At 71.5% G+C, this 56828-nt stretch carries 54 protein-coding genes (1 of these 54 only partly in view); 28 read left to right on the top strand and 26 right to left on the bottom strand.

Annotated features, from left to right (window positions below; genetic code table 11):
• The 5 genes from BMX74_RS13615 to BMX74_RS13595 form a co-directional block, all read right to left on the bottom strand.
• A protein-coding gene (locus BMX74_RS13615) for an NAD-dependent epimerase/dehydratase family protein (RefSeq protein ID WP_055504622.1) crosses the window boundary here: on the bottom strand, positions 1-789 show its 5' portion. It extends 207 nt beyond the left edge of the window; only the first 789 of its 996 coding nucleotides appear in the window; its start codon is at positions 787-789; its stop codon lies off the left edge, out of view.
• A 19-nt stretch (positions 790-808) separates the two neighbouring features.
• Positions 809-907, bottom strand: coding sequence for a 30S ribosomal protein bS22 (locus tag BMX74_RS13610; protein ID WP_018654693.1), 99 nt, complete (start codon positions 905-907; stop codon positions 809-811).
• A gap of 176 nt (positions 908-1083) precedes the next feature.
• Positions 1084-1287, bottom strand: coding sequence for a helix-turn-helix domain-containing protein (locus BMX74_RS13605; RefSeq protein WP_026214222.1), 204 nt, complete (start codon positions 1285-1287; stop codon positions 1084-1086).
• 311 nt (positions 1288-1598) lie between these two features.
• Positions 1599-2378 carry a phosphatase gene (locus BMX74_RS13600; RefSeq protein ID WP_055504621.1) on the bottom strand — a complete coding sequence of 260 codons (780 nt, stop codon included), beginning with the start codon at positions 2376-2378 and terminating at the stop codon, positions 1599-1601.
• A 12-nt stretch (positions 2379-2390) separates the two neighbouring features.
• On the bottom strand, positions 2391-3554 hold the full coding sequence (locus BMX74_RS13595; RefSeq protein ID WP_091100581.1) for an acetoin utilization protein AcuC: 1164 nt from the start codon (positions 3552-3554) through the stop codon (positions 2391-2393).
• 136 nt (positions 3555-3690) lie between these two features.
• Between BMX74_RS13595 and BMX74_RS13590 the strand changes: the two genes are divergently transcribed.
• From BMX74_RS13590 to BMX74_RS13575, 4 genes are all read left to right on the top strand, one after another.
• Positions 3691-4917: a sensor histidine kinase gene (locus BMX74_RS13590; RefSeq protein WP_143078651.1), complete on the top strand. Its 1227-nt coding sequence runs from the start codon at positions 3691-3693 to the stop codon at positions 4915-4917.
• Positions 4914-5651: a response regulator gene (locus BMX74_RS13585; protein ID WP_420538128.1), complete on the top strand. Its 738-nt coding sequence runs from the start codon at positions 4914-4916 to the stop codon at positions 5649-5651. Before BMX74_RS13590 ends, BMX74_RS13585 begins: the two co-directional genes overlap by 4 nt.
• A gap of 80 nt (positions 5652-5731) precedes the next feature.
• Complete coding sequence (locus BMX74_RS13580; RefSeq protein ID WP_091100577.1) at positions 5732-6622, top strand: ABC transporter ATP-binding protein; 891 nt, start codon at positions 5732-5734, stop codon at positions 6620-6622.
• Entirely contained in the window at positions 6619-7362 is a 744-nt protein-coding gene (locus BMX74_RS13575) for an ABC transporter permease (RefSeq protein ID WP_091100574.1), read from the top strand. The genes BMX74_RS13580 and BMX74_RS13575 overlap by 4 nt, the downstream gene beginning before the upstream one ends.
• Positions 7363-7425: 63 nt before the next feature.
• Here the strand turns inward: BMX74_RS13575 and proC are convergent, their stop codons facing one another.
• Complete coding sequence (gene proC, locus BMX74_RS13570) at positions 7426-8220, bottom strand: pyrroline-5-carboxylate reductase (RefSeq protein WP_091100573.1); 795 nt, start codon at positions 8218-8220, stop codon at positions 7426-7428.
• 62 nt (positions 8221-8282) lie between these two features.
• The gene (locus BMX74_RS13565; protein WP_091100570.1) at positions 8283-9197 is read right to left on the bottom strand and encodes a proline dehydrogenase family protein; all 915 of its coding nucleotides are present in this window, start codon (positions 9195-9197) and stop codon (positions 8283-8285) included.
• 204 nt (positions 9198-9401) lie between these two features.
• Between BMX74_RS13565 and BMX74_RS13555 the strand changes: the two genes are divergently transcribed.
• The 7 genes from BMX74_RS13555 to BMX74_RS13525 all read left to right on the top strand — a co-directional run bounded on the left by BMX74_RS13555 (position 9402) and on the right by BMX74_RS13525 (position 18191).
• Complete coding sequence (locus BMX74_RS13555) at positions 9402-9866, top strand: hypothetical protein (protein ID WP_152992475.1); 465 nt, start codon at positions 9402-9404, stop codon at positions 9864-9866.
• A gap of 622 nt (positions 9867-10488) precedes the next feature.
• A complete protein-coding gene (gene dnaK / locus BMX74_RS13550; RefSeq protein ID WP_091100569.1) occupies positions 10489-12348 on the top strand; it encodes a molecular chaperone DnaK in 1860 nt (619 codons plus the stop codon).
• Positions 12348-12971 carry a nucleotide exchange factor GrpE gene (gene grpE / locus BMX74_RS13545; protein ID WP_055504612.1) on the top strand — a complete coding sequence of 208 codons (624 nt, stop codon included), beginning with the start codon at positions 12348-12350 and terminating at the stop codon, positions 12969-12971. The genes dnaK and grpE overlap by 1 nt, the downstream gene beginning before the upstream one ends.
• Before the next feature lie 19 nt (positions 12972-12990).
• Positions 12991-14163: a molecular chaperone DnaJ gene (dnaJ, locus tag BMX74_RS13540; protein WP_055504611.1), complete on the top strand. Its 1173-nt coding sequence runs from the start codon at positions 12991-12993 to the stop codon at positions 14161-14163.
• 3 nt (positions 14164-14166) lie between these two features.
• Positions 14167-14517 carry a heat shock protein transcriptional repressor HspR gene (locus BMX74_RS13535; RefSeq protein ID WP_055504610.1) on the top strand — a complete coding sequence of 117 codons (351 nt, stop codon included), beginning with the start codon at positions 14167-14169 and terminating at the stop codon, positions 14515-14517.
• A gap of 3 nt (positions 14518-14520) precedes the next feature.
• Positions 14521-17091, top strand: a complete 2571-nt coding sequence (gene clpB, locus BMX74_RS13530; RefSeq protein ID WP_055504609.1) for an ATP-dependent chaperone ClpB — start codon at positions 14521-14523, stop codon at positions 17089-17091.
• Between the two features lie 212 nt (positions 17092-17303).
• Complete coding sequence (locus BMX74_RS13525; protein ID WP_143078650.1) at positions 17304-18191, top strand: hypothetical protein; 888 nt, start codon at positions 17304-17306, stop codon at positions 18189-18191.
• Between the two features lie 146 nt (positions 18192-18337).
• On the opposite strand, the gene BMX74_RS13520 is transcribed toward BMX74_RS13525, so the two are convergent.
• Positions 18338-18868, bottom strand: a complete 531-nt coding sequence (locus BMX74_RS13520; protein WP_063792152.1) for a tetratricopeptide repeat protein — start codon at positions 18866-18868, stop codon at positions 18338-18340.
• Between the two features lie 172 nt (positions 18869-19040).
• Here BMX74_RS13520 and BMX74_RS13515 point away from each other — a divergent pair, with 172 nt between their 5' ends.
• On the top strand, positions 19041-19364 hold the full coding sequence (locus BMX74_RS13515) for a hypothetical protein (RefSeq protein ID WP_143078649.1): 324 nt from the start codon (positions 19041-19043) through the stop codon (positions 19362-19364).
• A 298-nt stretch (positions 19365-19662) separates the two neighbouring features.
• Positions 19663-20124 carry a hypothetical protein gene (locus BMX74_RS13510; protein WP_091100564.1) on the top strand — a complete coding sequence of 154 codons (462 nt, stop codon included), beginning with the start codon at positions 19663-19665 and terminating at the stop codon, positions 20122-20124.
• Positions 20125-20227: 103 nt separating this feature from the next.
• On the opposite strand, the gene BMX74_RS13505 is transcribed toward BMX74_RS13510, so the two are convergent.
• The 4 genes from BMX74_RS13505 to BMX74_RS13490 form a co-directional block, all read right to left on the bottom strand.
• Positions 20228-20905: a TetR/AcrR family transcriptional regulator gene (locus BMX74_RS13505; protein WP_236714832.1), complete on the bottom strand. Its 678-nt coding sequence runs from the start codon at positions 20903-20905 to the stop codon at positions 20228-20230.
• A 4-nt stretch (positions 20906-20909) separates the two neighbouring features.
• The gene (locus BMX74_RS13500) at positions 20910-22688 is read right to left on the bottom strand and encodes an SDR family oxidoreductase (protein WP_091100793.1); all 1779 of its coding nucleotides are present in this window, start codon (positions 22686-22688) and stop codon (positions 20910-20912) included.
• Positions 22689-22748: 60 nt separating this feature from the next.
• Positions 22749-23834 carry a CapA family protein gene (locus tag BMX74_RS13495; RefSeq protein ID WP_091100562.1) on the bottom strand — a complete coding sequence of 362 codons (1086 nt, stop codon included), beginning with the start codon at positions 23832-23834 and terminating at the stop codon, positions 22749-22751.
• 68 nt (positions 23835-23902) lie between these two features.
• Positions 23903-24727 carry a helix-turn-helix transcriptional regulator gene (locus BMX74_RS13490; protein WP_256256938.1) on the bottom strand — a complete coding sequence of 275 codons (825 nt, stop codon included), beginning with the start codon at positions 24725-24727 and terminating at the stop codon, positions 23903-23905.
• Positions 24728-24829: 102 nt separating this feature from the next.
• Here BMX74_RS13490 and BMX74_RS13485 point away from each other — a divergent pair, with 102 nt between their 5' ends.
• A complete protein-coding gene (locus BMX74_RS13485) occupies positions 24830-26239 on the top strand; it encodes an MFS transporter (protein ID WP_091100560.1) in 1410 nt (469 codons plus the stop codon).
• A gap of 419 nt (positions 26240-26658) precedes the next feature.
• Here the strand turns inward: BMX74_RS13485 and BMX74_RS13480 are convergent, their stop codons facing one another.
• Both BMX74_RS13480 and BMX74_RS13475 read right to left on the bottom strand, forming a co-directional pair.
• Positions 26659-26883: a DUF397 domain-containing protein gene (locus BMX74_RS13480; RefSeq protein WP_055504601.1), complete on the bottom strand. Its 225-nt coding sequence runs from the start codon at positions 26881-26883 to the stop codon at positions 26659-26661.
• Between the two features lie 57 nt (positions 26884-26940).
• Positions 26941-27882 (bottom strand): helix-turn-helix domain-containing protein, encoded by a 942-nt coding sequence (locus BMX74_RS13475; RefSeq protein ID WP_236714830.1) that lies wholly within the window; start codon positions 27880-27882, stop codon positions 26941-26943.
• A 545-nt stretch (positions 27883-28427) separates the two neighbouring features.
• Here BMX74_RS13475 and BMX74_RS43000 point away from each other — a divergent pair.
• The 6 genes from BMX74_RS43000 to BMX74_RS13450 all read left to right on the top strand — a co-directional run bounded on the left by BMX74_RS43000 (position 28428) and on the right by BMX74_RS13450 (position 34103).
• A complete protein-coding gene (locus tag BMX74_RS43000) occupies positions 28428-28643 on the top strand; it encodes a hypothetical protein (protein WP_143078648.1) in 216 nt (71 codons plus the stop codon).
• A 1-nt stretch (position 28644) separates the two neighbouring features.
• Complete coding sequence (locus BMX74_RS13470) at positions 28645-29301, top strand: hypothetical protein (protein WP_091100558.1); 657 nt, start codon at positions 28645-28647, stop codon at positions 29299-29301.
• A gap of 161 nt (positions 29302-29462) precedes the next feature.
• Positions 29463-31646: a molybdopterin-dependent oxidoreductase gene (locus BMX74_RS13465; protein WP_055504598.1), complete on the top strand. Its 2184-nt coding sequence runs from the start codon at positions 29463-29465 to the stop codon at positions 31644-31646.
• Positions 31647-31661: 15 nt separating this feature from the next.
• Complete coding sequence (locus BMX74_RS13460) at positions 31662-32273, top strand: HD domain-containing protein (RefSeq protein WP_082535129.1); 612 nt, start codon at positions 31662-31664, stop codon at positions 32271-32273.
• A gap of 62 nt (positions 32274-32335) precedes the next feature.
• Positions 32336-33217, top strand: coding sequence for a Rieske (2Fe-2S) protein (locus BMX74_RS13455; RefSeq protein ID WP_091100555.1), 882 nt, complete (start codon positions 32336-32338; stop codon positions 33215-33217).
• A 28-nt stretch (positions 33218-33245) separates the two neighbouring features.
• Entirely contained in the window at positions 33246-34103 is an 858-nt protein-coding gene (locus BMX74_RS13450) for an SDR family oxidoreductase (protein WP_091100553.1), read from the top strand.
• Between the two features lie 6 nt (positions 34104-34109).
• Here the strand turns inward: BMX74_RS13450 and BMX74_RS13445 are convergent, their stop codons facing one another.
• Genes BMX74_RS13445 through BMX74_RS13435 form a run of 3 tightly spaced genes read right to left on the bottom strand, consistent with a single transcriptional unit; the run spans position 34110 to position 35929 of the window.
• Positions 34110-34355 carry a hypothetical protein gene (locus BMX74_RS13445; RefSeq protein WP_055505389.1) on the bottom strand — a complete coding sequence of 82 codons (246 nt, stop codon included), beginning with the start codon at positions 34353-34355 and terminating at the stop codon, positions 34110-34112.
• 24 nt (positions 34356-34379) lie between these two features.
• Positions 34380-35132: a sulfite exporter TauE/SafE family protein gene (locus tag BMX74_RS13440; RefSeq protein WP_091100551.1), complete on the bottom strand. Its 753-nt coding sequence runs from the start codon at positions 35130-35132 to the stop codon at positions 34380-34382.
• An 8-nt stretch (positions 35133-35140) separates the two neighbouring features.
• Positions 35141-35929 carry an ABC transporter ATP-binding protein gene (locus tag BMX74_RS13435; protein WP_091100549.1) on the bottom strand — a complete coding sequence of 263 codons (789 nt, stop codon included), beginning with the start codon at positions 35927-35929 and terminating at the stop codon, positions 35141-35143.
• A 68-nt stretch (positions 35930-35997) separates the two neighbouring features.
• Here BMX74_RS13435 and BMX74_RS13430 point away from each other — a divergent pair, with 68 nt between their 5' ends.
• Positions 35998-36717: a hypothetical protein gene (locus BMX74_RS13430; RefSeq protein ID WP_055504592.1), complete on the top strand. Its 720-nt coding sequence runs from the start codon at positions 35998-36000 to the stop codon at positions 36715-36717.
• A gap of 26 nt (positions 36718-36743) precedes the next feature.
• On the opposite strand, the gene BMX74_RS13425 is transcribed toward BMX74_RS13430, so the two are convergent.
• Positions 36744-39446 carry a serine/threonine-protein kinase gene (locus BMX74_RS13425; protein WP_091100546.1) on the bottom strand — a complete coding sequence of 901 codons (2703 nt, stop codon included), beginning with the start codon at positions 39444-39446 and terminating at the stop codon, positions 36744-36746.
• A 171-nt stretch (positions 39447-39617) separates the two neighbouring features.
• On the opposite strand from BMX74_RS13425, the gene BMX74_RS13420 reads away from it, so the two are divergent.
• Positions 39618-40277: a hypothetical protein gene (locus tag BMX74_RS13420; protein WP_091100544.1), complete on the top strand. Its 660-nt coding sequence runs from the start codon at positions 39618-39620 to the stop codon at positions 40275-40277.
• A gap of 4 nt (positions 40278-40281) precedes the next feature.
• Here BMX74_RS13420 and BMX74_RS13415 read toward each other — a convergent pair whose 3' ends face one another.
• Both BMX74_RS13415 and BMX74_RS13410 read right to left on the bottom strand, forming a co-directional pair.
• Positions 40282-40926, bottom strand: coding sequence for a response regulator (locus tag BMX74_RS13415; protein WP_055504589.1), 645 nt, complete (start codon positions 40924-40926; stop codon positions 40282-40284).
• 31 nt (positions 40927-40957) lie between these two features.
• Entirely contained in the window at positions 40958-42100 is a 1143-nt protein-coding gene (locus BMX74_RS13410) for a GAF domain-containing sensor histidine kinase (protein ID WP_055504588.1), read from the bottom strand.
• A 92-nt stretch (positions 42101-42192) separates the two neighbouring features.
• Between BMX74_RS13410 and BMX74_RS13405 the strand changes: the two genes are divergently transcribed.
• The 4 genes from BMX74_RS13405 to serB all read left to right on the top strand — a co-directional run bounded on the left by BMX74_RS13405 (position 42193) and on the right by serB (position 45789).
• On the top strand, positions 42193-42849 hold the full coding sequence (locus BMX74_RS13405) for an SDR family NAD(P)-dependent oxidoreductase (protein ID WP_091100542.1): 657 nt from the start codon (positions 42193-42195) through the stop codon (positions 42847-42849).
• Positions 42846-43853 carry an S-adenosylmethionine:tRNA ribosyltransferase-isomerase gene (locus BMX74_RS13400; protein ID WP_055504586.1) on the top strand — a complete coding sequence of 336 codons (1008 nt, stop codon included), beginning with the start codon at positions 42846-42848 and terminating at the stop codon, positions 43851-43853. Before BMX74_RS13405 ends, BMX74_RS13400 begins: the two co-directional genes overlap by 4 nt.
• A gap of 101 nt (positions 43854-43954) precedes the next feature.
• Positions 43955-44488: a DUF11 domain-containing protein gene (locus tag BMX74_RS13395; RefSeq protein ID WP_055504585.1), complete on the top strand. Its 534-nt coding sequence runs from the start codon at positions 43955-43957 to the stop codon at positions 44486-44488.
• 80 nt (positions 44489-44568) lie between these two features.
• The gene (gene serB, locus BMX74_RS13390; RefSeq protein ID WP_055504584.1) at positions 44569-45789 is read left to right on the top strand and encodes a phosphoserine phosphatase SerB; all 1221 of its coding nucleotides are present in this window, start codon (positions 44569-44571) and stop codon (positions 45787-45789) included.
• Here serB and BMX74_RS13385 read toward each other — a convergent pair.
• The 6 genes from BMX74_RS13385 to BMX74_RS13360 all read right to left on the bottom strand — a co-directional run bounded on the left by BMX74_RS13385 (position 45776) and on the right by BMX74_RS13360 (position 53639).
• Positions 45776-46303, bottom strand: coding sequence for a SixA phosphatase family protein (locus BMX74_RS13385; protein ID WP_420538127.1), 528 nt, complete (start codon positions 46301-46303; stop codon positions 45776-45778). The genes serB and BMX74_RS13385 overlap by 14 nt on opposite strands.
• A 305-nt stretch (positions 46304-46608) precedes the next feature.
• Positions 46609-48909 (bottom strand): sodium-translocating pyrophosphatase, encoded by a 2301-nt coding sequence (locus BMX74_RS13380; protein ID WP_091100787.1) that lies wholly within the window; start codon positions 48907-48909, stop codon positions 46609-46611.
• Between the two features lie 1006 nt (positions 48910-49915).
• Positions 49916-50644 carry an SDR family NAD(P)-dependent oxidoreductase gene (locus tag BMX74_RS13375; protein WP_055504582.1) on the bottom strand — a complete coding sequence of 243 codons (729 nt, stop codon included), beginning with the start codon at positions 50642-50644 and terminating at the stop codon, positions 49916-49918.
• A gap of 137 nt (positions 50645-50781) precedes the next feature.
• Positions 50782-52011 (bottom strand): cytochrome P450, encoded by a 1230-nt coding sequence (locus BMX74_RS13370; RefSeq protein ID WP_091100539.1) that lies wholly within the window; start codon positions 52009-52011, stop codon positions 50782-50784.
• A 182-nt stretch (positions 52012-52193) separates the two neighbouring features.
• Positions 52194-52406, bottom strand: coding sequence for a hypothetical protein (locus BMX74_RS44055; RefSeq protein WP_177227317.1), 213 nt, complete (start codon positions 52404-52406; stop codon positions 52194-52196).
• A gap of 291 nt (positions 52407-52697) precedes the next feature.
• Positions 52698-53639: an RNA polymerase sigma-70 factor gene (locus tag BMX74_RS13360; RefSeq protein ID WP_091100535.1), complete on the bottom strand. Its 942-nt coding sequence runs from the start codon at positions 53637-53639 to the stop codon at positions 52698-52700.
• Between the two features lie 258 nt (positions 53640-53897).
• Here BMX74_RS13360 and BMX74_RS13355 point away from each other — a divergent pair, with 258 nt between their 5' ends.
• Positions 53898-54749 carry an SDR family NAD(P)-dependent oxidoreductase gene (locus BMX74_RS13355; RefSeq protein ID WP_091100533.1) on the top strand — a complete coding sequence of 284 codons (852 nt, stop codon included), beginning with the start codon at positions 53898-53900 and terminating at the stop codon, positions 54747-54749.
• 51 nt (positions 54750-54800) lie between these two features.
• Positions 54801-55997: an NAD(P)/FAD-dependent oxidoreductase gene (locus BMX74_RS13350; RefSeq protein WP_091100531.1), complete on the top strand. Its 1197-nt coding sequence runs from the start codon at positions 54801-54803 to the stop codon at positions 55995-55997.
• The last annotated feature ends 831 nt before the right edge of the window (positions 55998-56828 follow it).

The raw sequence follows: 56828 nt of genomic DNA, 5'->3' as shown, positions 1-56828 counted from the left end.
GGCCGGCGAGACGAGGGGCATGGTGAGCCGCCCGGCCCGCCGCGCGCACTGCGACAGCAGCAGCACGCCTGCCCCGGCCACGTTGTACGTGCCGGGGTGGTCTTCTGTCGCCATCCGCCGCAGCACCTCGACCCCGTCGTCCTCGTGGACGAACTGCAGCCGCGGGTCGAAGCCGAACACGGTGGGCAGCACCGGTTGCGTGAAGTACCGCGTGAGCGGCGAGTCGACGCCCGGACCCATGAAGTTGGCGAAGCGCAGCAACGACACGGTGACGTCGGGACGCCGCCGCGCGAAGCCCCGCACGTAGCCCTCGACCTCGGCGGCGTCCTTGGCGTAGCCGTGGACGGGACCCTCGTGCGGCTCCAGGTCCTCGCTGAACACCGCGGGGTCGCGCGGCGACGAGCCGTAGACGGCGGTCGTGGAGCGCACGACCACGCGCCTGACGGTCGCCGACCGCTGGCAGGCGCCGAGCAGCTGCATGGTGCCGATCACGTTGTGCTCTTTCATCACGGCCCTGCCCCCGCTCCTCGACGGAGCGCTGACCAGGCTCATGTGCACGACGATGTCAATGTCAGCTGCGGCGATCACCTGCGCGATGTCAGGGCTGCGCAGATCGACCCGGACGAACTCGGTGCGGCCGAGGGAGATGCCGCCGTCTCGCGTGAGCGAGGGGGGCGGCACGGTGTCCACACCGATGACACGGCTGATGTCCGGGTCAGCGGCGAGAACACTCGCCACCCGGGCGCCGATGTGGCGCGAGACCCCGGTGACGAGCACGGTGTGGGTCATCAGCGCCTCGCAACGGTCGTTACTTCTTGTTGCGCCGCTGGATACGCGTCTTCTTCAGCAGCTTGCGGTGCTTCTTCTTGGCCATCCGCTTGCGGCGCTTCTTGATCACAGAGCCCACGGGACCCCCAGGTACTGATAGCAAGTCTGAAACGGCGTGCGAGCGCACGCCGGACCACAGACTACCGGCGATCCACGGTAGATCGCCCATTGGGGGGGTGAGACCCGGTCGTGCCTTGGGGTGACCGGGCCCCTCCCGCGTCCGCCATTCACGGCACGCGTGCGCGTGCCGCTACGTCAACCTGCCTCGATGTAGGCCTCCCGCAGATAGTCGTGCACCGCCTGCTCGGGCACCCTGAACGAGCGGCCGACACGGATGGCCGGCAGCTCGCCGGAATGGACGAGCCGGTACACCGTCATCTTGGACACCCTCATGACCGTCGCCACTTCAGCCACAGTCAGGAACTTCACCTCGCTGAGAGGTCTTTCGCCTGCACCCATCGGACGCCTCTTCCGCACGTGTTTCTGGGTTATCCCCACTGGTGCCATTGCTCACGCACGTGTACTGCCGTCAGCGTAAGTCGGGACTCCGAGTGCGCAAACCCCCTATTTTCTCAGCCTGCGGAGCCAGCTGTCAGAGGAACCAGTGAAGTCGCTGGCCAGCCCGGGAAACGAGCACCTCGCCGGTCGTTGGAACTGTCCAACCTGACACACATAAGAGTCGCCCAGGAGCCATCAAAAGTTGGCAAAGCGACGGCGTGGGCCATGGAATGCTGGCGCGAAAAGACGGTATCGGGAGGGCCGAATTCGACTCAAAGGGCTGCTGAGACGGATGTGACGAGATGGCGCGTCAGCGGAGCGTAATGGCGCGGGAACACGTTGTCGTCGAGCGGCACGACGACGTCGATCTTGCCCTCCGCCTGGCCCAGGAACAGCCCCGGGTCGTTGCTGTCGGCGAAGGCCACCGTCGGCACGCCCGCCTCGGCCGCCGCGCCCGCCCAGCCGTGGTCGGCCACGACCAGGTCGGGGTGCTCGTCGAGCTCCCGCAGCATGTGCCGCATCGGCTCGGCGTCGTGCGTGTGGACGAACGCGCCGCGGTCGTCCAGCATCGCGACGTCCTCCAGGTAGCGGATCCTGCGCGGCCGGCCGAAGCCCGACCCCGCGTACGTCCAGCCCTCGCCCGGCGTGAGCAGGGTGGCGCCGTGCTCGGCGGCGAGCCTGGCCAGCGCCAGGTGGACGGTGAGCAGCCCCGTGGGGTGCCCGGTGGCGAACAGGATCCTCGGGTTCTCGCGCGACAGCGCCGCCGCGACGGCGGCGGCCATGGCGTCGAGCGCGTCGATCGTCAGGTCGGGGTCGATCGTGTCCTGGCCCCAGCGGTGGCCGGGGTCGGCGACCACGCCCGCCGACTTCGCCATGAGTTCGAGGATGTCGCGGAACGACCAGGACTGCTCGAAGGTCAGCCCCAGCATGTAGTAGGGGTCGCGGTTGGCCAGCGAGCTGTAGTGGTCGAGGTTGTTCTCGCGGGAGGTCGCGACATCGCCGGCGATTCGCGTCTGGACAAGGTGCTCGCGGAGTTCGTCGCGGCTCAGCACTGCTCTCCCTCTTCAGGGCATGGGGTCGAGGCCGTGCAGGGGGAACACCGCGTTCCTGGTGGCGATGATCGCACGGTCGATGGGATCCGCAGGGTCATAACCGCCGGACAAGTCGCTAAATTCCGGTCTTCGTCCGTCGGACATGGTGAGCGGAGGCGTCTCGCCGGTCCTCTCGCGGACCAGCCGCCGCCACTGCTCTCCCGTGGGGGTGGCCGGGTCGATGGGGTGACCCGCCGCCTCGGCGATCAGGTGCGTCCAGGCGCGCGGCACCACCTGCACGATCTCGTAGCCCCCGCCGCCCACGGCGATCCACCGGCCGCCGGCCGTCTCGTGCGCCAGCCGGTGCAGCGCCGCGTACGCCGCGCGCTGCCCGTCGAGGCTGAGCATGAGGTTCGCCAGCGGGTCGAGCGCGTGGCTGTCGCAGCCCTGCTGCGTGACCAGGACCTCCGGCTGGAACTCCCGCAGCAGCGGGGGCACCACCGCGTGGAAGGCGCGCAGCCAGCCCGCGTCGCCGCACCCCGCGGGGAGCGCGACGTTCACCGCGCTGCCGTCGGCGCCCGTCTCCTGCGGGAACCCGGTGCCGGGGAAGAGCGTGCGCGGGCTCTCGTGCAGGCTGATCGTCAGCACCCTCGGGTCGTCGTAGAAGATCGTCTGCACGCCGTCGCCGTGGTGGACGTCCACGTCCACGTACGCGACCTTCCCGGCGCCCTGCGCGAGCAGCCAGGCGATGGCCAGCGCGGGGTCGTTGTAGACGCAGAAGCCGCTCGCGGCCGACGGCATCGCGTGGTGCAGGCCGCCCGCCACGTTCACCGCGTGCTCCGCCTCGCCCCGCCAGACCGCCCTGGCGGCGGCCAGCGACGCCCCCGCGATGAGCGCCGACGCCTCGTGCACGCCCTTGAACGCCGGATTGTCCGTCGTGCCGAGCCCCACCGACAGGTCGGGCACGCCCGAGGCGGACACCCGCTTGACGGCCTCGATGTAGTCGCGTCCGTGCACCGTGGCCAGTTCGTCCTCGGTGGCGGGGGCGCAGCCGGTCAGCTCGACCTTGTCGAGCACGCCCAGCTCGCGGGCGAGTGCCATGGTCAGCTCGACGCGCACGGGCGCGAGGGGGTGGCTCGGGCCGAAGTCGTAGGAGGTGAGGGCGTCATCCCAGATGACCCGTGTCGAGCGGCTCATGCCAACACCCTCTCCCGCGCCCTCGCCCTCGTACTGGGGGCGACGTTACCGCAGCACGCGCGCCTCCATGTAGGCCGGGTTGGATGCCACGCGGCCAATCCCTGGGCCCGGAAAAGATGTGAATTAGGGTTTTAACGTGCGCTTAGCGAGGATCTTCCTCACTCCCGTGCGGTTCTTCCGCCGCCCCCGCGTGTCCGACACCACGCTGGTGCTGGTCATGGTGGTGTTCGCCGGGTTGGGCGCCGCCGTGATGTCGGCTGCCGGCGACGTCCGCGGCACGCTCGCCGCCGTCGAGCTCCTCGTGTGCGCGCCGCTCCTGCTCTGGCGCCGGAGCAGGCCGGTCGTCACCGCCGCCGCCGTCAGCGCGCTGGACGTCGCCGGCTTCGCCGGCGACCTCGTGCAGACCAGCAGCGTGCCCACCGCCGTCGCCCTCTACAGCCTCGGCCGCTACGCCGCCGGCAGGACCGCCGCCGTCACCGCCGGCGCCGCGGCCGTCTGCTACGCGGTGGTCATGGAGGTCACCGAGCCCGGCGTCGCCGGCTGGCTCGTCGGCGCGCTCTCCCCGCTGGTCCCCGCGGGCATCGGGCAGTTCGTCCGCATCCGGGAGGAGCTCAAGGAGCGCAGCAAGCGCGAGGCCGCCGACAGCGCCGTACGGGCCGAGCGCCGCCGCATCGCCAGGGAGCTGCACGACGTCGTCGCCCACCACATCAGCGTCATCAACGCCCTGGTCGGCGGCGCCCGCGCCACCCTGCCGCCCGGCCAGGACGTCACCCGCGACGCCCTGGAGAGCGCCGAGCAGACCGCCCGCCAGGCGCTGTCGGAGATGCGGCAGCTCCTCGACGTGCTTCGGGCCGACGACCTCAGGACCGGCTCCAGCGACGGCGCCGGCGGCGCCGAGGCCGGTCCGGCGGGGACGCGCGGCGGCACGGGCGCCGACGCCGCCACCGGCGTCGGCGCGGAACGACTGCCCGCGCTCGTCCGCGAGGCCAGGAGCGCAGGGCTGCCCACCAGCCTGGACGTCACCGGCGAACCCGGGCCGCTGCCCGCCGCCGTGGACCACGCCGTCTACCGGATCGTCCAGGAGGCACTGACCAACACCCGCAAGCACGCGCTGGGCGCCAGGGCCTCCGTCCGGCTGGCGTACGAGCAGGGCTCCGTCGAGGTCGAGGTGCTCGACGACGGCGCGGTCAAGCACCAGCTCCGCCACCAGGGCGGACAGCACGGCAGGCAGGCCGTCGCGCCCGGGTTCGGGCTCGGCGGCATGGCCGAGCGGGTCGCCCTGTGCGGCGGCCAGCTCTCGACCGGCCCGCGCCCCGAGGGCGGCTTCCGCGTCCACGCCCGCATCCCCCTGGAGAGACCGTGAACCCCGAGCCGAACCGCGAGCCGCACGCCCAGCCGAGCCCCGAGCCGCACACCGCGCCGAACCCCGAGCCGCCCGTCGTCAGGGTGCTCCTCGCCGACGACCACGCCCTCGCCCGCAAGGGGTTCAGGCTGATGCTCGACGCCCAGCCCGACCTGACCGTGGTGGGCGAGGCCGCGGACGGCGCCCAGGCCGTCGAGCTGAGCAGGACGCTCGCGCCCGACGTCGTGCTCATGGACCTCCACATGCCCGGCCTCGACGGCGTCGCCGCGACCGAGGCCATCACCGCCGAACTGCCCGGCGTCCGGGTGCTCGCGCTGAGCACCTTCGACCTGGACGAGAACGTCGTCGCCGCGCTGCGGGCCGGCGCCGACGGCTTCCTGCCCAAGGACGTCTCCCCCGAGGAGCTCATCGAGGGCGTCCGGGTCGTGCACCGGGGCGAGTCCGCGGTGGCGCCCCGGCTGCTGACCAGGCTCATCGGCACGTTCGTACGGGCCGCCCGCCCCCGGGCGGGCCGCGCGGACCACCCGCTGCCCGGCCTCACGGAACGGGAACGGGAGATCCTCCTGCTCATCGCCCGCGGCCGGTCGAACAGCGAGATCGCCGACGAGCTGGCGGTCTCGCCGTCCACCGTCAAGAACCACGTCACCAGCGTGTTCGCCAAGATCGGCGCCAGGGACCGGGCGCAGGCCGTCATCGTGGCGTACGAGGCGGGCCTGATCCGACCCGGCGCGTAGGACCACGCTCCCAGAGCGCGCGAAGGAGAACGGTCCCGAGGCAGGAAGAAACGCGGCCCCGGCGCGGCGACGCTGGAACCATGACCGCGATCCGGGTGAAGAACCTGAGCAAGCGCTACGGCGACAGGACGGCCGTGGCCGACCTGTCCTTCGACGTCGAACCTGGCCGGGTGACGGGCTTCCTGGGGCCGAACGGCGCAGGCAAGTCCACCACCATGCGCATGATCCTGGGCCTCGACCGGCCCACGTCCGGCACCGCGCTGATCGGCGGGCGGCCGTACGCCGAGCTGCGTCACCCGCTCCGCACGGTCGGCGCCCTCCTCGACGCCAAGGCCGTGCACGGCGGGCGCAGCGCGCGCAACCACCTGCTGGCCGTCGCCCAGAGCAACGGCCTGCCCGCGAGCCGCGTCGAGGAGGTGCTGGAGACCGTCGGCCTGCGCGACGCCGCCCGGCGCAGGATCGGCGGCTTCTCGCTCGGCATGTCGCAGCGCCTCGGCATCGCCGCCGCGCTGCTGGGCGACCCCGAGATCCTGCTCTTCGACGAGCCCGTCAACGGGCTCGACCCCGAAGGCATCCTCTGGATCCGCACCTTCATGCGCGGGCTCGCCGCGGAAGGCCGCACCGTGTTCGTCTCCAGCCACCTCATGAGCGAGATGGCGCAGACCGCCGACCACCTCGTCGTCATCGGCAAGGGCCGGCTGATCGCCGACACGTCCGTGGACGAGTTCATCGGCGCCAGCTCCCAGGGGTACGTGCGGGTGCGCTCACCCCGCCTGGCCGAGGTCGCCGACCTGATCAGGGTCGGCGACCTGCACCACGACCACCTGCGGGTGACCGCGCTGAGCCCCCTGGAGATCGGCACGCTCACGGCACGGGCGGGCCTCCCGCTGGAGGAGCTGACGTTCGTCCAGCCGTCGCTGGAGGCGGCCTACATGGAACTGACCAAGGACAGCCTGGAGTACGCGTCATGATGGACGTCATCAGGTCCGAATGGACGAAGATGCGGTCGGTCCGCTCCACGATGTGGACGCTGCTGGTGACCGCGCTGCTCATGGTCGGGTTCGGCGCGCTGCTGTCGTTCGCGACGAAGGCGAACGCGGAGGGGCAGCCGATCGCCGCGCTGGACGCCGCCCGGGCGGGCCTGTCCGGCGTCACCCTCGCCTCCCTGTCGATGGCCGCGCTCGGCGTGCTGGTGATCTCCGGCGAGTACCGCACGGGCGGCATCAGGATGTCGCTGCTCGCGGTGCCGCGTCGGCTGCGCCTGCTGGCCGGGAAGATCATCGTCTTCACCGTCGCGGCGCTGGTCGTCTGCACGGCCACCGCGGGGGCGTCCGTGCTCGTCGGCTTCGCCGTCATGCGCCCGGCCGGCGGTGACGGCGGCGCCGTCGCCCAGGCGGTCGTGGGCGCCGGCCTCTACCTCACCGCCTGCGGCCTGTTCGGGCTGGCGTTCGGCGCGCTCGTCAGGCACACCCCCGGCGCGCTCCTCTCCGTCATCGGGATGATCCTGGTACTGCCGCAGCTCGTCCGCATGCTGCCCGGTGAGTGGGCCCGGTCCGCGCACCACTACGTCACCACCAACGCCGGCCTGCAGGTGATCACGCCGGCCGAAGCCAACCCGCTCGGCCCGTGGGCCGGGTACGCCGTCTACCTCGCCTGGATCGCCGCCACCATGCTGGCCGCCGCCGTCCTGATGAACAGGCGCGACGCCTGACGCACGAGCCCCGCGCCCCGGCCGAGCCCCCACGCCGACCGGGGCCCTGCCCTCGCCGGAGCGTCAGCCCGAGGCGAGCTCGCGGCCCCGGTCGCGGGCCGCCTCGATGGCGGCCAGGAAGGCGGCGCGTACCTTGTGGCGCTCCAGCTCCGCGATCGCCGCGATCGTCGTGCCGCCAGGCGAGGTGACCGCCTCCCGGAGGATCACCGGATGCTCGCCGGAGTCGCGCAGCATCACCGCCGCGCCCACGATCGACTGCGTGACCATCTCCAGCGCCGCCGCCCTCGGCATGCCGAGCAGGATGCCCGCGTCGACCATGGCCTCGACCAGGTAGAAGAAGTACGCGGGGCCGCTGCCCGACAGCGCCGTGGCGGCGTCCTGCTGCGACTCGGGGATGCGCAGCACCTTGCCGACCGGCTTGAGCAGCGCCTCCGTACGCCTCAGGTGCTCCTCCCCCGCGTGCGCGCCCGCCGAGATGACGCTCATCGCCTCGTCGAACCTGATCGGCGTGTTCGACATCACCCTGACCACCGGCACCTCCGCGTCGAGCCGCTGCTCGACGAAGCCGGTGGTGATGCCCGCCGCCGCCGTGATCACCAGGCGGTCGGCCGGGACGTACGGGGCGATCTCCGCCAGGAGCGCGGCCATGTCCTGCGGCTTGACCGCCAGGATCAGGGTGTCGGCCGCCTTCGCCGCCTCCGCGTTCGCGACCGTGCGCACGCCGTACGTCTCCTGCAGCGCCTGCGCCCGCTCCGGCCGCCTCGCCGTGGCCAGGACGTCGCCCGGCTTGAACCCGGCCCGCAGCAGACCGGACAGCAGGGCCTCGCCCATCTTGCCCGTGCCCAGAATCGCGATCATGTCGGCCCCTCGTGGATGTCGGCCCGTCGTGGATGAAGTCGCTGCGCGCAGCCTACCGGCGGCTACGGCCGTGCCGGCCGGGCACGCGCCACGGGCGGCCGTCCCCGCGACAGCAGCGCGCGGGCGACCAGCGCCAGGTCACGCGGGCGGTCCGCCAGGCGGCGCGTCAGCTGGACGTACCAGCCGGGGCCGCAGGGGACCCGCACCCGCACCTGCGCGCCCTGCTCCGCCAGCCGCTCCTGCTCGTCCGTACGCAGCCCGTGGCGGAGCTGGTACTCGAACCCGGACGGCTCGCGCCCGTGCAGCACCGCCAGCGTGCCCGCGATGCGCAGCAGCCTCGGGTCGTGCGTGGCGACCATGGGGTAGGCGCCGCCCGCCATCAGCGTCCTCAGGCAGCGGGCGTACGAGCGGTCGACGTCAGCGGGCGCGGTGAGCGCGCCGGGCGCCGGATGCCCGCCCTTCGAGAGCCGCACCCTGGCGCCGTCGAGCCGCTCGCAGCGCTCCTCCGCGCCCGGCAGGTGGGCGTGCACCACGACCCCCACGTCGGGATGCTCCTTGCGCAGCGTCGCGTGGACCCCGTACAGGCCGCGCACCGCGTCGTGCTCCGCCGCCTCCAGCGTCACCGTGACGCCTCTGGACTCGGCGGCCTGGCAGACGACGGCGGCGTTGTCGAGCGCGAGCTCCTCCGACAGGCGCAGGCCCAGCGCGGTGAGGCTGACCGAGGCTTCGGCGCCCGCGGGCAGCAGGTCGAGCAGCGCGAGGTGGTCGCCGACGGCCCGCTCGGCCTGCGCCCTGTCGGTCACCTCCCCGCCCAGGTGCTCGGCGGAGACGAGCAGGCCCCTGCGGGCCAGCCCGTCGACGACGGCGGCCACGTCACCCGGGACGTGGCGCTCGACGACGCCCCTGGCGAGGGGCGAGAAGGCGAGGCGCTGGACGCGCTCACCGGCGGAAAGAGCCAGCAGAGCCTGACGAAGCACGCACCCCACCCTAACCGCCCCCACCGGCACCCCAGCAGAACGACCGATCCCCCGCATCCCGCGCCACCCCCGCCCGCACCCCACACCCGAAGGACCAGCACCCCAACAGGACGGATGAATCACCGCCCACCTCCGCCCGCCCCCAGGGACCGGCACCGTAGCGGGACGGATGAACCGTCGTCCGCCTGCATCCGTCCTAGGGGTATGCGGACTACGACAGCGACGCTCCTGACCGGATCCCTGCTGGTGGCGGGGTGTGCCACCGCCAGTCCCTCCGGGCAGGCCGCCTCCACGGTCCCCCGGAGCCCCGTCGTGGCCACCCCCGTCACGACCACCCCGACCCCCGCCCCCAGCACGAAGGAGCCCAAGCCGGTCAAGCCGACGGGCGACGCGGTGAACCCGCACAAGGTCCAGTGGACCTCCGCGAAGCCCGTCGCGAAGGGCACGAAGGTCAAGCTCACCTGGTGGTCGGGCGTGGCGCCGTGCACGGTGCTCGACAGGGTGAAGGTGAAGGAGACGTCCAAGCGCGTGACCATCACCTTGTACGAGGGCGCCTCCCCGAAGGCGAAGGGCGTCTCCTGCATCATGATCGCCATCGAGAAGACCACGACGGTCAGGCTCAAGCACCCGCTCGGCAAGCGAAAGATCGTCGACGGCGCCAAGCCCTGACCAAGGACGAGCCCACACCCCTGACCCTGAACGACCCCCGACCCGTGACCCTGGTCGCCCCCCGACCCGTGACCCTGGTCGCCCCCCGACCTCTGACCCGACCAGCGGGCTCTGAGCCAACCGCCAGGCCCTGACTCAACCAGCGGGCCCTGGCCCCATCACCAAGCCGGGGCCCCAGCACCAAGCCGGGCTCCACCGCCGAGCCGGGGCCCCAGCACCAAGCCGGGCTCCACCGCCGAGTCTGGACCCCAGCACCAGGCCCGGGCCCCACCACCGAGCCCTGGTCCAACCGCCAAGCCCTGGGCCCCGCCGCCGGGCCCTGGCCTGCTCGCCGGGCCCGGACGGTCCCGGGTCCCCCCAGCGCCTCACGCGGCCCGGCCGGCCCCGAGGCGGCGCCCCGCGCTCGGCGCGGGCGGCCGGGCCGGTGTGGAACCTCCGCACGTCCGACCCCGTTACGCCTGGTGTGCGCGGCTTTCCCTTTTCTTCCCCGGAGTCACCCCGAGATGGGAATGCCCGTGCGCTCAGCCGGGTTGAGTCGAGTAGGCTCAAGTCGTTTGACAAAGACGACAGGCATTCGTAGCTTGAGTCTGACCGACTCAACTTTGACTACAAGGACGTACTCATGGCACGTGCGGTAGGTATCGACCTTGGGACGACCAACTCCGTCGTCTCGATCCTCGAGGGCGGTGAGCCCACCGTCATCGCCAACGCGCAGGGCTCGCGGACCACGCCGTCCGTGGTCGCCTTCGCGAAGAACGGCGAGGTCCTGGTCGGCGAGGTCGCCAAGCGCCAGGCCGTCACCAACGTGGACCGCACCATCCGCTCCGTCAAGCGTGAGATGGGCACCACCTGGTCCCAGGAGATCGACGGCAAGAAGTTCTCGCCGCAGCAGATCAGCGCCTTCGTGCTGCAGAAGCTCAAGCAGGACGCCGAGGCGTACCTGGGCGAGAAGATCACCGACGCCGTGATCACCGTCCCGGCCTACTTCAACGACGCCCAGCGCCAGGCCACCAAGGAGGCCGGCACGATCGCGGGCCTCAACGTGCTCCGCATCATCAACGAGCCCACCGCGGCGGCCCTCGCCTACGGCCTCGACAAGGAGCAGGACCAGACGATCCTGGTCTTCGACCTCGGCGGCGGCACCTTCGACGTGTCCCTGCTCGACGTCGGCCAGGAGGACGGCCACGGCTTCGTCGAGGTGAAGGCCACCTCCGGTGACAACCACCTGGGCGGCGACGACTGGGACCAGCGCGTCGTCGACGAGCTGGTCAACCGCTTCAAGAACGCGCACGGCGTCGACCTGTCCAAGGACAAGATGGCGCTCCAGCGGCTGCGTGAGGCGGCGGAGAAGGCCAAGATCGAGTTGTCCAGCCAGTCCGAGACGACGATCAACCTTCCCTACATCACCGCCTCGTCCGAGGGCCCGCTGCACCTCGACGAGAAGCTGACCCGCGCCGAGTTCCAGCGGCTCACGAACGACCTGCTCGAGCGCTGCAAGGGCCCGTTCCACCAGGTCATCAAGGACGCCGGCATCAAGGTCTCCGACATCGCGCACGTCGTGCTCGTCGGCGGCTCGACCCGCATGCCCGCCGTCACCGAGCTGGTGAAGGAGCTCACCGGCGGCAAGGAGCCCAACAAGGGCGTCAACCCGGACGAGGTCGTCGCCATCGGCGCCGCCCTGCAGGCCGGCGTGCTCAAGGGTGAGGTCAAGGACGTCCTGCTGCTCGACGTGACCCCGCTGTCGCTGGGCATCGAGACCAAGGGCGGCATCTTCACCAAGATCATCGAGCGCAACACGACGATCCCGACCAAGCGCTCCGAGGTCTTCACCACGGCCGAGGACAACCAGCCGTCGGTGCAGATCCAGGTCTACCAGGGCGAGCGCGAGATCGCCGCGTACAACAAGAAGCTGGCCACGTTCGAGCTGACCGGCATCGCGCCGGCGCCGCGCGGCATCCCGCAGATCGAGGTCACCTTCGACATCGACGCGAACGGCATCGTCAACGTCTCCGCCAAGGACCTGGGCACGGGCAAGGAGCAGACGATGACGATCACCGGCGGCTCCGCGCTGCCGAAGGACGACATCGAGCGGATGATGCGCGAGGCCGAGTCGTACGCCGAGGAGGACAAGCGCCGCCGCGAGGAGGCCGAGGTCCGCAACAACGCCGACGGTCTCGCCTACCAGACGGAGAAGTTCCTCCGCGAGAACGACGACAAGGTCCCGGCCGACGTCAAGACCGAGGTCAACGACGCGCTGGCCGAGCTGAAGAAGGCCCTTGAGGGCACCGACACCGACACGATCCGCACGTCGGCGGAGAAGCTCGCCACCGTCAGCCAGAAGATGGGCTCGGCGATCTACGCCCAGGGCCAGCAGGCCGCGGGCGGCGAGAGCGCGCCGCAGGGCGCCTCGCAGCAGAAGGCCGACGAGGACGTCGTCGAGGCCGAGATCGTCGACGAAGACCAGCCGAAGAAGGACCAGTGATGCCGCCGCGTGACAACGGGCACGAGGAGCCGGTGATCCGCGACAACCGCAAGATCGACCCGGAGACGGGCAAGCCGCGCGACGCCGCGGACAAGCCCGCCGAGCAGCCCGCGGACAAGACCGCGGCCGCCGCCGGCGCCGCGACCGCCAACGGCGAGCTGGAGGCCCAGCTCGCCGAGCGCACCGCGGACCTCCAGCGGCTCCAGGCCGAGTACGTGAACTACCGCAAGAGGGTCGAACGCGACCGGGTGGCGGTCAGGGAGCAGGCGGTGGCCGGCGCGCTCACAGAACTCCTGCCCGTCCTCGACGACATCGGCAGGGCCCGCGACCACGGCGAGCTCACGGGGGGCTTCGCGAAGGTGGCCGAGTCGCTGGAGGCCGCGCTGACCAAGCTCGGGCTCACCGCCTTCGGCCAGAAGGGCGAGCCGTTCGACCCGACCGTCCACGAGGCGCTGATGCACAGCTACTCGTCGGACGTCACCGAACCGACCGCCGTCGAGGTGCTGCAGTCCGGCTACCGCATGGGCGACCGGGTGCTGCGCCCGGCGCGGGTGGCCGTGGCGGAGCCCGAGGACGCCCCCGCCGCGTCCGAGGGCGCCGATGTGGACGAATCAAAGAACTGATCGAGACGAAGGGCCGTAGATGAGCACCAAGGACTACCTGGAGAAGGACTACTACGCCGTCCTTGGTGTGCCCAAGACCGCCACCGCCGACGAGATCAAGAAGGCTTACCGCAAGCTCGCCAGGCAGTACCACCCCGACACCAACCAGGGCGACACCGCCAAGGAGACCAAGTTCAAGGAGATCTCCGAGGCGTACGACGTCCTGTCCGACAGCAAGCGCCGCAAGGAGTACGACGAGGCGCGCACGCTGTTCGGGTCGGGGATGGGCGGCCAGCGCGCCGGCGGTGGCGGGTTCGCGTTCGACTTCGGCGACCTGTTCGGCGGCACCGCCGGGCAGCAGGGCGGCGCGGGCGAACGGCTCGGCGACCTGTTCGGCGGCCTGTTCAACCGGGGCGGAGGCACGACCCGCACCACCCGCACGACCAGGCCGCGACGGGGGCAGGACGTCGAGTCCGAGGTGACGCTCACGTTCACCGAGGCCGTCGAGGGCACCACGGTGTCGCTCAGGCTGTCCAGCTCGGCCGCGTGCGCCGCGTGCACCGGCACCGGCGCCAAGGCGGGCACGACCCCCAGGGTCTGCCCCACCTGCGAGGGCACCGGCGCGGCCAGCCGCAACCTGGGCAACTTCGCCTTCTCCGAGCCGTGCCGCGACTGCAAGGGCCGCGGTCTGATCGTCGACGACCCCTGCCCCGTGTGCGAGGGCAGCGGCCGGGCCAAGAGCACCCGTACGATCCAGGCCCGCATCCCCGCGGGCGTGGCCGACGGCCAGAAGGTCAGGCTCAAGGGCAAGGGAGCGCCGGGCGAGAACGGCGGCCCCGCCGGCGATCTGTACATCCTCACGCACGTCAAGCCGCACGCCGTGTTCGGCAGGTCGGGGGACAACCTCACGATCACCGTGCCGGTGACGTTCACCGAGGCGGCGCTCGGCGCTGAGATCAAGGTTCCGATCCTCAAGGGCATGCCGGTCACGCTGCGCATCCCCGCGGGCACGCCCAACGGGCGCACGTTCCGCGTGCGCGGCAGGGGCGTCGCCCGCAAGGACGGCACCAAGGGAGACCTGCTCGCCTCCGTCGAGGTGCTCGTACCGCAGACACTCGACGACAAGTCGCGCGAGCTGCTCACCGAGTTCAACACCCTGACAGCGGGTGACGACCCGCGAGCCGATCTCATTCAGCGAGCCAGAAGCGAGTAGCCGATGGACGCCAACTATTTCGACCTGTCAGACGACACGCCCGTCTATGTGATCTCGGTGGCCGCGCAGCTCTCGGGGCTGCACCCGCAGACGCTGCGGCAGTACGACCGGCTCGGGCTGGTCTCGCCGGGGCGCACGGCCGGGCGTGGCCGCCTCTACTCCACAAGAGACATCATCCAGCTCCGCGAGGTGCAGCGGCTCTCCCAGGAAGAGGGCATCAACCTCGCGGGCATCAAGCGGATCCTGGAGCTTGAGAACGAGTCTCTCCGGCTGCGCGAGGAGGTTCACCGCCTGCGCGCCGAGATCCGGATGATCAAGGCGCTGATCCGCTACGAGCTGCCACCGGGGGCCTAGAACATGGAATACAAGCTCACCCAGAAAAGCCAGGAGGCCCTGTCCGGGGCGATGCGGCGGGCCGCCGCGGAGGGCAATCCGGAGATCGCTCCCGCCCACCTGCTGAGCACGCTGCTCGCCCAGACGGGCGGCACGGCCGTCCCCCTCCTGGAGGCCGTCGGCGCCGACTGGCGCGCGCTGCGCACCAGGACGGAGGAGCAGCTCGCCGCGCTGCCCAAGGCGCAGGGCGCCACGGTCAGCGCGCCGTCCAGCTCCCGCCAGCTCCTCACCGTGATCAACACGGCGTCGCAGCACGCCAAGCGCCTGGAGGACCAGTACGTCTCCACCGAGCACCTGCTCGTCGGCCTCGCGGCCGACGGCGGCCCCGTGGCCGACCTGCTGAAAGCCCAGGGCGCGACCCCGCAGGCGCTGCTCGACGCCTTCGAGAAGGTACGCGGCCACGCCCGCGTCACCAGCGAGACGCCCGAGGACACGTACCAGGCGCTGGAGAAGTACGGCGTCGACCTGACCGAGCGGGCGCGCGGCGGCAAGCTCGACCCGGTGATCGGCCGCGACTCCGAGATCCGGCGCGTCGTGCAGGTGCTCAGCCGGCGCACCAAGAACAACCCGGTGCTGATCGGCGAGCCGGGCGTCGGCAAGACCGCCGTCGTCGAGGGGCTGGCGCAGCGCATCGTCGCCGGCGACGTGCCCGAGTCGCTGCGCAACAAGCGGCTGATCTCTCTCGACCTGGGCGCGATGGTGGCGGGCGCGAAGTACCGGGGCGAGTTCGAGGAGCGGCTCAAGGCCGTGCTCTCCGAGATCAAGGAGAGCAACGGGCAGATCGTGACGTTCATCGACGAGCTGCACACCGTCGTCGGCGCGGGGGCAGCCGAGGGCGCCATGGACGCCGGCAACATGCTCAAGCCCATGCTGGCCCGCGGCGAGCTGCGCATGATCGGCGCGACCACGCTCGACGAGTACCGCGAGCGCATCGAGAAGGACCCCGCTCTGGAGCGCCGCTTCCAGCAGGTCTACGTCGGCGAGCCCACGGTCGAGGACACCATCGCGATCCTGCGCGGGCTCAAGGGCCGCTACGAGGCGCACCACCAGGTGCAGATCGCCGACAGCGCCCTCGTGGCCGCCGCCGCGCTCTCCGACCGCTACATCACCAACCGCTTCCTCCCCGACAAGGCCATCGACCTCGTCGACGAGGCCGCGTCCCGGCTCCGCATGGAGATCGACTCCCGTCCCGTGGAGATCGACCAGCTCCAGCGCAGCGTGGACCGCATGAAGATGGAGGAGCTGGCGCTGTCGAAGGAGACCGACGAGGCCTCCGTCCAGCGGCTCGGACGGCTCCACAAGGAGCTGGCCGACCGCCAGGAGGAGCTGAACGCCCTCGTCGGCCGCTGGGAGCGGGAGAAGGCCGGGCTGAACAAGGTCGGCGAGCTGAAGAAGCAGCTCGACGAGGCGCGCGGCGCCGCCGAGCGGGCCCAGCGCGACGGAGACTTCGAGGCGGCCTCCCGCCTCATGTACGCCGAGGTGCCCCGGCTGGAGCAGGCGCTCAAGGCCGCCTCCGAGGCCGCCCCGCCCGAGAACGCCATGGTGAAGGAGGAGGTCGGCTCCGACGACATCGCCGAGGTCATCTCGTCCTGGACCGGCATCCCCGCCGGCCGGCTGCTCGAAGCCGAGACGGTCAAGCTCCTGCGCATGGAGGAGGAGCTGGGCAGGCGGCTCATCGGGCAGAGGGAGGCCGTACGCGCCGTGTCCGACGCGGTCCGCCGCAGCCGGGCCGGCATCGCCGACCCCGACAGGCCGACCGGCTCGTTCCTCTTCCTCGGCCCCACCGGCGTGGGCAAGACCGAGCTGGCGAAGGCGCTCGCGGAGTTCCTGTTCGACGACGAGCGGGCCATGACCCGCATCGACATGAGCGAGTACTCCGAGAAGCACAGCGTCGCCAGGCTCGTCGGCGCTCCCCCCGGCTACGTCGGGTACGAGGAGGGCGGCCAGCTCACCGAGGCGGTGCGTCGCAGGCCGTACACGGTCGTGCTGCTCGACGAGGTGGAGAAGGCCCACCCGGAGGTGTTCGACATCCTCCTGCAGGTGCTGGACGACGGCCGCCTCACCGACGGCCAGGGCCGCACGGTCGACTTCCGCAACACCATCCTGATCCTCACCTCCAACCTCGGGTCGCAGTTCCTCATCGACCCGCAGCTGGAGAACGACGCCAAGCGCGAGGCCGTCATGGCCGCGGTGCGGAGCGCGTTCAAGCCGGAGTTCCTCAACCGGCTCGACGACGTGATCCTCTTCGACGCGCTCGGCACCGAGGAGCTGGCGCAGATCGTCGACCTGCAGGTCGACCGGCTGGCCAAGCGCCTGGCCGACCGCAGGCTGACCCTGGACGTCACGCCGGCCGCCCGCGAGTGGCTGGCGCTGACCGGCTACGACCCGCTGTACGGCGCCCGCCCGCTGCGCCGGCTGGTGCAGTCGGCCATCGGCGACAAGCTGGCCAAGGCGGTGCTGTCGGGCGAGGTCGTCGACGGTGACACCGTGAAGGTGGAACTCGGCGACGACGAGCTGCTCATTCAGCGCGCCTGACGCCGCCGCGGCGGCTCGACGCCCTTCGCGGGGAGCCCGGGGATCGCACCGATCCCCGGGCTTCGCCATGGAGGGGGCCGGCCACGCGCGGGCGGGGCCGCCGGGGGTCCGTAAGGTTCGTCCCACTGTTCGGGCAAGGCGGCCCCGGGTGGACGCGGGCCTGGCTACGTTCGGCGTTCGTCGGATCACGAGATGGATCAGGGGGACGTGACGTGCCGTCTGGGAAGATCGGGAACACGCTGGCACGGGCCGTGCTGGCGGTGGGGACGGCGGCCTGCGCGACTGCCTGCGTGACGCCGGGGACACCCGCGTGGGCGTCGGCCGGGGTGACGACAGGGGTGCCCGCCGGGGTGATCTGGCTGGCGGCCGGCACGGCGGCAGCCGGCACCTGCGGCACCGGGACGTCCGCCTGCCGGGCGACCGCGGACCTCCACCAGCGCGCGAACGGCCGGCACCCGTCCCGGCTGACAGCCGGGGACGAGATCGGCGCCGCCGCCGGTGAGGCGGCCAGGCGGCTGGGGCTGACCGGGCTGGACTCCGCGCCCGGCGCCGCGGGCCTGGCGGACCTCGGTGGTGTCGCCGCGACCTGGCGGATGGGCCCGCTGCTCCCCTCGGCCCGGCGCACGGAGCCGTCGGGGGCGCCGGTGCCCCTGCTGCCCGCCCTCCCCGCCCGGCCGGGCAGCCACCCGGCCACCCGCCTGTCCCTCGGCTCGATGCCCGGACCGTACGGCGAGCTGACCGCCGAAGCCGCCCGCCTGGCTTCCGAGCCCCTGCCGCTCGGCCCGGACTCCGTGCCGGCGCTCACCGCCGACGCGAAGGTCTCCACCGCGACGGACGCGACGACCGCGGAGACTCGCGCCGCGTCGGTGACGGTCGCGGCAGGAGCGCCGGAACAGGCCCGGGTCATGGTGGAAGGCCTGGCAGCAGGTGTTCCCCTGCAGAAGGGGGCGGCGGAGGCGCACATCGCCTTGGAAGGACCGGCAGCGGGGACGGCGGGCGCGCGGGCCGCCGTGGCGGCGCCTGACGCGCGGTCGCTCACCGGATCGCGCCCGGCGCACGAGCGGCTGGACGCCGCCCTCCGGTTCCTCGGGCTGCGCTGACCCCGAGCGGCTGGACGCCGCTCTCCCGTTCCTCGGGCTGCGCTGACCACCGGTCGAGCCGGCCTAGCAGCACCCCCGGCGACACCGCGCCGCCACCACAGGACGGCCCCGGCCAGGGAGCCGGGGCCTCGGGGCGTCCGAGAGCGTCAGGAGACGAGGGCGTCCAGGTCGTCCTCGGGGAGGCCGAGGTCGACCCTGATGCGGTAGCGGGTGCGCAGCACCGCCAGATGCTCGGGGTCGTCGTCGCCGGACGACAGCACCGCCTGGGTCGCCCAGTCGAGCCCGCCTCGCAGGTCTCCGTACGCGACGAGGGTCTCGGCGATCGAGTGGGCGGTCGCGGTGCTGACGCCGCCCTCCGCGCGGATCGTCTCGATGACCTCCCTCGCCTCGTCGGCCCGGTCGAGCTCGAACAGCGTGTCGGCGATGCCGGCGCGCGGGTCGATGCCGGCCTCGCCGCCGTCCTCGACCGCTCGCTGGAAGCATTCGAGCGCCCGGGCGGGCTGCCCGGCCGCGCGCCACTCCTCGGCGGCGAGGACCAGGATCGATGCCCTGGAGACGTCGCCGGACGAGTAGTCGAGGGCGACGTCGTACAGCCTGGCGGCCAGGGAGGCGTGGTCGTCCGCCAACAGCGCCTGCTCAAGCAGACGATCAAGGTGCTCACGGCTCACATGCGACACACCGCGAGACTACCGATCCGCCGACGCCTTTGCCCGGTCAATGCTCATGACCGGTGCTGCACAAATTGGGCAACGCTCGGTTCAAAGCTGCTCACGGTACGCGTGTTAATGCAGGTCGAAGGGCATGTACCTGTTGCTTTGCGTCCCGCGAGCATAGGGGGCTGTGATGGGCATGTCGAGGCAGACGACCTTCACGCTGGCCTGTGCTGTCGTGCTGTCGGCTCTCGGGCCGGGGGTGGCGGGGTACCTGTCGGCCCGGCTGGACGCGATCGAGTCGGCCGAGCGGAGCCTGCGCGCCCTGGAGGCCAGGCTCCACGCCAGGGAGGCCAGGGACGCCAGGCCGATCTCGCTGCCCACCCCTTGCACGCGTACGCCGCAGTCGCCCGGTCCTCAGCAGGGCCCGTGGACGGCGCTGGGCGAGCGGGAGCACAAGCGGCGCGCCCCGCAGCAGGACTGGCTGCCCGGCCTCCTGAAGGAGATCGAGCGCTCGGGCTGACGTCCCCGCGACGCGCCCGGGACCACTGATCCGGCCCGCCCTCGCCGGGCGGGCCGCGCTTCGCGCCCTGACCCCCTGAGCACCGTGGACTGACGCTGCCCTATTCGGAGAGTTCCCAGGTCAGAGCGTTACGAGAATCGTACGATCATGAACGCGGCTTTCGGGCGGCGGCCGGTGCCCGCGTGGTTACGATCACCTCGATCTCTTGATCCTCCACGCCGTGACGGGCGCCGGCCGCATCAGCGGCCTGCTCCTTCCCGAGGTCATGGCCGACGAGGACATGACCTAAGGAGAAACCATGTCCATCGTGAGGTCTACGACCGTCGCGCTCACCGCCGCCCTCGCTATCGGGGCGAGCCTCGTCTCCGGCGTGAGCGCGAACGCCGACTCGCGCTACGGCGTTCGTCACACCGCCAAGGTGGCCAAGGCCGCCAAGGCCAGGCAGGCGCCGGCGACGAGCAGGATGACGATCGCCTCCGGCCAGACGGAGGCGGGGGTGGGCTGGCAGTACTACGACAACCCGACGCCGGGCCTGTACCTCGACGTCGACACGTCGGACGCCGGTTTCAAGACCACTCCGACCTACACCGCCTCCGTCGGCGGCCGCCAGTTCATGTTCCAGCTCACGGGCACCAGCGCGATCTACATGCCGACGAGCACCGGTTTCCGCGTCTACATCCGCTGGGCCGACAACTCGCCGATCGAGGTCGCGGACGCGGTGAAGTACGGCTGGTACGTCAGCTGGATCGGCGTGGACTAGCTCTCCGCCTCGATCGGGACCGTTCGCCTGCCCGTCCGGACGGGCAGGCGAGGAAGCGGGCGCGGTCCGTGGCCACGGACCGCGCGTCCATCGGCAGGACGGTTCAGGCGCCGCCGGCGGCGCGGGCGGACGCCGTCCAGGCGCGCAGCTCGCGTGACAGGTAGCCGCGGATGAGCTGCTTGGCGGCCGCGATGAGCTCGGGCGAGCCGTCGGGGTCGTGGCGGAAGGCGAGCTTGAGCACGGCGTCGCCCGCCTCGACGGCGACCAGGACGGCGACGTCGAGCTCGTGGCTGTCGGCCAGGCCGAACTCCTTGAGCAGCAGGCCGCGCAGCCGCCCCGCGATCACCGTGTTGTTGTCGGAGTCGGAGTCGAGCAGGTTGAGGTCGACGACGTCGCCGAAGTGCAGGCTCTTGAACCCGGGGACGGTGCGGTGCATGTCGACGTACTCGTCGATGATGGCGTCGACGGCCTCCCACCAGCCGCGGTAGTCCTCCTCCAGGAACCTGCGGCCCACCCGCGAGACGAACTGTTCGACGTTGCGCCTGGTCAGCTCCTGGGTGATGGCCCGCTTGTCGGGGAAGAACTGGTAGACCGACCCGATGGCGACGCCCGCTCGCTCGGCGATCCTGGTGGTGGACAGCGCCTCGTAGCCGCTCTCGTCGAGCAGCTCGGCGCAGGCGTCGAGCATGCGCTCGACGCGCCTCGCGCTGCGGCGCTGGGCGGGCCGCCGCCTGAGGGCCTTGGGCGTGGCGCAGTCGAGTGGCGTTTCAGGCGAAGACACGGATTCATCTTCTCCCGTCCGCACGATCGTTACCTCGTGATTTCCCGATTTCCCGGACACCGAGCCCGGCGAGCGCTCTTACGGCGGAGGGCGAAATACGGGAGAGGGCATATCCGATTTTCCCTTCCGCGTTGACGGGCACGACGGCGAGATTCGCGTGCACGGCGCGCAGGATGTGCGCGGCCACCCGCTCGGGCGGGTACCCGCGCCGGTCGAGGGCCTTGACAGCCACGCCGCGCACCCCTTCCTCCAGGTACGTGGCGTGCCGCGCCATCCCGGTGGAGACGAAACCGGGGCAGATCACGCTCACTCCGACGCCCTGCTCGGCCAGTTCGGCCCTGAGGCACTCGCTGAGGGCCTTCACGGCGGCCTTGGCGGCGCTGTAGGCGGGCAGCAGCGCGGACGGGACGTACGCGGCCATGGAGGCGACGTTCACGAGGTGGCCGCCCTCGCCGCGCCCGGCCATCTGGGCGCCGAACAGCCGGCAGCCGTGGACGACGCCCCACAGGTCGGCGCCGAGGACTCTCCGCCAGTCGTCGGTGCCGTGGTGGAGGAAGAGCCCGATGGTGGCGACGCCCGCATTGTTCACCACAATGTCCGGCACGCCATATTCCTCAACGATATTTCGGGAAAAGGCCTCCATCTCCGCGCCATTTCCAACATCAACCTGTGCCGCGTGCGCCGTACCTCCCAGATCCTCACCGATCTCCCCGGCGACGCGGGCCGCGGCGGCCCGGTCGACGTCCGCGCAGACCACCTCCGCCCCGTGCGCGGCGAAGGCCCGCGCGGTGGCCCTCCCGATGCCGTCGCCCGCGCCGGTGACCACGACGAGCCGGTCCTCGAACGCCCTGCGCCCGGCCCGCACCCGCGCCGCCCGCAGCCCCCTGCTCGCAGGCGCGCCCGCCGAGAGGGCCCCGGGCCCGCCCTCGATGTGCGTGACGAACTCGGCGATCATCCTGGCCACGGCGTCCGGCCTGCTCCTGTGCGCCCAGTGCCCCGCCACCACCGTGCGGCGCCAGCACCTGGACGGCCACCGCTCCAGCGACGCCACCAGCGCCGGCGAGGCGTACCCGTCGCGCGTGCACTCGAGGATCTGCACCGGCGCGTCCACGCGCGGGTCCACGCGCCGGTCCACGTCGCCGCGCCCGAGCGCGCGGACCGTGTTGGCGCGGTACAGCCACAGCCCGCGTCGCCCGTCCGCGCGGATCGTACGGGCCGGGTGGCCGGGCCGCGGCTCGGCGCCCTCGGCGCGCAGCGTCCGCTCCACCAGCTTCGGCATGAACGTGCTCCAGGCCAGCTCGGGCAGGACGGGAAGCTGGAACGCGGCCATGTACCAGGACCTGGCGAGCTGCCCGAGCACGTCGCGCCGCCTGCCGTGGCGCAGGAAGTGGGCCGCCTGCGCCAGGCCGGGGCCGCCGAGGCTGGTGAAGGACGCGACGCGCTCGCGCAGGCCGTGCCTGGACAGCGCGTCCCAGCCCTGCAGGGAGCCCCAGTCGTGGCCCACCAGGTGGACCTTCGGCTTGCCCAGCGTCTCCAGCACGGCGGCGAGGTCGGACGCCAGGTCGGCGAAGGCGTGGCGGGCGGGGTCGCGCGGCGCGGTGGAGTCGCCCGCGCTCCGCGTGTCGTACCTGACGACGTGGAAGCGGTCGCGCAGGAGGGCGGCGACCTCGTCCCAGACGCGGAGGGTGTCGGGGTAGCCGTGCAGGAGCACGACGGTCGGGCGGGCGGGGTCGCCCTCCTCGACGACCGCCAGCGTCACGTCACCGGATCCGACCCTCCGCATCCCGACCTCCCTGTGGACCGCCCGCCGCAGGATCATGCCCCGCGGCGCCCCCGGCGACCCCTACTCGGGGCGGGCGGTCAGGCCGGTGCAGGAGCGCAGCGCCTTCCAGTCGGCGACGGCCTGGGTCGCGGCGGAACCGGTCATCGGCACCGGGACGCCGCCCTGGATGGTGGCGGGCGTCCAGCGGTCCTTGAGCACCTTGCGGCCGTTGATGGTGAGCGTCAGCACGCCGGTCCTGCCGGTGGTGGCCGGGTTCGAGTTGTAGAAGACGAAGTTGCCCATGCCGTAGTTGACGTAGGCGTTGTCCAGGTAGCCCGAGCCGAGCAGGATGTGCGCGTGCCCGCCGACGATCACGTCGGCGCCGGCCCTGACCAGCTTGGGGGCGAGCGCGAGCTGCGCCGGGTTCGGGCAGCGCTGCATCTCGGTGCCCCAGTGCAGGTGGACGATGACCGTGTCGGAGTTCTTGCGCGCCTGGCGGACGGCGCGCAGGAGGCCCGCCTCGTCCTTGGCGGAGGCCAGCCCGCCCTTGTCGGCGGTGGCGGTCCACGACTGGATGAACTCGGCGTCGAGCACCTGCGTCGCGCCGATGATCGCGACCCGGTTCCCGTTCACCGTCCTGCGGAACGGCTTGTACGCCTCGTCCGCGTCCGCGCCGATGCCGACCACGGGGAACCTGCCGGCCTTGATCGCCTTGAGCGAGTCGGCGAGGCCGGTCTCCATGTAGTCCATGCCGTGGTTGTTGGCCATGGACGCGACGTCCACGCCGGCGGCCTTCAGCGCGGTGAGCGCGGTGGCGGGGGCGCGGAAGGTGAACTGCTTGCCGGGGGCGGGCGTCCCGCCGGTGGTGATGGCCGTCTCCAGGTTGACCATGGTTAAGTCGGACTTGCGCAGCACCGACGCGATCGGCCCGAGCGCGGTGCGCGGGTTGGCGAGTCTGCCCCGCAGGATGCCCTCGAAGTGCACGTCGCCGCCGAAGGAGATCGTGTACGGGCGCCGCTCCACGGTCGGCTTCTCCGTGGGCTTCTTGGAGGTGCTCGCGCCCGGCTCGTCCACGCGCTTGCTCTGCGGCTGCTGCTCGGCCGCGGCGGAGCAGGCGACGAGGCCGGCGGCGAGTGCCAGCGCCGGGAGGGCACGGAGGAGTCTCATCTGCCGCCAATTCCACTCGATCCTGACTTTCAGGGATCGAGCATGCCATGTTGGGGCAGATTACCGCGCTATCCCATCAATTTGGACACAACCTCCCGGGTGCGGTCGTCCAGGGGGGTGTAGACGATCATGCGGGTCTCGGGTGCCGCGGAGACCGCGAAGCTCGTCGTGCTGAACCTGATCTCCCCCTCGGTCTCGTGCTTGTAGACCTTCACCCGGGGGCCCGGCTCGGCGACGTCCTGCCGCGCCCACAGCTGCGCGAAGTCGGCGCTCGCGCCGCAGAGCCGGCGGACGAAGTCCTGCCAGCCCGGGTCGTCGGCGTGCCGGATGTAGGAGCCGCGGAAGACCGCGACCGCGCGCGCCAGCTCCGAGCAGCGGTTGAGCAGCGTCGTACGCCACCTCTCCTTCACGAACATCTGCCAGAGCGTGTTGCGCTCGTCCTCGGGGGCCTCGGCGATCTCGGGGAAGAGCGCCGCGTACGCGGCGTTCCAGGCCAGGGCGTCGCAGCGGGAGTTGCCGACGGTCGCCGGCATGCCGCCGAGCTGGTCGAGGATGGCCTGCATCTCCGGGGTCACCCGCGCGGAGTCGGCCGCCACCGGCGGCAGCGCCTGGCCCGCCAGCCAGAACAGGTGCTTGCGCTCGGCGTGGTCGAGGCGCAGCGTGCGCGAGACGGCGTCGAGCACCTGCCCGCTGACGTTGATCGGACGGCCCTGCTCCAGCCAGGTGTACCAGGTGACGCCCACGCCGGCGAGCTGGGCGACCTCCTCGCGGCGCAGCCCCGGCGTGCGCCTGCGGGGGCCCGGCGCGAGGTCCACCATCTCGGGGGTGATGCGGGCGCGGCGCGAACGCAGGAACGCCGCCAGGTCGGAGCGCTTGGCCTCTGTCACGGTCACGTCCTCAACTGTGGGCGATGGGCCGTCAGGTATCCAGGTGGCATCAGTACCAGTATAAGCAGGCTCTCGTTACTGGTACTGGATTGATCGCAGAATGGTCACATGACCCAGACAGCCGATATGTCCCCTCGGGCGGCCACGAAGCCGAAGAGGGCCGACTCCAGCGGGCTGCTCCTGACGATCATCCTCGTGGGACAGTTCCTGGCCATCCTGAACGTCAACATCGTCAACGTGGCCACTCCCACCATCGAGGCCGACCTGCACTCGTCCGGCGCGGGACTGCAGATGATCGTGGCCGGCTACACCATTGTCTACGCAGTCCTCTTGATCACCGGCGCCAGGGTCGGCGACCTGTTCGGCTACCGCAGGGCCTTCCTGACCGGGCTGGCCCTGTTCACCGTGACGACCCTGGGCGCGGGCCTCGCGCCCTCCACCGGTTTGCTGATCGCCTTCCGCCTCGCTCAGGGCGCGGGGGCCGCCCTGATGATGCCGCAGGTGATGACGTTGATCCAGCGCAACTACCACGGCGCCGCGCGCGGCCGGGCGCTCGGACTGTGGTCGGCGGTGGTGAGCGGCGGCATCGTCGTCGGGCAGGCTCTCGGCGGCATCCTGCTCGGGCTCGGCTCAGGATGGCGGGTCGTGTTCCTGGTGCTGGTGCCGATCGGCGCGCTGCTGCTCGCCGTCGGGATGCGGGTGCTGCCCCGCGACGAGGGCGGCGGCCGCACCGGGCTCGACCCTCTCGGCCTGGTGACGCTCTCCGCCGCCGTGCTGCTGTTCGTCGTGCCGCTCGTGCTGGGCCGCAACCTCGGCTGGCCGCTGTGGGGCTGGATCTGCATGGGGCTGAGCGTGGTGGCGTTCGCGCTGTTCGTACGGGTGGAGCGGTGGGTGACCGCCAGGGGCGGACGCCCCCTCGTGGACGCCCGCGTGCTGCGCGCCCCCGGCATGCGGCCCGGCCTCGGCGTGCTGCTCTTCGGCCCGGCCACCTGGGGCGCGTTCCTGTTCACGTCCGCGCTGCACCTGCAGGGCGAACTGCACCTGTCGCCGCTCGCCTCCGGCATGATGCTCGTCCCCTGCGCCCTCGCCTTCGCCGTGGTCGGCCTCGCCTGGCCGCGCCTGCCCGGCCCGCTCCAGCGCCGCCTGGTGCCGTTCGGGTACGTCGTGGCCGCCCCCGCCTACTTCGGCCTGGGCCTGGCCGCCGGGGGCGGCGTGCCGTACGCGCTGATGAGCGCCCTCATCGGGGCCGGGCTCGGCGTGCAGGTGGCGGTGACCAACATCGCGACCCAGCACGTGGACGACGCCTACGCCGCCGACGCCAGCGGCGCGCTGCTGACGGTGATGCAGCTCGGCCAGGTGATCGGGGTGGCGACGGTGGGCACGCTGTTCATCTCGCTCAGCCAGGGCCACTCGGCGTCCGCCTCGATGACGACCGCCCTCGCCCTCGCCGTCCTGGCCGTCCTCGCCGGCCTCAGCTCCATCTTCCTCGTCCGCACCCGCACCCCCCAGCCGGCATAACACGAGGAGCGCCAACCGGGATTTCCCGCGCCGCGCACGAGAAGGGCCCGCTCCCGAAATCCGGGACGGGCCTTTTTTCGCGCCGGACGGCCCGGCGCCGAAAACATTTCCGGGGAAAAAGAAGAGCGGCCGGAAAACCGTTCAGCGAGGCAGGGCGCGACGGTTTCCCCGCACCACGGGAAAAGACGCCCGCCGGAGCCGGCGCACGCATTCTCGGGCAGCCTCGGGCGGCCCTTCCGGCGGTCGCGCGATGCGGAAAGGAGCCCTACCGGAAAGCTTGATCATCTGGCTGTGCGTTGCCATCATGGTGACGTCCGCCGGGCCGTCTCACGGCGGCGGAAAGCGGGAGGGAGGCGCGGGAACCGCCTCCCGGGGAGCGGCCCTGGACGTTGTGCCATCGACCGGCAGGGCCGCTTCTCCTATGCGCCCGCGACCAGCGCGGCCAGGTCGAACTCACCCTCGCGGACGCCTGCTGTGAAGGCCGCCCACTCCGACGGGGTGAACACCAGGACGGGACCGTCCTGCTCCTTGCTGTCGCGCACCGCGATGGTGCCGTCGGCAAGGGGTGCGACCTCGACGCACGCCGATGCGCCGTTGCAGAAGCTGGCCTTCCGCCAGGCCGCCGTCGTCGTTTCCCTGTACATTTTCTCCCCAAATGGGTAAAGGGGCTTCGTTGCCCCCTTGTTGTGGTGCTCGTTTGTTCAACGCCGCCATGACATGGCCTTGCTTTGGACGAGGACCCTGGATTCGTCCTCGTCCAACGCCTTCGACCTGATGTGATCGAACGCTGTTTCGTATCCGGCCACTCGTTCGAGATCTTCGACGAAGTGAGCAGTATACAACTGCTCAAGATATACGACATCGTCGAATCCGGTGAACTTCAGGTGAATGAAAGCTCCGGTATTGATTGGGTGCAACGATTCCAAGGGCAGCACCCGCACGCTCACGTGCGCGAGGTGCGACACCTCCAGAAGGTGTTCCATCTGGGCACGCATCACCGACGGCTCACCGAAGCGCCGCATGAGGGCGGACTCGTCGAGCACCACGCTCATCTGGCCGGGGTCGGGACGGTGCAGGACGCGCCGCTGCCGGTCGAGCCGGGCCTCGACGCGACTGCGCACGCCGCTGTGGGTGATGCGGGCGATGCCGCGGGTCGCCAGGATGACCTCCCTGGCGTACTCCTCGGTCTGGAACAGGCCGGGCACCAGCTGCGGCTCCCAGTTGCGCTGGTACGTGGCCTCCGCCTCCAGCCCGAGGAACCTCGTGTACTCCTGGGGAAGCGCGTCCTCGTAGTCCTCCCACCAGCCGCGCTGCTCAGCGTCCCGCAGGAGGCCGACGAGCTCGTCGACCTTCCCTTCGTCGAGCTTGTAGAGCTTGGCCAGCGCCTTGATGTCGTCGACGCTGGGCATCGTCTTGGCGGCCTCGACGCGGCTCACCTTGCTCGGCGACCAGCCGAGTTCGGCGGCGGCCTTGGCCCCTGTGAGGTTGCGGCGTTCGCGGAGGAGGCGCAGCTCCTGGCCGAGCCGGAGTCTGCGTACCGTCGGACTGCCCTGCTGCGGTGGCACCCGTCCACTCTCCTTGGTCGGGAATGCGGTGTAGCCGAAGGGGTCGTAGAGTGCCCGGCTTTCGGGCCGTTCGCCCAATCTTACACTGCAAGTTGCATCGGCACTCGCGGCAGAGATTGCCTCCCGAGCGTGACCGAACAGGTACGTACGCCAGGAAACATGGCCAAAGGGTGACAGTTCTCGTGCAAGTTGCACGGGTACGTGCGAAGAAAACGAAATCTTCTCTTGCTGAAAGTATTGCAGCATTCATCACGCGGAGAGACCATCAAGGCCAGGAGGGTCACCGAGTGACAGGGAGGCCGGCATGACCAGACGGCCGTACACACCGGGCCTTCCTTCTCGCGTCGCGCGTCCCAGCGAGGGCCGCACCGCCGGCAACGTCGCCGTCCCGGAATCGAACACGCACACCAGGGAGGCCGCTTGCCGGAAGGACCACGCATTCGCCTGACGAACGCCGCGATTTTCGCTCATCCGAGCGCCCCGGAACGCACCCCGGAATGCCGGACCGAGGCCGACCACCGCGTTTGCCCGCATATGGGCTGCCACCCTGCGGAGAAACCGGTCGTCAGCCTGCGGTCCAGCGAAAGAAGCCACCTCTAGAAATGCCGCGAAAGGGGTCTTCTGTGTACTCACAAGGTACCAAGGGGCTCAGCCGAATCAAGTCCCGTATCCGGGAACTGATCGCCTGGGCGGACCGCGAGATCTGCATGGAGCCCGACGAGTTCGCCCTCTACCGAGGGTGGGTCGTGACCAGGACGGGCTTCGGCGCGCGCGCCTACCGCGACCCGCGACTCGACCAGCTCAGGAAGCGTCCACCCGTGCCCGAGGAGGTGTCCTGACGTGTCGAGGAACCCGCGCAATCCGCGCAACCAGATCTACCCCGCCACCGAGGACCTCCCCTCGGCCCGTCGTGGCGGGCCGCTGGTCAGGCTGTGGCGGTACCGGAGCGAGCTGATGCTCGTCGCGCTGCTGACGCTGTTCACGCTCACCGTGGTCGCCGCCGTGGAGGAGGGGCGGTGGATCCCGTTCGCACTGCTGAGCAGCGCGATCTCCGCCCCGGCCGCCACCAGGGCGGGACGCGCCTGGGTGCTGTCCCACGTCCGGTGCGTGGTGTCGAGGCACCGCATCCAGCGGGTGTGCCTGGAGACCACGATGCACACGAGGGCGGGGCGCATCCCGCTGGTGCTCTGGATCACGCCGTCCAGGGCGGGCGAGAAGGCGCTGATCATGACGCGGGCGGGGATCAGCGCCGAGGAGTTCGAGGCGTACGCGGAGGAGATCGCGGCCGCGTGCTGGGCCAGGAGCGCCGCGGTGTACCGGCACCGCAGGTGGGCCCACCTGGTGCTGGTGGAGGTCGTCCGTCGGGACGAGGCGCCCGGCACGGCGGCCCCTGGCCTGGAACGGCTCTACGGCCGCCGGGACTGGATCCCGCTCCGCGCGGACCTTGAGGAGCCGCCTGATCTGCCCGTGCCGCAGGCCGTCGGGATCGCCGCCTGAACGGCTCTTCCCAGGGAAGGTCCGCCGTTCACGGCGTTGGACCTGGGGAGTCACTCCTGCGCTCCCCAGCAGGAAGCCTCGGAGACCGCGGGGGCTCCGGGGCTTTCCCGCGCGCCGGGAAGCGGCCAAGATGAGTTCATCCGGCGAACTCAGGAGTCGCGATGGCGTCGACCGTGCACCGTACCTGTCCGCTCTGCGAGGCCGTCTGCGGCCTGACGCTCACGCTCGACGACGCCGGGCACGTCACCGGCGTGCGCGGCGACAGGGACGACCCGTTCAGCAAGGGGTTCATCTGCCCCAAGGGGGCGAGTCTGGGCCGCCTCGACGAGGACCCGGACCGGCTGCGCGAGCCCCTGCTCAAGGAGCGTGCCGGGTGGCGCGCGGCGAGCTGGGAGGAGGCGTTCGCCGCCGTCAGGCGCGGCCTGGACGAGGTCACCGCCCGGCACGGACGCGGCGCCGTCGGCGTCTACCTGGGCAACCCGAACGCCCACACCATGGCGGGCGCCCTGTACGCCACCCCCCTGATCAAGGCGCTGGGCACCCGCAACGTGTTCTCCGCCAGCACCGCCGACCAGATGCCGAAGCACGTGGCGAGCGGCCTGATGTTCGGGCACCCGCTGGCGGTCGCGGTGCCGGACCTCGACCGCACCGACCACCTGCTCATGCTCGGCGCGAACCCCCTGGAGTCGAACGGCTCCCTGTGCACCGCCCCCGACTTCCCCGGCCGGCTGAAGGCGCTGCGCCGGCGAGGCGGGCGGCTGGTGGTGGTCGACCCGCGCCGCACCCGTACGGCCGCGCTCGCCGACGAGCACGTGTTCGTCCGGCCGGGCACGGACGCCTACCTGCTGTTCGGCATGGTGCACACGCTGTTCGCCGAGGACCTGGTGACGCCGTCGCACGAGGTCAACGGCCTGGACGAGGTGCGCGAGGCGGCCAAGCAATTCCCGCCCGAGGCGGTGGCCCGGCGTGCCGGCGTGCCGGCCGACGTGGTGGTCAGGCTGGCGCGGGAGCTGGCGGCGGCGCGGACGGCGGCGGTGTACGGGAGGATCGGCACCTGCACGGCCGAGTTCGGCACGCTGGCGCAGTGGCTGGTGGACGTGCTGAACGTGCTCACCGGCAACCTCGACAGGCCGGGCGGCGCGATGTTCCCCAAGCCGGCCACGGAGTTCGCGGCGGGCCGGCGCACGTACGCGGTGGGCCGGTGGCGCAGCCGGGTGCGGGGCCTGCCCGAGGCGAACGGCGAGCTGCCCGTGGCCACGCTGGCCGACGAGATCGAGACGCCGGGCGAGGGGCAGGTGAGGTTCCTGCTGACGGTCGCGGGCAACCCGGTGCTGTCGGCCCCGAACGGGGCGCGGCTGGACGGCGCGCTGGGGCGGCTCGACTTCATGGTGAGCGTGGATCCGTACCTCAACGAGACGACACGGCACGCGGACGTGATCCTGCCGCCGCCGCGGGTGCTGCAGTCGGGCCATTTCGACTTCGCGCTGCTCGGTTTCGCGGTGCGCAACTACGCCAGGTACTCGCCGCCGGCGCTGCCGCTCGCGGGGCGGCCGTCGGAGTCGCAGATCCTGGCCGGGCTGGCGATGCTCGCGTCGGGGCTGGAGGGCGACGCGGACGACCTGGACGAGTTCGTCATCGGGCAGCTGCTGGACAAGGCGGTCCGCACGCCGGGGTCGGGCGTCGAGGGGCGCGACCCGGGTGAGCTGCGCGTGGAGCTGGAGGGCGCCACGGGCGGCGAGCGCAGGCTGGACCTGATGCTGAGGCTCGGCCCGTACGGCTCGTGGTCGGGCGGGGGCGACCTGACGCTGCGCACGCTGCTGGACCACCCGCACGGCCTGGACCTGGGCCCGCTGGAGCCCCGGCTGCCCGAGGTGCTGAGGACGGCCTCTGGCCGGGTGGAGCTGGCGCCGCCGCGGCTCCTCGACGACGTGGAGCGGCTGCGTGCGGGGCTGGAGGCGGAGCCGCCCGAGATGGTGCTGATCGGCAGGCGGCACCTGCGTTCGAACAACAGCTGGATGCACAACGTCGGCCCGCTGGTGGGCGGCGGCAACAGGTGCACGTTGCAGATCAACCCGGCCGACGCCGCGCGGCTCGGCCTGGGCGGCGAGGCCGTGGTGCGTTCGGCGAAGGGGCAGGTCACGGTGCCCGTGGAGCCGACGGACGCGATCATGCCGGGGGTCGTCAGCCTGCCGCACGGCTGGGGTCACGCGGGCGGCGGGCAGCGGGTGGCGGCGGCTCACGCGGGGGTCAGCGTGAACGATCTCACCGACGAGACGACCGTGGACGTTCCGTCCGGTAACGCAGTGTTCAACGGGGTTCCGGTGACGATTTCGCCAACGGTGTGATCAGCGCACATTAAGGTGTCGCGCGTGACTATCGTGCCGCAAGAGGATCGCCTGAACGCCCAGATCGCCTTCGCCATCGAGATCGACAAGTTGAAGCGGGTCATCCGCCGCAACCATCTGATCGACGGCTCGCGACGGGAGAACGACGCCGAGCACTCCTGGTACGTCGGCATGTTGGCGATGGTCTTCGGCGAGCACGCGCCTCCGGGCACCGACATCCAACGGGTGGTGGCCATGCTCCTGGTGCACGACCTGGTCGAGATCGACGCCGGCGACACCTTCATCTACGACCCGGAGGCGGTGGCCGTGCAGGAGACGGCCGAGCGCGCCGCCGCGGACCGGCTGTTCGGCATGCTGCCGCCGGCGCAGGGCGCCTGGATGCGCGCGCTGTGGGACGAGTTCGAGGCGCGGGAGACGCCGGAGGCCCGCTTCGCCAAGGCCCTCGACCGGTTCGCCCCGATCCTGGCCAACCACCACAACGAAGGCGGGACGTGGCCGCTGTTCAAGGTGAGGGCCGGCCAGGTGAGGGAGAAGGTGCGGGTCATCGAGGAGGGCTCGCCGTCGCTCGGCGCGTACGCGCTGGAGTTGGTGGAGTTGTCGGTCGTGCGGGGGCACCTGGCCGAGTGACCCCCAGGTGCCCGGGGTAGGGGAATGTCGTGAAAGAGACAGTACGCGCAAGACGTCGGCAATTGCGGCATTTCCCGGGCCCCGTCACCTTCGCGGACCGGCTGGAGAAGTCGAGTGCTCTGGACAAGCCGGTGCGGGTGCTGGCCAAGGCGGTGCGTCAACGCATCCGCCCGGGCAGCGGGCTGCGGGACCTGCTGCACGGCGTGCCCACGGGCAAGCCGGTGCACCCGCCGCTGGCCGCGGTCAGCCTCGGCTGCTGGCTCTCGGCGGCCGTGCTCGACCTGGCGGGCGCCGACTCGCGGGCCAGCCGCCTGCTCGTGACGACCGGCATCGTCAACGCGCTGCCCACGGCCGCCGCGGGTCTCACCGACTGGTCGCTGCTCCACCGCGAGCAGCAGCGGGTCGGCTTCGTCCACATGGTGTCGAACGTGGCCGCGCTCGGCCTGTTCTCCGCCTCGCTGCTGGCCCGGCTGCGCGGGCGGGAGCGGGCCGGCCGGATCCTGTCGTACGCGGGGCTCGCGGTGGGCGGGTTCGGCGGCTACCTGGGCGGCCACATGGCCTACCGCCAGGCGGCAGGGGCCAACCACGCGCCGCAGGTCTCGCACCTGGTGCCGCTGGGCTGGCACGACCTGTGCGCCCTCGGCGACCTGCCGGACGGCCGTCCCGTCTCGCGCCGGCTGGGCTACATCCAGCTCTTCGTGCTGCGCAGGGGCGAGGCCGTCACCGTGCTCGCCGACCACTGCCCGCACCTCGCAGGACCGCTGCACCAGGGCAGGCTGGTCATGGAGGACGGCGACGCCTGCGTGGTCTGCCCGTGGCACGGCAGCACGTTCCGCCTGGACGACGGCACGGTCAAGCACGGGCCGGCGACGGCGCCCGCGCCCGTGTTCGACACCCGTGTCACCCGCGAGGGCAACATCCAGGTACGGCCGCGGTTGACCTGAAGTCAAGTCGAGGTTCTACGGTCGTCACATGGAAAAGATCCTTGTGACCGGCGCGACCGGCAATGTGGGCAGGCATGTCGTCACCCAGCTCGCCGAGGCGGGCCTCGACGTGCGGGCCCTCGTGAGGGACCCGGAGCGGGCGCGGCTGCCCGAGCGGGTCGAGGTGGTGCGCGGCGACCTGATGGCGCCGGAGACGGTGGAGCCCGCGCTGCACGGCGTGGACAGCGTGTTCCTCCTGTGGCCCGGCCACCCCACCGGCCCCGCCGCCGGCGTGGTGGCCGCCGCCGCCAGGCACGCGCGGCGGATCGTGTACGTCTCGGCGTACGACCCGGCGGAAGGGGCCACGGGCGACGTCACGGAGAACGCGGCCCCCACGCTGTTCCATCACGAGGTGGAGCGGCTGATCAGGCACTCCGGCCTGTCGTGGACGTTCCTGCGGGTGAGCGGCTTCGCGGTCAACACCCTGGGCTGGGCCGACCAGGTCAGGAAGGGCGTCGTGCGCTGGCCGTTCGGCGACGCGGCCCGCGCGCTGATCCACGAGAGGGACATCGCGGCCGTGGCCGTCCACGCGCTCACGTCCGCGGGGCACGGCGGGGCGACGTACAAGATCAGTGGGCCGGGGCTGCTGACCCAGGCCGAGCAGGTCCGCGTGATCGGCGAGGTGGTGGGGCGCGAGGTGCGCTGGGAGGAGCAGCCGGCCGAGGAGGCCCGCGCGGCGCTGCTGCCGGTGTGGGGCGACGCCGGGTTCGTGGACGCCGCGCTGAGGGGCTGGGCCTCCTTCGTGACGCGGCCCGAGGAGGTCACCGACACCGTGGAGAAACTGCTCGGGCGGCCCGCGCTGACGTTCAGGCAGTGGGCGGAGGAGCACGCCGACGACTTCCGCTGACCGGAGTCAGCCGGGCTCGTCGCCGGGACGCCGGGCGCCCTCGTCGGCGGGGTGCTCCACGAGGGCGAGGATCCTGCTGGACATGAAGCGGGCCGTGCGGACGGGCGAGCCGCTGCGCGTGACCTCGCTGACCTCCACCATGCCCCTGCGGGTCTCCACCTCCACCCGGCGGCCCGCCCGGGTGGCCCTGACCTCGTAGGTACGCGGGGTACCGCCCGCGTCGATGACGATCTCCACGCGATCACCCTTCATGCCCGGACATATACCCATAAGGGGTTATCCGGACACCAGTTTGAATATCGCCACCACACCCACGCACACGATGACCACGCGCAGCGCCGGGGGCGGGATGCGGCGCCCCACCCTGGCCCCCAGGAAGCCCCCGGCCACCGCGCCCAGCGCGACACCCGACACCGCCGTCCAGTCCACCCGCGCCACCGCCACGAACAGCACCGCCGCCACCGCGTTCACGATCAGCGACAGGACGTTCTTGGCCGCGTTCACCCGCTGCAGATGCTCGTCCAGGAGGCTGCCGAGCAGGCCGATCAGCAGCACGCCCTGCGCCGCGCCGAAGTAGCCGCCGTACACGCCCGCGGCGAACACCCCCAGCCACAGCGGCGTCCCGCCGTGCGGGTGCGCGTGCTCACGGCGCGCCAGCATCCACGCGTTGAGCCTCGGCTGCGCCACCACCAGCACGCACGCCAGGCCGATCAGCACCGGCACCACGACCTTGAACACCGCGGGATCGAGGAACAGCAGCAGCACCCCGCCGACCAGCGAGCCCGCCGCCGACGCCGAGCCCAGCCGCACCAGCCGCTCCCGCTGGCCCTCCAGCTCTGCCCGGTAGCCGTACGCGCCCGCGAACGACCCCGGCACCAGCCCGATGTTGTTCGACACGTTCGCCACCACCGGGTCCACGCCCATCGCCACCAGCGTCGGGAACGTGATCAGCGAGCCGGAGCCCACCACCGCGTTGATCGCTCCCGCCGCGACGCCGGCCGCGCAGATCGCGGCGAACTCCCAGCCCATCCGCCCGTCTAGTGAGCGCGGGCGTACCAGCGGCCCTGGCCGGTGCGCTCGATCGACAGCGGCAGGCCGAACGTCCTCGACAGGTTGTCGGCCGTGAAGACGTGCTCCAGCGGCCCCTGCGCGACCACCGAGCCGTTGCGCAGCAGCAGCCCGTGCGTGAACCCGACCGGGACCTCCTCGACGTGGTGCGTGACCAGCACCAGCGTCGGCGAACGGAAGTCGCCCGCCAGCACCGACAGCCGCCGCACGAGGTCCTCGCGCCCGCCCAGGTCGAGACCCGCCGCGGGCTCGTCCAGCAGGAGGATCTCCGGGTCGGGCATGAGGGCGCGGGCGATCTGCACCCGCTTGCGCTCGCCCTCCGACAGGGTGCCGAACCGCCGCCTGATGAGGTGCGCCGCGCCCAGCATGTCGATCAGCTCGACCGCCCTCGTCACGTCGTTGGAGTCGTACTCCTCGGTCCAGCGGCCCATGACGCCGTACGAGGCGGTCAGGACGAGGTCGATGACCTTCTCCTCCGGCGGGATGCGCTCGGCCAGCGCCGCGCTCGCCAGCCCGATGCGCGGCCGCAGGTCGAACACGTCCGTCTGGCCGAGGCGCTCGCCCAGCACCTCGACCACGCCCTCCGTCGGGTGCAGCAGCGTGGAGGCCACCTGCAGCAGCGTCGTCTTGCCCGCGCCGTTCGGGCCGATGACGACCCACCGTTCGTCCGCGCCGACCGTCCAGTCGATGCCGCGGAGCAGAGCCGCACCGTCGCGCCTGACGGCGACGTCCTGGAGCCGCAGCACCTGACCACCCATCCGCGTTCCCTCCTTAGGAGCAACCCTGGGGACAAACCTATTGCAGCCTGAGCGCTTATCGTGGACCGGTGCGCCCTGAATCACCTGTCTGTCCCTCACTGGTCGCCTGGGGCAACGCCTGGCTCACCGGTCATGTCGGCCTCGACGAGGCGTCCGACCAGGTGGAGGCCGTCGCGGGGCCCGTCGTGACCGGTGACGTGCCGCTGCGCGCCTACCTCGCGAACCTGCGTGCCGACGGCCTGCACGAGCTGCGCCTCGCCCTGCCCGCGCCGGGCGACCCGCTCGGGCTGTCCGGGCCCGCGCCGTTCAACGCCGCCGCCGTCGACGCCGGGCAGGCCGCCATCGCGGTGCTGCGCGACCGCAGGCTCGGCCTCGTGCCGGCGCCCGACCTCCGCGGCTCCTCCTACTCCGGCGTACGGCTGGAGATCCACGAGGCCGGACCGGTACGCCAGGACCTTCCTTCGCTGGCCGAGGCCGAGCACGAGCTGTCGGCCGCGATGCGGTCGGCCACCGAGGCGCTGTCCGCCGCCGAGGGCCCCGCGCAGTCCAGGCCCGACCGGCTCGGCCACCGCGGCGGCGAGCTCGCCCCCGGCTACCCGGGGCGCGCCCACCGCGTCGCCACGCTCGCCACCCGGCTGGCGGCCGTGCTGCGCCTGGCCGACGAGCGCGGGCTCACCTCCGCGCAGATCGCCGCGCGCGGCGCAGCCCTGCGCGAGCTGGACCGCGCGGTGCGCCGCGCGCTCGTCGCCGCGCACCACGCCATCTTCGAACCGCTCCGGCAGGCGTAGCCGGGGCGGCATGGGTCAGGCGCCGGTCAGGAGTCCCCTGCGACGGCGTCGAGGTCCCACATCCTGATCGCCTTGTCCTTGCCGGCCGAGACCGCGACCTGGCGGCCGTCCAGCTCCAGCACCGCCACGGCGTACACGCCGCTCTTGTGCGCCTTGACGCCCTTGCCCAGGGGCTTGCGGGTACGCGGGTCCCACAGCCTGATCGTGCCGTCGGTGCCGCCCGACAGCAGCACCGGCCGGCCGCCCACGGTGCCGAACGCCAGCGAGTAGATGATCTTCTTGTGCCCCTTCATGGGCGAGCCGATCGACTTGCCGGTCTTCGGGTCCCACAGCCGGAGCTTCATGTCCTTGCCGCCCGACGCGACCACGGCCCTGCCGTCCACCGTGCCGACCGCGACCGCGTAGACGCCCTTCGTGTGCCCCTTGTACGCCTTTCCGTACGCCTTGTGCCTGGCGACGTCCCAGACGCGCAGGGTCTCGTCCTCGCTGGCCGACACCGCCACCGCGCGGTCGCCCACCCGGCCGACGCCCAGCCAGTTCACCGACCTGCGGTGCGCGCGCACCGTCGGGCCCGTGGCCTTGCGCTTCTTCAGGTCCCAGAACCTGAGCCAGCCGCGCGCGTCGCCCGTCACCGCCACGTACCTGCCGCCCACCTTGGTGACCGCGACCGCGTACACGGCGTCGTCGTGCCAGCCGAGCACCTTGCCCTTGTGCGTCTTCAGGTTCCACAGCCGGACGCTGCCGTCGTAGCCGCCTGACACCGCCATCGGCGTGCCGCCGACCATCACGCAGGCGACCGCGTACACCTCCTCGCTGTGGCCCTTCAGCGTGGCGAGCGCCTTGTGCCTGACCGGGTCCCAGACGCGCAGCCGGCCGTCCTGACCGCCGGACACCAGCCACGTCCTGCCGCCCGACGTCAGCGCGGAGAACGTCTGCACGGCCTTCGTGTGACCCTTGAGCGACTTGCCGTCCTGTTCGCCGAGGACGGGGACCGTCACCTGGGTCACCTGCGTGGGCGTGTCCGAAGGGGTCGGGGTCGGGGTGGTCGGCGTCGGGGCGGTCGTCGGGGTGGTCGTCGGGGTGGTCGTTGGCGTCGGCGTGACGGACGTCGTGGCCACCGCCAGCGTGGTGCCCCGGTCGCCGGCGAACATCCGCGGGGCGTACAGCAGCACCCCGCCCGCCAGCGCCAGCGCCACCACGAGCGCCACCGAGACCATGACCGCCCGCCTGCGCCGCGAACCGGCGTCGGCGGGCGGAACCTCCGGCGGGACGTGCCTGAAGAAGGCGTCGTTGTCGACGCCGCCGCCCCGGGACGGCTCCTCGGGGGCGGCCCCCAGGGGGTACGGAGGCGGCAGCGGCCGCCGCGGCTCCTCCCGCACCTGCCGCGTCACCGGCTCCTGCCCACCCTGCTGCCCACCGGGCTGCCCGCCGATCTGCCCACCGGGCTGCCCGCCGTGCTGTCCGACGGGCTGTCCGCTCGTCTGGGGGTTGAGGTTCTGGGGCTGGGGGCTGCAGTTCGGGGCGGGCGGGTTGCCGGGGTACGGAGGCGGGGCGTCGTACGGCCGGATCTGAGGCGGGACAGGCGGCGGGACAGGCGGCGGGTACGGCCCGCCCGACGGGTTGGCCCACCCGGTGGGCGAGACGGCGGGCCCGGAAGACGGCGGCGCGGCCCCTGGAGCGCCACCGGGAGCGCCGTCGGGCCTCATCGGCCCGCCAGGAGGCGCGAACCCCGGCCCTCCGGAGCCGGCGACAGGCACAGGCCCGGAACCGGGAGTCGAGGCGGGAAGAGGGCCGACCGGGCTCGGCAACGGCACCGGGGAGGCCGGGTCGGAGCCGTCCGCGGGCGTGCCCTCGCGGTCGGAGGCCAGTTGGGAGCCGGTGGTGAGCGCCCCTTCGTGGTCGCCCCGCGGCTTCGCCTCCCCCTGGTTCTCCAGCAGGGCGAACAGCGTCTCCGCCGCCGTCGGCCGCTCCTCGGGCCGCTTGCGCAGGCACGAACGGACGATGCCGCGCAGCGCCTCGGGCAGCGCCGTCAGGTCCGGCTCGTCGTTCATGACGCGGTAGATCACGGCCGGCAGGCTGTCCTGGCCGAAGGCGGGCCGCCCGGTGGCGGCGTACACCATGGTGAGCGCCCAGCTGAACATGTCGCTCGGGGGCCCGACGCGCTCGCCCGAGATCTGCTCGGGCGACATGTACGCCGGCGTCCCCACCACCCCGCTGCTGATGGTCACGGCCGAGTCGAGCGCCCGCGCGATGCCGAAGTCGATGACGCGCGGCCCGTCGGTGCCGAGGAGCACGTTGCTGGGCTTGAGGTCGCGGTGGACGATGCCGGCGCGGTGGATGGCGGCCAGCGCGGTCACGGTGCCGACGGCGAGCCGGTAGAGCGCGCCGCCCTCGCGCGGCCCCTCGCGCTGCACGACGAGCTGGAGCGACACGCCGTCGACGAGTTCGCTCACGATGTACGGGTGCTCGCCGTCCATGTTGGCGTCGAGAACCTGCGCGGTGCAGAACTGGGCGACGCGGCGGGCGGCGGCGACCTCGCGCATGAAGCGTTCGCCGTCCAGGCCGGGCCGGTCGAGCCTGGTGTTCAGCAGCTTGATCGCGACGAGCCGCCCGTCGGGCGCCTCGCCCTTGAAGACGATCCCCTGCGCCCCCTTGCCCAGGCGGCCGATCAGCCGGTACTCGCCGAGTGATCGCGGATCACTCTGCTGTAAGGGGTGCGTTTCCGGCACCTGCTTCTCCCCCTTGCGCTAGACCCCCCGTCGCAAGCGTGGCGGGATGTCACGAACCCCCGCAAGTCACCCCAGGTCACGAAAGATCATCGCTCTTTGCGAAATATTTGCCCTACGCAATAATCATGGAGTTGATCGGGGATTTCTAGCACCTTTCCGGGGAGCCGTCATATGCGTAAGAGCGTCGGCCTGCTGTTAGCGAGCGGGCTCATCGCCACACCCCTGGCCGTGTCCGGCCAGGCCACCGCCGCCACCACCACCGCCACCGCCACGACCGGCGCCGCCACGTCGGCGCAGGCGAAGCCGTACTCCAGCTTCAAGATCTCGCTCAAGCACACCAAGCGCACCAAGCGCGGCGGCAAGATCACGTACTACCTGAAGGCGAAGAACCTCGGCCCGCACTACGCCGACTACTACTGGATCGGCGGCGAGGTGCCGAAGGGCGTCGTGCCGACCCTGCGCTGGGGCGCCGCGAAGGGCACCAAGTGCACGTGGGAGGGCCGCTGGTTCTGGTGCTGGGGCAAGTACCGCCTGGAGAAGGGCGCCACCGACTGGCTGAACTTCCAGGTGACGCTCAAGAAGGGCACCAAGGGCATCGCCAAGGCCCGCCTCGGCATCATCGCCTACGACGTCCCGCTCGGCGCCGAGAACATCGACAAGGAAGAGCTGGAGCGGATCGGCATCAAGGGCTACACCTGGCTCAAGACCGCCAAGACGACGATCGTCACGCCGCCGCGCAGGCCCACCAAGACCTGGACGCCGCCGCCCGTCGTCCAGGAGTACAACCCGCCGGCCAGCCACGAGGAGTCCAACAAGAAGAAGGACACCTGACGGCTCACGCCAGGCCGTGCCGCACCGCGTAGAGCGCGGCCTGCGTGCGGTCCTGCACGCCCAGCTTCATCAGCACGTTCGAGACGTGCGTCTTGACCGTCTTCTCCGCGACGGCCAGGCTCCGCGCGATCTCCCTGTTCGACCGGCCCGCCGCGATCAGCGCGAGCACCTCGCGCTCGCGCTCGGTCAGCGGCGCCGGCCCGGCCGGGGCGGCGTCCTGCCGCCGGCCGTCGCCCGGCGGCGGCGGCGCGGCCAGCACCGCCTCGGCCGCCTCGGGCGCGAGCAGCACCTGCCCGCCGTGCACCGCCCGCACCGCCTGGACGAGCGCCTGCGGGTCGACGTCCTTGTAGAGGAAGCCCGAGGCCCCCGCCCGCATGGCGGGCCCCACGTCGGACGGGTCGCTCACCGAGGTCAGCACGACGACCCTGGTGGACGTCCCTGACAGCCGCCCGAGCGCCCCCAGCCCGTCGAGCACCGGCATCTTCAGGTCGAGCAGCAGCACGTCGGGGGCCAGATCCGCGACCAGGGTCACCGCCTGCTCGCCGTCGGCCGCCTCGCCGACGACCTCGATGTCGTCCTGCAGGTCGAGGAACGTGCGCAGGCCCTGACGCACCACCGGGTGGTCGTCGGCGACCAGCACCCGGATCACAGCCCGACCTCCACCCGCACCGCCGCCCGAATCACAGCCCGACCTCCACCCGCACCGTCGTCCCCCGTCCCGGAGCCGAGGACACCGTCAACGCCCCGCCCACCGACTCGGCCCTGTCGCCCATCGACACCAGCCCGAGACCGCGCGAGCCGGCCTGGTCGAAGCCGTGGCCGTCGTCGCTCACGGTCAGGGCCAGCCTGCCGCCCCCGAAGCCCAGCCGCACCTCGACGCGCTCGGCGCCGGAGTGCCTGAGCGCGTTGTGCAGCGCCTCCTGCGCCACCCGCAGCACCGCCACCTCCACGGCCGCGTCGAGCGGCGGCAGCCCGCCCTGCCCGTCACCGTCGTCCTCGCCACCCCACGCGAAGGTCACCCGCGCCTGGTGCAGCCGGTCGAGCATGCGGACGTGCTTGCGCAGGGTCTCGGCCAGGCCGTGCCTGTCGAGCTCGGCGGGACGCAGCTCCACGATCACCGCGCGCAGCTCGGCCAGCGCCTCACCCGCGAGCCGCTCGACGCGTTCGAGCTCGGCGGCGGCCCTGGCGGGCGCGCTCTCCAGCATCGCGGCGGCGGCCTGCGCGGTCAGCCTCAGCGAGAACAGCTTCTGGGTGACGGCGTCGTGCAGCTCCCTGGCCATCCGGTTGCGCTCTTCCAGCATGGCCAGCTCGCGGCCCCGCTCGTACAGCCTGGCGTTGGTGAGGGCGATGGCGGCGTGCGCGGCGAAGAGCGTGAGCAGCTCCTCGTCCTGCGGGGTGAAACCGCCCGGCGTGCGCTTGTTGGCCAGGAAGATGATGCCGAGCACCTGGTCGGCGTCGCGGATGGGCACGCCGAGGAAGTCCTTCATCACGGGGTGGGCCTTCGGCCACCACTCGAAGCGCGGGTCCTCGCGCAGGTCGGGCAGCCGCACCGGCGTGCCCTCACGCAGCATCGCGCCGAGCATGCCGTGCTGGCGCGGCATCGGGCCGATCGCCTCCCACTGCTTGTCGGTGATCCCCTCGGCCACGAACTCCGCGAACGACCCGTCGTCGTCGGGCACGCCGAGCGCCGCGTAGCGGGCGTCGAGCAGCCGCTGCGCCGAGCGGACGATCACCTGGAGCACCTCGCGCACCGACAGGTGCCGGGTGACGGCCAGCACCGCGGAACTCACCGCCTGCAGGATCTCGTCGCGCTCACGGGTCACGCCCCCACTCTAAAGTCCTAGGACCAAGTGCCCAGACGCGCCCAGACCTCGCGCCCGATGTGGGCGGAACGCGGCGTTCCTACCGTCGAGGCATGACGAACACCGCACTCATCACCGGCGCCTCCCGCGGCCTCGGTCTCGCCCTCGCCCGCTCGCTGGCCGCGGCGGGCTGGAACCTCGTGATCACCGCGCGCGGCTCGGCCGACCTCGAACGGGTCGCCGGCGAGCTGGGCGCGACGGCCCTCGCGGGCGACGTGGCCGACGCCGCCCACGTCGCACGGCTCGCCCAGGCGGTGCCCGAGCTGGACCTGCTCGTCAACAACGCGAGCGGCCTCGGGCCGACGCCGCTGCCCGCCCTCGCCGCCTACCCGCTGGACGCGTTCCGCGCCCTCCTGGAGACGAACGTGACCGCTCCGCTGGCGCTCGTCCAGGCCACGCTGCCGGCGCTGCGCCGATCGGGCGGCGCGGTCGTGAACGTCAGCTCCGACGCCGCCACGGGCGCGTACGAGGGCTGGGGCGGCTACGGCGCGACCAAGGCCGCCCTGGAGCAGCTGTCCAACGTGCTGGCCGCCGAGGAGCCCGGCGTGCGCGTGTGGTGGGTCGATCCCGGCGAGATGAACACCCGGATGCTGGCCGACGCCGTGGGCGCCGAGGAGGCCGCCGGCGCGGCCGACCCGGCGAAGGTGGCGGCGTCGCTGCACGACCTGGTGCGCTCCCGCCCCGCCAGCGGGAAAGTGAGCCTGCGGTGACCGCCGCGCCCGACTTCGCGCTGCCGTCCGAGCTGTCGGCGCACGAGCCGCCCGAGGCGCGGGGGCTGCGCAGGGACGGCGTGCGACTGCTCGTCTCCCAGGGCGACCTGCCGCCGCGGCACCGCCGCTTCACCGACCTGCCCGCCCTGCTCGAACCCGGCGACCTGGTCGTGGTCAACAACTCGGCCACGCTGCCCGCCGCCGTGCGCCTGGACCGGCTGGCCGTGCACTTCTCCACCGCGCAGGAGGACGGGACGTGGCTGGTCGAGCTGCGCCGGCGCGCGGGCCGCTCGTACGAGCCGTACCGAGGGGGCGAGCCCGGCGAGTGGCTGCCGCTGCCGGGGCGGGCGACCCTGCGCCTGCTCGGCCGCGTGACGCCGCGGCTGTGGCGGGCGGCGCTGGACCGCGACGTCGAGCCCTACCTGAGCGCGTACGGCGTCCCGATCCGCTACTCGTACGTGGAGCGGGACTGGCCCATCGACGCCTACCAGACCGTGTTCGCGGCGGTGCCGGGCAGCGCGGAGATGCCGAGCGCCGGGCGGCCGTTCAGCGCCGAGCTGGTGACCGCGCTGGTGTCGCGCGGCGTCACCGTCGCGCCGGTCACCCTGCACACGGGCGTGGCCTCGCCCGAGAAGGACGAGCCGCCCTACGCCGAGCGGTTCGACGTGCCGGCGTCCACGGCCCGCCTGGTGAACCTGGCCAGGGAGAACGGCAACCGCGTGGTGGCGTCGGGGACGACGGTGGTGCGCGCCCTGGAGACGGCCGTGGACGGCGACGGCCGGGTCGCCGCCGCGTCGGGCTGGACGACGCACCTGGTCACGCCGGAGACCGGGGTGCGCGCGGTGACCGGCCTCATCACCGGGTTGCACGAGCCACGCTCCAGCCACCTGCTCATGCTCACGGCGATCGCCGGGGAGCGCGTCCTGGCCCGCGCGTACGAGGAGGCGCTGCGTGCGGGATATCTGTGGCATGAGTTCGGCGACACGCACATGATTCTGGATTAAAGAAGCTTTACATAGATTTTGCCCTTGTGATAGGAACAGCCGGTATTTACGGGGGCTTGGACAATCCGCGTCCCCGTGTCACTTCCTATCGGAGACGTTGAATGCGCAACTCCCTGCTCAAGGCCGCTGCTCTGGCGATGGTCGCCGGTGCGCTGGCGATTCCGGCGGCCCCGGCCTCCGCCTCCACGGCCACCAAGGCGGACGACCCGTACTCGGTGCTGGCCGTGTCCGTCAAGGCACCGAAAATCGTCAAGCGTGGCGGAAAGATCACCTACAAGCTGACCGTCACCAACAAGGGCCCGTACGACGCCGACTACTACTGGGTCGGCGGCGTCCTGCCGAAGGGCATCAAGGACCGGGTCAACTACCGCGTCCCCAAGGGCACCGAGTGCGACTTCAGAGGTCGCGACTTCTGGTGCTGGGGCCCCTGGGTCCTGGAGAAGGGCGACAGCGACTGGCTGAACCTCACCGTCGCCCTCAAGCCCACCACCAAGGGCGTGGCCAAGGCCGAGCTCGGCGCCATCGTCTGGGACGTGCCCACGGGCATGGAGAACCTGGACAAGGAGGAGATCGACCGCCTCGGCTTCAAGAAGTGGTTCTACAACAAGCCGGTCAACACGAAGATCGTCCGCTAGTCGCGCAGGTCACTGCGCCCGTGTCCGAATGACGAACCTGTTTCGCGAGCATCGGACCGGGCGCAGTACCGTGGCTGGATGTGGACCAGCGCACCCTCCTGATCACCTTCACCGGCCCCGACCGTCCTGGCGTCACGTCGCGGCTCTTCTCGGTGCTGTCAGGCTTCCCCGTCACCATCGCCGACATCGAGCAGGTCGTCATCCGCGGCAGGCTCACCCTCGGCGTCCTCGTCGCCTACGCGGGCGGCCCATCCACCGGCACCGGCACCACCCTCGGCGCCATGTGGACCGCCGTCGAGCGCGTCGCAGAAGACCTCGGCATGGAGGTCGAGCTCTCCACCGGCTCCCTCAGCAAGGAGCAGCGCCGCCGCGGGCGGCTGTCCGTCAGCGTCCTCGGCACCACCCTGCAGCCCGCCGCCATCGCCGGCATCGCCGGGCGCATCGCCGCCGCCGGCGCCAACATCGACCGCATCGAGCGGCTCGCCCAGTGGCCCGTCACCTGCATCGAGCTGTCCGTCTCCGGCGCCAACCCCGACGCGCTCAGGATCGAGCTCGCCGCCGAGGCCGCCGCTCAGGAGGTGGACGTCGCCGTCCAGCGCACCGGCCTGTCCAGGCGCGCCAAGCGGCTCGTCGTCATGGACGTCGACTCCACCCTCATCCAGGGCGAGGTCATCGAGCTGCTGGCCGCCCACGCCGGCTGCCTGGAGGAGGTCGCCAGGGTCACGGAGCAGGCCATGCGCGGCGAACTCGACTTCGCCCAGTCGCTGCGCCGCCGCGTGGCCCTGCTGGAGGGCCTGCCCGAGTCCGTCTTCGAGCAGGTGCGCCAGGAGGTCGTGCTCACGCCGGGCGCGCGCACCCTCGTCCGCACGCTCAAGCGGCTCGACTACCGCTTCGCCATCGTCAGCGGCGGCTTCACCCAGATCACCGACGCCCTCGTGGACGAGCTCGGCATCGACTACTCCGCCGCGAACGTCCTCGAAGTCGTCGACGGCAAGCTCACCGGCAAGGTCGTCGGCGAGATCGTCGACCGGCCCGGCAAGGCCCGCGCGCTGGAGCGCTTCGCCCGCGCCGCCGGGCTGCCCATCAGCCAGACCGTGGCCATCGGCGACGGCGCCAACGACCTCGACATGATCGCCGCGGCCGGGCTCGGCATCGCGTTCAACGCCAAGCCGGTCGTCCGCCAGGCCGCCGACACCAGCGTCAGCACGCCGTACCTCGACTCGATCCTCTACCTGCTCGGCATCTCGCGGGACGAGGTGGAGGCCGCCGACGCCGAGGACGGCGCCCTCAGCCCGCGCTGACGCCCTCCCTGAGGCCCCCCTCGGGGTCCTCGGGGTCCTCGTGGTCCTTGGGGGCCCACACCGTGACGAGGCGGCCGTCGCCCGGCCACAGGTCGGCCCAGGCCGCCTCCACCCCGATCACCGCGAACGTCCCCGGCCTGAAGCCGTAGTCGCCCCCGGCGAGCTGCAGCGACAGCTCGTGCACGCCCGGGTTGTGCCCGCACAGCACCACCGTGCCCGCCTCGGGCCTGACCCGCTGGAGCACGCGCAGCAACTCCTCGGGGTAGGCCTCGTAGATGTCGCGCTCGAAACTGATCTCCGCCTCGGGGAAGGCCAGCTCCGCCGTACGCCTCGTGCGCAGCGCCGGCGAGCACAGCACCGCGTCGGGGTTCAGCCCCGCGGCCCGCAGCTCCTCACCCGCCCGCGCGGCGTCGCGCTCGCCGCGGCCCGTCAGCGGGCGGTCCCTGTCGGCCAGCCCCGGCACCTGGGCCGCCTTCGCGTGACGCAGCAGAATCAGAGTGCGCAACCCGGTCATCCCGTCCTCGACGCCCACACGGACAGACCGACGATCACGGCCAGGATGGCCAGCATCGCCAGCAGGATCATGCCCAGCGCCTTACCGCCGTTCGGCCGCTTGTCTTCCATGCGCCCAGTCTCCCATCGCCCCTCGGAGGTCGCTCATCGCGGTTCGCCCGCCCGCTCGCGAACGGGCCGGTGGGCCCTCGCGGCCGCCTCGCCGTTGGCGTACAGGGGACGCGCGAACGCCCGCCCTCGAGGGTTCGAGGGCGGGCGTCGTCGTGAGGCTGCGCCCCTGTGCGCCGACTGTGCGTCGCCTGTGCGTTACGAGGCGACGGGCTGCTGCGCGCGGTTGTCGCTCGCGGGCTCCTCCGTGGCCGAACGCCGCTTGGAGATCACGATGGCGCTCACCACCACGACCACCGCCACGACCGTGACGACGATCCGCACGGCCGGGTTGCCCGCGTACAGCACCACCGCGGGCGCCACCAGCAGCGCCACCAGGTTCATCACCTTGATCAGCGGGTTGATGGCCGGGCCCGCGGTGTCCTTGAACGGGTCGCCGACCGTGTCGCCGATGACCGTCGCCGCGTGCGACTCCGAGCCCTTGCCTCCGTGGTGGCCGTCCTCGACGAGCTTCTTCGCGTTGTCCCAGGCGCCGCCCGAGTTCGCGAGGAACACCGCCATCAGGGTGCCGCACGCGATGGCGCCCGCGAGGAACGCGCCCAGCGGGGCATACCCGAGGGCGAAGCCCACCGCGATCGGCGTCATGACCGCCAGCAGGCCCGGCGTGGCCAGCTCGCGCAGCGAGTCGCGGGTGCAGATGTCCACGACGCGGCCGTACTCCGGCTTCTCCGTGCCGTTCATGATGCCGGGCTTGTTGCGGAACTGGTCGCGTACCTCGAAGACCACGCGCATCGCGGCGCGGCCCACCGCCATGATCGCCAGGCCGGAGAAGAGGAACACCACCGCCGCGCCGACCACCAGGCCGACCAGCACGTTCGGCTGGTCCACGCTCAGGCTGAACGTGGAGAACGCGCCGAGCGCGCCCTTGATCGACGCGGTGGCCTTGGCCAGCTCCGTCTCCACCGAGGTGCGGAACGCGCCGAACAGCGCCGTCGCCGCGAGCACCGCCGTGGCGATCGCGATGCCCTTGGTGATGGCCTTCGTCGTGTTGCCGACCGCGTCGAGGCTGGTGAGGACCCGCGCGCCCTCGCCCTCGACGTCGCCCGACATCTCCGCGATGCCCTGCGCGTTGTCGGAGACGGGGCCGAAGGTGTCCATCGACACGATGACGCCGACCGTGGTCAGCAGGCCCGTGCCCGCCAGCGCCACCGCGAACAGCGCGACCGTCACGTTGCCGAAGCCCAGCAGGAACGCGCCGTACACCGCGCCCGCGATGATGAGCGCCGAGTAGACCGCCGACTCCAGGCCGACGCTGATGCCCGCCAGGATGACCGTGGCGGGGCCGGTGCGCGAGCTCTCGCCGATCTCCCTCACCGGGCGGCGGTTCGTCTCGGTGAAGTAGCCCGTCAGCAGCTGGATGGCGCTGGCCAGCACCAGGCCGATGAGCACCGCGCCGATCGCGATGAGCCGCGGGTTCGCGTCGGACTGCACCGCCGCGCCCGAAAGGCCGCTGAAGCTCTCCGGCAGGTACAGGAACGCCGCCCCCGCCACCAGCACCGCCGAGATCGCCGCCGAGATGAAGAAGCTGCGGTTGATCGCCGCCATCCCGTTGCGGTCGCCGTCGCGCAGCCGCGTGACGAAGATGCCGATGATCGCCGTCAGCACGCCGATCATCGGGACGATCAGCGGGAAGATCAGCCCCTGCTCGCCGAACGCCACCTTGCCCAGGATGAGGCTGGCGACCAGCATCACCGCGTACGACTCGAACAGGTCGGCCGCCATGCCCGCGCAGTCGCCGACGTTGTCGCCCACGTTGTCGGCGATCGTCGCGGCGTTGCGCGGGTCGTCCTCGGGGATGCCCTGCTCGACCTTGCCCACGAGGTCGGCGCCGACGTCCGCGGCCTTGGTGAAGATGCCGCCGCCGACACGCATGAACATCGCCAGGAGCGCCGCGCCGAAACCGAAGCCCTCCAGGACGTTCGGCGCGTCACCCTGGTAGACGAGCACCACCACGGCCGCGCCCAGGAGCCCGAGACCCACCGTGAACATGCCGGCCACGCCGCCGGTGCGGAACGCGACCCGCATGGCGCGCTTCTCGCCCGACTCCTTCGCGGCCGCCGCGACACGCACGTTGCCGCGTACCGCGAGCCACATGCCCATGAACCCGGTCAGGGCGGAGAACACCGCCCCGATGACGAAGAAGATGGAGCGGCCGATCCGGACGTCGGCCTCGCCCGGTAGCAGGAGCAACAGGAAGGGGATGATGACGACGAAGATCGCCAGGGTGCGGAACTGGCGCGCGAGGTAGGCCGCGGCGCCCTCCTGCACGGCACGGGCGATGTTCTGCATGCGTTCGGTGCCCTGGCCGGCGGACAGCACTTCACGTACCAGACCGCCGGCGACGGCTAGCGCGATGAGTGCGACCGCGGCGACCACGATCACGATGGTGAGATTGTTTCCGCTCAGGGCCAGATTTGACGCTGGCTCCGCTGCCAGCATGTGCCTGATCATCGTTCTCCTCGGCAAGACCGGTCGTCCTGCCCGGGCGGTGCTGCAATACTCGGCGGGCGGGTGCGGCACCATCCGGGTTGTGGGTGCCGCTTCCGGTTGAATCCGCGGTTCCGCCGGATCACCTTGGCCGGTGCCGGGAGTCTACGCAGGCACTGAACGGATATGAAGGCTCTGGACACCGCTATTTGTGCACGCGTCCAGTAATCCCCTGACAGCAGCCCGTTTTGAGTTCTGACACACAGAATTTCCGCGTGTTTACGGCCATGATAACCCTGGGTTCCGGCCCACCCGAAACCTCCGACCACCCGCAACCCAAAGCCCCGCCGGGGGCCGGAAGGCGCTCTCCAAGAGCCCCTAAAAGAATGATCTTTGTTGTGTTTTGATCTCTCGCTGTAGCTCAAGGGAGGAGCACGGGTGTGCAGGCTGAAGCCATGGGAGGTCAGCCATGGACTGCGGGCGGTGGTCGAGCCGCATGACCGGCCGGCCTCGCAGGGCATCCTGTTCGTGCCGCACCCCGGGATGGCCCCGGAGCACCTGCCGCACGAACTGGGCTACGGCTCGGGTATGACGTGCTCACCCCGGCCGCGCCTCCAGCCCCGCCTCCTCCGGCGCCTCCCCCTCGCAGGCCCGATACCTCCCCCGGCAGAGGCCCGTCGGCCCCCCGCGAGCGTCCAAGGTCTCCACGCCCAGTTCCAGGTCCGACCTGGCCGGCGTCGCCTCGATCGTGCCCGCGGCGGCTCATCGGCCAGCGCCAGGACGACCGTGTCACTTGCCGCGAACGCCTCCACCGCGGCCACGTACCGGTCGACCTTGGCGGCCGTGACCGTGTTCAGGCCCTGGGCCTACCAGGGCTCGCCGGTCTCGACCCACAGCCGTTGGTCATCGGGCTGCTCCCCGAACACCTGCCGCCGCGCGCTTTCGCGGTTGGCGGCGGTGGTCAGGAGCCTGCGACGGCACCAACCCCTGCCCAGCGGTCTCTCCCTTCTGCGATGTTCTACCAGGGGATGGAGCCGAGGCGATCGATGAAGATCCCGGTCGGCCCGTCAGACGCGAGCGTCGCGAGCTCGATGATCGGATCACTGCCCTCGGTGACCGTCAGCTCGCCCGTGTGGATGTTCATGTCGGTGGCGGTGAACCTGCCGTTGGCGACCTCTCCGGGGGTCACCGCGTTGAACTTGATGGCCGGCAGCGCCTGGGCGTATCGGACGGTGATCATGTTCAGCGCCGCCTTCGACGAGGTGTAGGCGAGTTCGTACATCTTCGAGACGGCTTGCCTGGGGTCCGTCACGACGGCGACAGACCCCCCGGCGCCGGTGACCATCACCACCCGCGGGTTTTCGGCCGCCTGCAACAGCGGCAGGAACGCGTGCGTGACCCGGACCGGGCCGTACACATTGGTGTCGTAGACGGCGTGGATGTCCTTGGCCGTCGCGTCCGCCGGGTTGACACCGCCGCCCGGCGTGCCGGCGTTGTTGATCAGCACGTCGATCCGGTCGGTGTGCTCCCGGACCAGCCGCACGGCCCCGGCCACCGACTCCTCCGAGGTCACGTCCAACGGGACCATGATGACGTGTGCGCCCTGGGCGGCCAGCTTCTGCGCGGCGGCCCTTCCCCGGCCCTCGTCGCGTGAGCCGAGGAAGACCGTCCAGCCCAGCTCTCCGAGCCTACGTGCCGCCTCGTAGCCCAGGCCTTTGTTCGCTCCAGAGATCAATGCTGAGGTCATGTTCTCTCCTGACGTCGTTGTACTCACGACCATGTGACGGTGCCGACCCGATTCCTGTGACGGACGCGTGGTCCACCCGGGGCAGGGCGGAGCCGACGCAGAGACGGGTGTCCGCTTTGATGCGCGTCATGTCCTGCTCACCAGGTGACCGGGAGTTCGTGAACGCCGTAGATGACGGCGTCGGTCTTGAACGGCAGGTCCTCGGCCGGTGCGGCAAGCCGCAGAGTGGGGATGCGACGGAACAGCGTGTCGAAGACGATCTGCAGTTCCATCCGGGCCAGGTTCTGGCCGAGGCACTGATGCGGGCCGAATCCGAAGGCGAGGTGGTGGCGGGCCCCACGCTCGACATCCAGTTCGCCCGGGTCCTCGAACGCCGCCGGGTCCCAGTTGGCCGACAGCATCGAGACGATGACGCCCTCGCCGGCCTTGATGCTCACCTCGCCGATCTCCACGTCTTCGGTGGCCACCCGGGAGGTGACCCCGTCGGCGATGGTGAAGTAGCGCAGCAGTTCCTCCACGGCCATGGGCGTCCTGCTCGGGTCGGCTTTGACCGCGGCCAGTTGCTTCGGATGGCTGAGCAGCCCGACCACGCCGAGGGAGATCATGTTCGCCGTGGTCTCGTGTCCGGCGGTCAGCAGCAGGAAGGCCAGGCTCACCAGGCCCGCGTGGTCTACGGTGCCCTCCTGGCGTTGCCGGGCGATCTGCCGGCTGAACAGGTCGTCGTCGGGTTCGGACTCCTTGCGGGTGATCAGGTCGTCGATGTAGGCGCGCAGTTCGGTGAAGGCTCGCTGCCGGTCCTCCAGCGAGGTCCGGCGCACCATCATGGCGGTGCGGCTCTGGAAGAAGTCGTGGTCGGTGTAGGGGACGCCGAGCAGTTCGCAGATGACCAGCGAGGGCACCGGCAGGGACAGCGCCTGCACCAGGTCGACCGGCTGCTGGTCGGCGGCGAGCATGTCGTCGATGAAGTGGTCGACGATGTCCTGGATCCGCGGGCGCAGTGCGGCCAGCCGCCTCACGGTGAACTCGCCGATCACCGCGCGACGCGCCGCGGCGTGCTCCGCGCCGTCCATGCCGAGCATCAACGGCGGCTGGCTGCGGAGCTGCTGCAGGGTCGCCGCATCCAGGGTGTAGAGCGGGAAGCCGTCCTTTCGTTTGTCGGAGGAGAAGCGGCTGTCGATGAGGACGGCCCGGGCCTCCTCATGCCCGGACACCCACCACGCCTCGCCGCCGCCTGCCAGCCGGACCTTGTTGATCGGCGCCTGCTCGCGCAGTCGCTCGTAGGCGGCGGGCGGGGTGAACGGGCAGCTCCGCCCGACCGGCAGTTCCAGACCGGCCAGTTCGCCGGTGTCGGCTACGTTCCTCGTCATGAATGACCTCCCAGTATGAGCTCTGGCGGACTTTGTTCTGCTTGTGGCGGCCTCGGGAGCATGATCGACACCGCCGGTTCCGCGTAGGGCGGCAGGCGTCTGTCGCGCACCGTCGCGTCCGTGTCACCCCGAGGCTGTGGGCCGTCTCGTCACCGGTGTTCATCGCGGGGTGATGCGGAGTCTCAGATCCGCTGGGGACGACATCTCCGGATCGCGGACGCGTAGGAGAGGCCTGTGATGCGGCCGTCCTCATGGGGCCCGTGGAGACGGTGGCGGCACGGCGCGCACAGGCCGCTGGCCAGGCACAGCATGGCACCGAGCATGAGCCAGATGACCAGGACGATGACGGAGTGGGTGGCGCCGTGGCCGTCGAAGAACGCGGTGGAGCGCAGCAACTGGCCACCCGCCCCGGGCGGCAGCAGTCGGCCAAGGAGGCCGGACGAGTGGGGTCGAAGTATTTGACAGGGAGCAGGACGACCGCCCTGAGCACCGTCAACCAGGGTGACGGTGGTGTGTCGGCTGCCAGCGGGGCCTGAACGGCCATGTCTACTCCTCGAATACAACGTTTGTGTGATTCACACGGTGACGGGGCAGGCCGGTACGCACGTGTGCCGATGAGTGGATGCCTTCGCTCGGGATGCTCCGCAATGTCGCGATGCCCTGATCAAGGCACGGCGGCTGACGGATCACCTCAGCGTGAGTGGGGTCTCCGATGCGATGCGGGTCAGCTTCCGCGGGTTGCGGACGTAGTAGAGGCCGGCGATGCGGGCGTCCTCGACACGGGCTGCTATGACGCCGTCGATGTCGCCGTCCACGTGCAGGAGGAGTGCCGGGTTGCCGTTGACCACGGTGAGCTCGCCGGCGAGCGCGATCTGGGCCTTGCCAAGGCCGCTGACGATCATGCGGGCCACCTTGCCGGCGCCGATGATCGGCCGCGGAGCGGCCTGCTTGACGCCGCCACCGTCGCTGATCAGGACGACTTCGGGGGCGAGCACGTCGAGCAGGCCCTGCAGGTCCCTGGTCTCGACCGCGCGCTGGAACGAGGCCAGCACTGCCCGGGTCTGACTCGGGGAGACCATCTCGCGCGGGCGGCGGGCATCGACGTGCCGCCGGGCGCGGTGCGCGATCTGGCGCACGGTCGCGGGGGTCTTGCCGACGGCGGCGGCGATCTCGTCGTAGCCGACGTCGAAGACCTCGCGCAGCACGAAGACGGCACGCTCGGTCGGCGACAGCGTCTCCAGGACGAGCATCAGCGCCATCGACACACTCTCGGCGAGCTCGACGTCCTCGGCCACGTCCGGCGCGGTGAGCAGCGGCTCGGGCAACCAGGGGCCGACATACGCCTCCTTGCGGCGCTTCATGGCACGCAGCCGGTCGAGCGAGCGCCGGGTGACGATCCGCACCAGGTAGGCGCGCTGGTCGAGCACCTGCTCCAGGTCGACCTTCATCCACCGCAGCCAGGTCTCCTGCAGGGCGTCTTCGGCGTCGGCCGCCGAGCCGAGCATCTCGTAAGCGACGGTGAACAGCAGATTGCGATGGGCGAGGAATGCCTCGGTCGCCGGGTCCGTTCGGCCGCCACCCGCCGTCGGCTCGGCTGTGCCCGTCGTTGCATCCTCGCGCCCGTTCATTCCTGGCTCCTGCCTGTTCACCCGCTACTCCTGCTCCATGCACAAGGCGCCGGCGCCCGCCGCTGTGTGACACCGGTGAGCGGTGACACACGTCACACGACCGGACTGTCACAAAGTTCGGGGCGTCGACGCCGCATGGTCGCCAGGACGCCACGAGAACGATGCGCGCAGCGCACAACTCCCCCCAGCTGATCGCCTCGGCCCCGTTGCGTGGTGACCGCCGCACAACCGCCAACGCAGGAAGAACGGAAAGACATCATGAGCAAGGTCTGGTTCGTCACTGGTTCGTCTCGCGGCCTGGGCCGCTCCTTCATCGAGGCCGCCCTGTCGCGTGGCGACGAGGTGGCCGCGGCCGCACGGACCGTCGCGGGCCTTGACGAGTTGGTGTCCGCCTACGGCGAGGCGGTGCTTCCGCTTGAGCTGGACGTGACCGACAAGGGCGCCGTCTTCGAGAGTGTGAAGCGGGCCAAGGAGCACTTCGGCCGGCTCGACGTCATCGTGAACAACGCCGGCTACGCCCAGGTCGGCGCGATCGAGGAGCTGACCGAGCGGCAACTGCGCGACCAACTGGAGACCAACCTGTTCGGCGCGGTGTGGGTGATCCAGGCCGCGCTGCCCTACCTGCGCGAGCAGGGTTCGGGGCACGTCATCCAGCTGTCCTCGGCCGCCGGCCTCATCGCCATGCCGCTCAGCGGCGCCTACAGCGCCTCCAAGTGGGCCCTGGAAGCCCTCAACGAATCCCTCGCCCAAGAGATCGCCGACTTCGGCGTCAAGGTGACCGTGATCGAGCCCGGCGGCTTCGCCACCAGGTCCGGCAGGAACCCCGACCCGCTGAACAACGGCCACCTGGCCGAGCCCAACCCGATCTACGACGGCCTTCGCCGGCGCATCGCCGCATTCGCGGGAAAGCAGCCCGCCGGCGACCCGGCCGCCGCGGCCCAGGCGCTCCTCAAGATCGTCGACTCGGACGACCCGCCGCTGCGGGTGCTCTTCGGCCTGGGCTTCTACCCGATGCTCCAGCAGGTGTACGCCGACCGGCTCAAGACCTGGGCCGACTGGCAGGACCTGTCGGCGCAGGCTCACGGCAACCTCGATCAAGAGAACCGGTGACGCACGGCCGAGTCAACTCACCCAGAGCAAGCGAACCGACAGGAGCGACACATGAAGCACCGCATCGTCGTCGTGGGCGCCGGCTATGCCGGAGCCTACGTGGCCGGGAACCTGACCCGCCGGCTGTCCCCGGCGGACACCGAGATCACCGTGGTCAACGCTGAGCCGGACTTCGTTGAGCGATTGCGGCTGCACCAGCTCGCGGCCGGCCACGAGATCGAGGCTCCAAAACTCGCCGACGTCTTCGCCGGCACGGGGATACGGCTGCGCCTGGCCCGGGTCACCGCCGTCGACCCCGAGCGCCAGGTCGTCGCCATCGCTGGCGCCGACGGCGGCGAACTCGGCTACGACACGCTTGTCTACGCACTCGGCAGCCACGTCGCCGACCACGGCGTCCCCGGCGTGGCCGAGCACGCCTTCCACGTCACCGCCCGCCCCGCGGCGCTGCGCCTGCGCGAGCGCCTGGACAGGCTGGTCAGGCGGGGCGGAGGCGGGAGGGTGCTGGTCGTCGGCGACGGGTTGACCGGCATCGAGACCGCCACCGAGTTCGCCGAATCCAGGCCCAGCCTGTCGGTGGCGCTCATCGCCCGCGGCGAGCTCGGCGCCCGGCTCTCCGACGGAGCCCGCAGCCACCTGCGTCAGGCCTGCGACCGGCTGGGCATCACCGTTCTGGAGCACACCAGCGTCGAAGCCGTCGAAGCGACGCGGGTGCTGTGCGCCGACGGCACCGCCCTGGCGTCCGACGCAACCGTGTGGACGGCCGGGTTCTCGGTCAGCCCCATCGCCGCCGCCAGCGGGCTGAAGGTCACCGAGAACGGTCAGATCGTCGTCGACGACACCATGCGGTCGGTCTCGCACCCGAACGTCTACGCCGCCGGCGACAGCGCCCACGCCATCGGCGACAACGGCCGGCCGCTGCCGATGTCCTGCGCGTCGGCCGGCTCCACCGGCCGGCAGGCCACGGACGCGATCGTGGGACGCCTGACCGGCCGCGAGATTGCGAAGAGCAAGCTGGACTACCCTGGCAACCACATCAGCCTCGGACGGCGGGACGGGATCCTGCAGATGGTCGACGACGAAGCGCGAGCGAAGCCGAAGTACGTGGGCGGCCGGAAGGCCGCGCGGATCAAGTCGGGCATCCTCCAGATATCGCTGTGGGGCATCTCGCACCCGACCTTCGGCCTGCCCAAGCGCAAGCGCCGCCTGGCCGCCACGCCGGGTGTGTCGGCCGAGAAGGCGCTCGCGTAAGCGGGGACCGGGCCGTGGTCCGTGGGATGGTTCACAGTTGCCGCCGCGGTTCAGCCAGGCGCGGACCGAGCCGCCGTCATAGATGACCAGACAGTCGGCTTTGCCGTCACCGCTGATGTCGGCGAACTGGACGTTCATGGCCGACCCGAACGCTTGATCGTTGATCGCGTTCAGGAGCGTCATTCCGCGTTTGGGTCCGAAGTGTTTCCGGTTGGGTTCGGCCATCAAAAGCTGGGACGGGGACCACGCAATCTCATGCCGTCGATCGCGGCGGCCAACCCGCCGCCAAGCGCCTGGGCCGGCAGGTGCGGGGTGGCGGCGGTGTAGTTCTTCGCGGCGCGCAGGTAGTTGCGGCCCACATGCCGGACGGCGGCGTTCCAACACTGGCACCCGCGGCGAGGACACCGGCCCGCATCCCAACGCCCTGAGCGCCGCGCTGTGCCACGAACTCCCCCGCCGGGCGCAATGCCGTCACATGCGCACGCCCACCCCTGACAGCCGCACTACAGCCCCGCACAAGCCCGAACAGGCGGGCCCCGGCGACGCGAGACCCGAGCAAACAGGGAAAGCGCCTGGACCAAGAGACGAGTAAATTACTTTTCCCATTCTTACTGAAGCGAAACCCCCTTACCTGAACAACTAAGCCGCGAAATCCCCATTCGGACCGGACGCCTTGCCTTCAACACCCGAGAAACCCTCCGCCGAAGTCCCATAGCAGTTGGACCCCCATTGGCCCGTGTCCCAGCCAGGCAGGCCGCTAGGAGTATGAGCAGCTGGGCATAAGGTTCCAAGCGGCGGCACCAATCAAGCCGAAGACGGCCACACGCGCCA

Source organism: Nonomuraea pusilla (assembly GCF_900109355.1).
Taxonomy (GTDB): domain Bacteria; phylum Actinomycetota; class Actinomycetes; order Streptosporangiales; family Streptosporangiaceae; genus Nonomuraea; species Nonomuraea pusilla.
Note: the sequence above shows the minus strand (reverse complement) of the source record. Positions and strands in the feature narration are given on the sequence as shown.

What these genes read in the sequence shown, in the direction of transcription:
- BMX74_RS13575 (WP_091100574.1), top strand. Translation starts at nt 6,619, where the DNA reads ATGATGGACGTCATCAGGTCCGAATGGACGAAGATGCGGTCGGTCCGC.
- clpB (WP_055504609.1), top strand. Translation starts at nt 14,521, where the DNA reads ATGGAATACAAGCTCACCCAGAAAAGCCAGGAGGCCCTGTCCGGGGCG.
- grpE (WP_055504612.1), top strand. Translation starts at nt 12,348, where the DNA reads ATGCCGCCGCGTGACAACGGGCACGAGGAGCCGGTGATCCGCGACAAC.
- BMX74_RS13450 (WP_091100553.1), top strand. Translation starts at nt 33,246, where the DNA reads ATGGAAAAGATCCTTGTGACCGGCGCGACCGGCAATGTGGGCAGGCAT.
- BMX74_RS13435 (WP_091100549.1), bottom strand. Translation starts at nt 35,929, where the DNA reads ATGGGTGGTCAGGTGCTGCGGCTCCAGGACGTCGCCGTCAGGCGCGAC.
- BMX74_RS13465 (WP_055504598.1), top strand. Translation starts at nt 29,463, where the DNA reads ATGGCGTCGACCGTGCACCGTACCTGTCCGCTCTGCGAGGCCGTCTGC.
- BMX74_RS13370 (WP_091100539.1), bottom strand. Translation starts at nt 52,011, where the DNA reads ATGACGAGGAACGTAGCCGACACCGGCGAACTGGCCGGTCTGGAACTG.
- BMX74_RS13555 (WP_152992475.1), top strand. Translation starts at nt 9,402, where the DNA reads ATGCGGACTACGACAGCGACGCTCCTGACCGGATCCCTGCTGGTGGCG.
- BMX74_RS13420 (WP_091100544.1), top strand. Translation starts at nt 39,618, where the DNA reads ATGCGTAAGAGCGTCGGCCTGCTGTTAGCGAGCGGGCTCATCGCCACA.
- BMX74_RS13515 (WP_143078649.1), top strand. Translation starts at nt 19,041, where the DNA reads ATGTCGAGGCAGACGACCTTCACGCTGGCCTGTGCTGTCGTGCTGTCG.
- BMX74_RS13480 (WP_055504601.1), bottom strand. Translation starts at nt 26,883, where the DNA reads ATGTACAGGGAAACGACGACGGCGGCCTGGCGGAAGGCCAGCTTCTGC.
- BMX74_RS13500 (WP_091100793.1), bottom strand. Translation starts at nt 22,688, where the DNA reads ATGCGGAGGGTCGGATCCGGTGACGTGACGCTGGCGGTCGTCGAGGAG.
- BMX74_RS13380 (WP_091100787.1), bottom strand. Translation starts at nt 48,909, where the DNA reads ATGCTGGCAGCGGAGCCAGCGTCAAATCTGGCCCTGAGCGGAAACAAT.
- BMX74_RS13375 (WP_055504582.1), bottom strand. Translation starts at nt 50,644, where the DNA reads ATGACCTCAGCATTGATCTCTGGAGCGAACAAAGGCCTGGGCTACGAG.
- proC (WP_091100573.1), bottom strand. Translation starts at nt 8,220, where the DNA reads ATGATCGCGATTCTGGGCACGGGCAAGATGGGCGAGGCCCTGCTGTCC.
- BMX74_RS13385 (WP_420538127.1), bottom strand. Translation starts at nt 46,303, where the DNA reads ATGACCGGGTTGCGCACTCTGATTCTGCTGCGTCACGCGAAGGCGGCC.
- BMX74_RS13595 (WP_091100581.1), bottom strand. Translation starts at nt 3,554, where the DNA reads ATGAGCCGCTCGACACGGGTCATCTGGGATGACGCCCTCACCTCCTAC.
- BMX74_RS13580 (WP_091100577.1), top strand. Translation starts at nt 5,732, where the DNA reads ATGACCGCGATCCGGGTGAAGAACCTGAGCAAGCGCTACGGCGACAGG.
- BMX74_RS13510 (WP_091100564.1), top strand. Translation starts at nt 19,663, where the DNA reads ATGTCCATCGTGAGGTCTACGACCGTCGCGCTCACCGCCGCCCTCGCT.
- BMX74_RS13440 (WP_091100551.1), bottom strand. Translation starts at nt 35,132, where the DNA reads ATGGGCTGGGAGTTCGCCGCGATCTGCGCGGCCGGCGTCGCGGCGGGA.
- BMX74_RS13395 (WP_055504585.1), top strand. Translation starts at nt 43,955, where the DNA reads ATGCGCAACTCCCTGCTCAAGGCCGCTGCTCTGGCGATGGTCGCCGGT.
- BMX74_RS13360 (WP_091100535.1), bottom strand. Translation starts at nt 53,639, where the DNA reads ATGAACGGGCGCGAGGATGCAACGACGGGCACAGCCGAGCCGACGGCG.
- BMX74_RS13605 (WP_026214222.1), bottom strand. Translation starts at nt 1,287, where the DNA reads ATGGGTGCAGGCGAAAGACCTCTCAGCGAGGTGAAGTTCCTGACTGTG.
- BMX74_RS13350 (WP_091100531.1), top strand. Translation starts at nt 54,801, where the DNA reads ATGAAGCACCGCATCGTCGTCGTGGGCGCCGGCTATGCCGGAGCCTAC.
- dnaK (WP_091100569.1), top strand. Translation starts at nt 10,489, where the DNA reads ATGGCACGTGCGGTAGGTATCGACCTTGGGACGACCAACTCCGTCGTC.
- BMX74_RS13495 (WP_091100562.1), bottom strand. Translation starts at nt 23,834, where the DNA reads ATGAGACTCCTCCGTGCCCTCCCGGCGCTGGCACTCGCCGCCGGCCTC.
- BMX74_RS13355 (WP_091100533.1), top strand. Translation starts at nt 53,898, where the DNA reads ATGAGCAAGGTCTGGTTCGTCACTGGTTCGTCTCGCGGCCTGGGCCGC.
- BMX74_RS13485 (WP_091100560.1), top strand. Translation starts at nt 24,830, where the DNA reads ATGACCCAGACAGCCGATATGTCCCCTCGGGCGGCCACGAAGCCGAAG.
- BMX74_RS13405 (WP_091100542.1), top strand. Translation starts at nt 42,193, where the DNA reads ATGACGAACACCGCACTCATCACCGGCGCCTCCCGCGGCCTCGGTCTC.
- BMX74_RS13445 (WP_055505389.1), bottom strand. Translation starts at nt 34,355, where the DNA reads ATGAAGGGTGATCGCGTGGAGATCGTCATCGACGCGGGCGGTACCCCG.
- dnaJ (WP_055504611.1), top strand. Translation starts at nt 12,991, where the DNA reads ATGAGCACCAAGGACTACCTGGAGAAGGACTACTACGCCGTCCTTGGT.
- BMX74_RS13535 (WP_055504610.1), top strand. Translation starts at nt 14,167, where the DNA reads ATGGACGCCAACTATTTCGACCTGTCAGACGACACGCCCGTCTATGTG.